The sequence below is a fragment of the Pseudomonas sp. GW821-FHT12A04 genome, assembly GCF_058807755.1.
In genome coordinates this window covers 1-57516 of record NZ_JBXAQZ010000023.1, presented here as the reverse complement: position 1 = coordinate 57516, position 57516 = coordinate 1, and the positions used below count along the sequence as shown (strand labels likewise).

General features: G+C 61.2%; 52 protein-coding genes and 1 tRNA gene. 26 read left to right on the top strand and 27 right to left on the bottom strand.

Annotated features, from left to right (window positions below; all coding sequences use genetic code 11):
• Positions 1-124: 124 nt before the first annotated feature.
• Positions 125-343 (top strand): DUF2970 domain-containing protein, encoded by a 219-nt coding sequence (locus tag AC1RS8_RS27300; protein WP_057714552.1) that lies wholly within the window; start codon positions 125-127, stop codon positions 341-343.
• A gap of 6 nt (positions 344-349) precedes the next feature.
• On the opposite strand, the gene AC1RS8_RS27295 is transcribed toward AC1RS8_RS27300, so the two are convergent.
• On the bottom strand, positions 350-1435 hold the full coding sequence (locus tag AC1RS8_RS27295; protein ID WP_489338625.1) for an ABC transporter substrate-binding protein: 1086 nt from the start codon (positions 1433-1435) through the stop codon (positions 350-352).
• Positions 1436-1958: 523 nt separating this feature from the next.
• Here AC1RS8_RS27295 and AC1RS8_RS27290 point away from each other — a divergent pair.
• Together AC1RS8_RS27290 and AC1RS8_RS27285 are read left to right on the top strand one after the other, a co-directional pair.
• Positions 1959-3617, top strand: coding sequence for a nitrite/sulfite reductase (locus tag AC1RS8_RS27290; RefSeq protein ID WP_057714379.1), 1659 nt, complete (start codon positions 1959-1961; stop codon positions 3615-3617).
• Complete coding sequence (locus AC1RS8_RS27285; protein ID WP_057714377.1) at positions 3601-4095, top strand: DUF934 domain-containing protein; 495 nt, start codon at positions 3601-3603, stop codon at positions 4093-4095. The genes AC1RS8_RS27290 and AC1RS8_RS27285 overlap by 17 nt, the downstream gene beginning before the upstream one ends.
• A 51-nt stretch (positions 4096-4146) precedes the next feature.
• On the opposite strand, the gene AC1RS8_RS27280 is transcribed toward AC1RS8_RS27285, so the two are convergent.
• Both AC1RS8_RS27280 and sohB read right to left on the bottom strand, forming a co-directional pair.
• On the bottom strand, positions 4147-8034 hold the full coding sequence (locus AC1RS8_RS27280) for a dermonecrotic toxin domain-containing protein (protein WP_489338626.1): 3888 nt from the start codon (positions 8032-8034) through the stop codon (positions 4147-4149).
• Positions 8035-8221: 187 nt separating this feature from the next.
• Positions 8222-9244, bottom strand: coding sequence for a protease SohB (sohB, locus tag AC1RS8_RS27275; protein WP_090455662.1), 1023 nt, complete (start codon positions 9242-9244; stop codon positions 8222-8224).
• Between the two features lie 201 nt (positions 9245-9445).
• Here sohB and AC1RS8_RS27270 point away from each other — a divergent pair, with 201 nt between their 5' ends.
• The 5 genes from AC1RS8_RS27270 to AC1RS8_RS27250 all read left to right on the top strand — a co-directional run bounded on the left by AC1RS8_RS27270 (position 9446) and on the right by AC1RS8_RS27250 (position 13980).
• The gene (locus AC1RS8_RS27270) at positions 9446-10156 is read left to right on the top strand and encodes a histidine phosphatase family protein (protein ID WP_489338627.1); all 711 of its coding nucleotides are present in this window, start codon (positions 9446-9448) and stop codon (positions 10154-10156) included.
• A gap of 64 nt (positions 10157-10220) precedes the next feature.
• Complete coding sequence (locus AC1RS8_RS27265) at positions 10221-10535, top strand: SCP2 sterol-binding domain-containing protein (protein WP_007946492.1); 315 nt, start codon at positions 10221-10223, stop codon at positions 10533-10535.
• Between the two features lie 253 nt (positions 10536-10788).
• A complete protein-coding gene (locus AC1RS8_RS27260) occupies positions 10789-11652 on the top strand; it encodes a LysR family transcriptional regulator (RefSeq protein WP_057714369.1) in 864 nt (287 codons plus the stop codon).
• A 106-nt stretch (positions 11653-11758) separates the two neighbouring features.
• The gene (locus AC1RS8_RS27255) at positions 11759-12904 is read left to right on the top strand and encodes a sterol desaturase/SRPBCC family protein (RefSeq protein ID WP_489338628.1); all 1146 of its coding nucleotides are present in this window, start codon (positions 11759-11761) and stop codon (positions 12902-12904) included.
• Positions 12901-13980: an SMP-30/gluconolactonase/LRE family protein gene (locus AC1RS8_RS27250; protein WP_218498205.1), complete on the top strand. Its 1080-nt coding sequence runs from the start codon at positions 12901-12903 to the stop codon at positions 13978-13980. The genes AC1RS8_RS27255 and AC1RS8_RS27250 overlap by 4 nt, the downstream gene beginning before the upstream one ends.
• Positions 13981-14124: 144 nt before the next feature.
• Here the strand turns inward: AC1RS8_RS27250 and AC1RS8_RS27245 are convergent, their stop codons facing one another.
• The 4 genes from AC1RS8_RS27245 to AC1RS8_RS27230 form a co-directional block, all read right to left on the bottom strand.
• Complete coding sequence (locus tag AC1RS8_RS27245; RefSeq protein WP_489340654.1) at positions 14125-14286, bottom strand: hypothetical protein; 162 nt, start codon at positions 14284-14286, stop codon at positions 14125-14127.
• A 107-nt stretch (positions 14287-14393) separates the two neighbouring features.
• Positions 14394-14627, bottom strand: a complete 234-nt coding sequence (locus tag AC1RS8_RS27240) for a DUF465 domain-containing protein (RefSeq protein WP_057714363.1) — start codon at positions 14625-14627, stop codon at positions 14394-14396.
• Between the two features lie 224 nt (positions 14628-14851).
• Positions 14852-16963 carry a hybrid sensor histidine kinase/response regulator gene (locus AC1RS8_RS27235; RefSeq protein WP_489338629.1) on the bottom strand — a complete coding sequence of 704 codons (2112 nt, stop codon included), beginning with the start codon at positions 16961-16963 and terminating at the stop codon, positions 14852-14854.
• A gap of 226 nt (positions 16964-17189) precedes the next feature.
• Positions 17190-17879 (bottom strand): GntR family transcriptional regulator, encoded by a 690-nt coding sequence (locus tag AC1RS8_RS27230; RefSeq protein ID WP_007973313.1) that lies wholly within the window; start codon positions 17877-17879, stop codon positions 17190-17192.
• 140 nt (positions 17880-18019) lie between these two features.
• On the opposite strand from AC1RS8_RS27230, the gene AC1RS8_RS27225 reads away from it, so the two are divergent.
• The 7 genes from AC1RS8_RS27225 (at position 18020) to AC1RS8_RS27195 (ending at position 25385) form a co-directional block, all read left to right on the top strand.
• Positions 18020-19105, top strand: coding sequence for an ABC transporter ATP-binding protein (locus tag AC1RS8_RS27225; RefSeq protein WP_154909259.1), 1086 nt, complete (start codon positions 18020-18022; stop codon positions 19103-19105).
• A 1-nt stretch (position 19106) separates the two neighbouring features.
• On the top strand, positions 19107-20024 hold the full coding sequence (locus AC1RS8_RS27220; protein WP_015094870.1) for an ABC transporter permease: 918 nt from the start codon (positions 19107-19109) through the stop codon (positions 20022-20024).
• A complete protein-coding gene (locus AC1RS8_RS27215; RefSeq protein ID WP_057714357.1) occupies positions 20021-20809 on the top strand; it encodes an ABC transporter permease in 789 nt (262 codons plus the stop codon). Before AC1RS8_RS27220 ends, AC1RS8_RS27215 begins: the two co-directional genes overlap by 4 nt.
• Positions 20810-20825: 16 nt before the next feature.
• Positions 20826-21893, top strand: coding sequence for an extracellular solute-binding protein (locus AC1RS8_RS27210; protein WP_090455671.1), 1068 nt, complete (start codon positions 20826-20828; stop codon positions 21891-21893).
• 136 nt (positions 21894-22029) lie between these two features.
• A complete protein-coding gene (locus tag AC1RS8_RS27205) occupies positions 22030-23226 on the top strand; it encodes an amidohydrolase family protein (RefSeq protein ID WP_489338630.1) in 1197 nt (398 codons plus the stop codon).
• Positions 23223-24710 (top strand): amidohydrolase family protein, encoded by a 1488-nt coding sequence (locus AC1RS8_RS27200; protein ID WP_489338631.1) that lies wholly within the window; start codon positions 23223-23225, stop codon positions 24708-24710. The genes AC1RS8_RS27205 and AC1RS8_RS27200 overlap by 4 nt, the downstream gene beginning before the upstream one ends.
• Positions 24711-24722: 12 nt before the next feature.
• Entirely contained in the window at positions 24723-25385 is a 663-nt protein-coding gene (locus tag AC1RS8_RS27195; protein ID WP_007973324.1) for a flavin reductase family protein, read from the top strand.
• A 186-nt stretch (positions 25386-25571) separates the two neighbouring features.
• Here AC1RS8_RS27195 and AC1RS8_RS27190 read toward each other — a convergent pair whose 3' ends face one another.
• From AC1RS8_RS27190 to AC1RS8_RS27120, 15 genes are all read right to left on the bottom strand, one after another.
• Positions 25572-28670 carry an error-prone DNA polymerase gene (locus AC1RS8_RS27190; protein ID WP_489338632.1) on the bottom strand — a complete coding sequence of 1033 codons (3099 nt, stop codon included), beginning with the start codon at positions 28668-28670 and terminating at the stop codon, positions 25572-25574.
• Positions 28646-30061 carry a Y-family DNA polymerase gene (locus AC1RS8_RS27185; RefSeq protein WP_489338633.1) on the bottom strand — a complete coding sequence of 472 codons (1416 nt, stop codon included), beginning with the start codon at positions 30059-30061 and terminating at the stop codon, positions 28646-28648. The genes AC1RS8_RS27190 and AC1RS8_RS27185 overlap by 25 nt, the downstream gene beginning before the upstream one ends.
• Positions 30062-30068: 7 nt before the next feature.
• Positions 30069-30686, bottom strand: coding sequence for a translesion DNA synthesis-associated protein ImuA (imuA, locus tag AC1RS8_RS27180; RefSeq protein ID WP_489338634.1), 618 nt, complete (start codon positions 30684-30686; stop codon positions 30069-30071).
• Positions 30686-31303, bottom strand: coding sequence for a transcriptional repressor LexA (gene lexA / locus AC1RS8_RS27175; protein ID WP_057396940.1), 618 nt, complete (start codon positions 31301-31303; stop codon positions 30686-30688). Before lexA ends, imuA begins: the two co-directional genes overlap by 1 nt.
• Positions 31304-31468: 165 nt before the next feature.
• On the bottom strand, positions 31469-31747 hold the full coding sequence (locus tag AC1RS8_RS27170; RefSeq protein ID WP_489338635.1) for a DUF971 domain-containing protein: 279 nt from the start codon (positions 31745-31747) through the stop codon (positions 31469-31471).
• Positions 31744-32706 carry a HEAT repeat domain-containing protein gene (locus AC1RS8_RS27165; protein WP_489338636.1) on the bottom strand — a complete coding sequence of 321 codons (963 nt, stop codon included), beginning with the start codon at positions 32704-32706 and terminating at the stop codon, positions 31744-31746. Before AC1RS8_RS27165 ends, AC1RS8_RS27170 begins: the two co-directional genes overlap by 4 nt.
• Positions 32703-33551 carry an ABC transporter ATP-binding protein gene (locus tag AC1RS8_RS27160; RefSeq protein WP_489338637.1) on the bottom strand — a complete coding sequence of 283 codons (849 nt, stop codon included), beginning with the start codon at positions 33549-33551 and terminating at the stop codon, positions 32703-32705. The genes AC1RS8_RS27165 and AC1RS8_RS27160 overlap by 4 nt, the downstream gene beginning before the upstream one ends.
• Positions 33551-34333, bottom strand: a complete 783-nt coding sequence (locus AC1RS8_RS27155; protein WP_489338638.1) for an ABC transporter permease — start codon at positions 34331-34333, stop codon at positions 33551-33553. The genes AC1RS8_RS27160 and AC1RS8_RS27155 overlap by 1 nt, the downstream gene beginning before the upstream one ends.
• Positions 34334-34482: 149 nt before the next feature.
• Positions 34483-35889, bottom strand: coding sequence for an ABC transporter substrate-binding protein (locus AC1RS8_RS27150; RefSeq protein ID WP_489338639.1), 1407 nt, complete (start codon positions 35887-35889; stop codon positions 34483-34485).
• A 236-nt stretch (positions 35890-36125) separates the two neighbouring features.
• Complete coding sequence (locus AC1RS8_RS27145; protein WP_008050632.1) at positions 36126-36371, bottom strand: 4Fe-4S dicluster domain-containing protein; 246 nt, start codon at positions 36369-36371, stop codon at positions 36126-36128.
• Between the two features lie 24 nt (positions 36372-36395).
• The gene (locus tag AC1RS8_RS27140) at positions 36396-38126 is read right to left on the bottom strand and encodes a fumarate reductase/succinate dehydrogenase flavoprotein subunit (protein WP_489338640.1); all 1731 of its coding nucleotides are present in this window, start codon (positions 38124-38126) and stop codon (positions 36396-36398) included.
• Complete coding sequence (locus AC1RS8_RS27135; RefSeq protein WP_090455699.1) at positions 38123-38875, bottom strand: GntR family transcriptional regulator; 753 nt, start codon at positions 38873-38875, stop codon at positions 38123-38125. The genes AC1RS8_RS27140 and AC1RS8_RS27135 overlap by 4 nt, the downstream gene beginning before the upstream one ends.
• 231 nt (positions 38876-39106) lie before the next feature.
• On the bottom strand, positions 39107-40090 hold the full coding sequence (locus AC1RS8_RS27130) for a Gfo/Idh/MocA family protein (RefSeq protein WP_489338641.1): 984 nt from the start codon (positions 40088-40090) through the stop codon (positions 39107-39109).
• A 16-nt stretch (positions 40091-40106) separates the two neighbouring features.
• The gene (locus AC1RS8_RS27125) at positions 40107-40994 is read right to left on the bottom strand and encodes a Dyp-type peroxidase (protein WP_489338642.1); all 888 of its coding nucleotides are present in this window, start codon (positions 40992-40994) and stop codon (positions 40107-40109) included.
• A 266-nt stretch (positions 40995-41260) separates the two neighbouring features.
• Positions 41261-42301: an AraC family transcriptional regulator gene (locus AC1RS8_RS27120; protein WP_489338643.1), complete on the bottom strand. Its 1041-nt coding sequence runs from the start codon at positions 42299-42301 to the stop codon at positions 41261-41263.
• A 208-nt stretch (positions 42302-42509) separates the two neighbouring features.
• Here AC1RS8_RS27120 and AC1RS8_RS27115 point away from each other — a divergent pair, with 208 nt between their 5' ends.
• A complete protein-coding gene (locus tag AC1RS8_RS27115; RefSeq protein ID WP_489338644.1) occupies positions 42510-43454 on the top strand; it encodes a SphA family protein in 945 nt (314 codons plus the stop codon).
• Positions 43455-43579: 125 nt separating this feature from the next.
• Here AC1RS8_RS27115 and AC1RS8_RS27110 read toward each other — a convergent pair whose 3' ends face one another.
• The 3 genes from AC1RS8_RS27110 to AC1RS8_RS27100 form a co-directional block, all read right to left on the bottom strand.
• The gene (locus tag AC1RS8_RS27110; protein ID WP_489340629.1) at positions 43580-44788 is read right to left on the bottom strand and encodes a DSD1 family PLP-dependent enzyme; all 1209 of its coding nucleotides are present in this window, start codon (positions 44786-44788) and stop codon (positions 43580-43582) included.
• A gap of 74 nt (positions 44789-44862) precedes the next feature.
• On the bottom strand, positions 44863-46257 hold the full coding sequence (locus AC1RS8_RS27105) for a D-arabinono-1,4-lactone oxidase (protein ID WP_489338645.1): 1395 nt from the start codon (positions 46255-46257) through the stop codon (positions 44863-44865).
• 22 nt (positions 46258-46279) lie between these two features.
• Positions 46280-46666, bottom strand: coding sequence for a c-type cytochrome (locus AC1RS8_RS27100; protein WP_489340630.1), 387 nt, complete (start codon positions 46664-46666; stop codon positions 46280-46282).
• A 263-nt stretch (positions 46667-46929) separates the two neighbouring features.
• Here AC1RS8_RS27100 and AC1RS8_RS27095 point away from each other — a divergent pair, with 263 nt between their 5' ends.
• On the top strand, positions 46930-48555 hold the full coding sequence (locus AC1RS8_RS27095) for an NADP-dependent glyceraldehyde-3-phosphate dehydrogenase (RefSeq protein ID WP_489338646.1): 1626 nt from the start codon (positions 46930-46932) through the stop codon (positions 48553-48555).
• A gap of 35 nt (positions 48556-48590) precedes the next feature.
• Entirely contained in the window at positions 48591-49640 is a 1050-nt protein-coding gene (locus AC1RS8_RS27090) for an FUSC family protein (RefSeq protein WP_256353513.1), read from the top strand.
• Between the two features lie 16 nt (positions 49641-49656).
• Here the strand turns inward: AC1RS8_RS27090 and AC1RS8_RS27085 are convergent, their stop codons facing one another.
• The gene (locus tag AC1RS8_RS27085) at positions 49657-50550 is read right to left on the bottom strand and encodes a DMT family transporter (protein WP_056724342.1); all 894 of its coding nucleotides are present in this window, start codon (positions 50548-50550) and stop codon (positions 49657-49659) included.
• Positions 50551-50686: 136 nt separating this feature from the next.
• Here AC1RS8_RS27085 and AC1RS8_RS27080 point away from each other — a divergent pair, with 136 nt between their 5' ends.
• On the top strand, positions 50687-51124 hold the full coding sequence (locus tag AC1RS8_RS27080; protein ID WP_046038550.1) for an Lrp/AsnC family transcriptional regulator: 438 nt from the start codon (positions 50687-50689) through the stop codon (positions 51122-51124).
• A 56-nt stretch (positions 51125-51180) separates the two neighbouring features.
• Positions 51181-51510: a YceK/YidQ family lipoprotein gene (locus AC1RS8_RS27075; RefSeq protein ID WP_218497319.1), complete on the top strand. Its 330-nt coding sequence runs from the start codon at positions 51181-51183 to the stop codon at positions 51508-51510.
• Between the two features lie 60 nt (positions 51511-51570).
• On the opposite strand, the gene AC1RS8_RS27070 is transcribed toward AC1RS8_RS27075, so the two are convergent.
• Positions 51571-52242 (bottom strand): Bax inhibitor-1/YccA family protein, encoded by a 672-nt coding sequence (locus tag AC1RS8_RS27070; RefSeq protein WP_057714309.1) that lies wholly within the window; start codon positions 52240-52242, stop codon positions 51571-51573.
• Positions 52243-52365: 123 nt separating this feature from the next.
• On the opposite strand from AC1RS8_RS27070, the gene AC1RS8_RS27065 reads away from it, so the two are divergent.
• From AC1RS8_RS27065 to AC1RS8_RS27040, 6 genes are all read left to right on the top strand, one after another.
• Positions 52366-52453: transfer RNA gene (locus AC1RS8_RS27065), tRNA-Ser, on the top strand.
• 611 nt (positions 52454-53064) lie between these two features.
• A complete protein-coding gene (gene gabP, locus AC1RS8_RS27060) occupies positions 53065-54465 on the top strand; it encodes a GABA permease (RefSeq protein ID WP_489338647.1) in 1401 nt (466 codons plus the stop codon).
• A 106-nt stretch (positions 54466-54571) separates the two neighbouring features.
• On the top strand, positions 54572-55684 hold the full coding sequence (gene gbdR, locus AC1RS8_RS27055) for a choline metabolism transcriptional regulator GbdR (RefSeq protein WP_489338648.1): 1113 nt from the start codon (positions 54572-54574) through the stop codon (positions 55682-55684).
• Between the two features lie 72 nt (positions 55685-55756).
• The gene (locus tag AC1RS8_RS27050; RefSeq protein WP_102685615.1) at positions 55757-56878 is read left to right on the top strand and encodes a Re/Si-specific NAD(P)(+) transhydrogenase subunit alpha; all 1122 of its coding nucleotides are present in this window, start codon (positions 55757-55759) and stop codon (positions 56876-56878) included.
• 11 nt (positions 56879-56889) lie between these two features.
• Positions 56890-57243: an NAD(P) transhydrogenase subunit alpha part 2 gene (locus AC1RS8_RS27045; RefSeq protein WP_057712569.1), complete on the top strand. Its 354-nt coding sequence runs from the start codon at positions 56890-56892 to the stop codon at positions 57241-57243.
• A partial coding sequence (locus AC1RS8_RS27040; protein ID WP_493164097.1) for an NAD(P)(+) transhydrogenase (Re/Si-specific) subunit beta occupies positions 57240-57516 on the top strand: 277 nt, incomplete at its 3' end. The genes AC1RS8_RS27045 and AC1RS8_RS27040, both read left to right, overlap by 4 nt.

Here is a 57516-nt window from a genome sequence, read left to right as displayed (position 1 = left end):
TCTGCGGTAGATAGTTATCGCATCGGCCCAGACTGATTTCAAAATGCGTCGACTCGCAGGCCGGCCGCACCACTGGCCGGCGGATTGTCTATGCTCTGAGGACTTACTGAGAGGCGAGGGATTTATGGACGATCCAGTCGACAACAAGCCGCCAACCTTCTGGCAGATGTTGCACAGCGTCATGGCGGCAGCGTTCGGAGTGCAGAGCAACAAGAACCGGGCGCGGGATTTTACCCACGGCAAGCCCAGTCATTTCGTGATCCTGGGGATTTTGTTCACCACGGTATTTGCCCTGACGCTGTTTGGCATCGTCAAACTGGTGTTGCTGCTGGCAGGGATCTGAAACGGCTCAGTGCATCAGGATTTGCAGACTGAACGGATAGCGATAGGACACTGGTCGCCCCTTCGCCGACAGCTTGTGGAAATCCACCCCGAAATTCCGTGCGCTGCCCAACGCCAGCAGTTGTTTGGCTTGCGCCCGGTTAATCAGTTGCAACAGCGGAAGTTGTCGGTCCCGACCGCCGTACTGGCTGATGTCGACCCCTTGGTCATAGTCATGCAGCTCAACCAGTGCCCAGCCACCCAGGCTGAAATGCCCGCCCAGCAACACGCTCAGGCGGTTGTCGAGCAGCGCTTGCAATGCTGCGGGTGAATTGTTGATGGCGCCGAACAATGCATCCTTGCCCGGAACACCGCCCGATTCGACATACGCCTGCATGACGCCAAACGCCATTTCGTCGTTGGCCGCCCACACCAGTGAAGTCTGCGGATAACGCTTGAACAACAGTTTGGCTTGCTCGTACGCGCGCTGACGTGTCCAGCCGCCGTACACCAACTGACGCAAACGCACTTGCGGGTGTTCGGCCAGCGCCCGACGCATGCCCTTCTCACGCAACTGCGCCGACGGCGTGACCTTCAAACCGGAAAAAGCCAGCAGGTCAATCATCTGGCCCGGGGCCACCGGGGGATGCAACCGAATCAACTCCTTGAGCATCAGGTAGCCGCCCTCCTCATCGTTGGGCACCAGGCTGCCGATCCAGTCGGGATATTTGTCGGGGCGGGCGCCGAGCAGTTTTACCTGATCCACAGTCAAGGCATTGTTGACCAGAAACAACTTCACCCCGCTGCCTTGCGCCAGGCGCAGCACTTCGGGGGCAACGGATTGTTCGTTGACGAACACAAGGTAGTCGGGACGATTGTGTCCCTGGAGGGCTTCGCGCGCCTGCTTGATGATGTTTTCAGGCACCCGGTCGGAATACTGGATCCGCAGGTCCAAGCCCAGATCCCTGGCGGCGGCCTGCATGAACTGCGAGTAACTGACCCAAAAAGCTTCCTTCGTGGTTCCCGGGTTAAGGAACAGCACTGACGCCGCTTGAGCGCACGGTCCCGCGACCATGCCCAGCGCCAGTAATACACCACTTAGAAACTTCAACATGTGTCGTCCGAGCCCCCGGAAATTCGCCGCGCATTATAGCCAGCGAACGTCCGTAAAACGGCGACTTTTCCGGTTTTTGTCAGACAATCGTCGGAACCGGGCCCGGACGGGGTCGCTTACTGATGACTGACCCAGAATACCGCGGTCCCCACGACCAGAATGATCAGGAACAAAATGGCCCATGCATCAACGGTGCTATCGCTTTTCCGTGCTTTGGTTGGGTTGCTCATTGCATCGCCTCTTGTCGGTTTTATCGGTGATTGCATAAAGACTCGAGCAGAGTAAAGACGACGATTGCCCGCATCACAAACAGGGTCTTTGTAACAGCGCCCCTCATTAGTCGATTTGGTTCTTTACATATGCTCAAACATCACTTTTACGCATAACTGCAAACTGGTATCGTGCCCCGGCTCCGTAGGGAGTGCGCGGCCGTGCGCGCAGAATTGCCGAGGTATTATCGGACGCCAGCAAGCCAAAAAACGCCGCTGTTTCCGACCGGCCCAAGCCTGAGAACAGGACTTATATGTACGTATACGACGAATACGATCAGCGGATCATCGAGGACCGCGTCAAGCAGTTCCGTGATCAGACCCGACGCTATCTGGCAGGCGAGCTGAGCGAAGAAGAATTCCGCCCCCTGCGCCTGCAAAATGGCCTTTATATCCAGCGTTTCGCGCCTATGCTGCGAGTCGCCGTGCCTTACGGCCAATTGACTTCGCGCCAGATGCGAATGATGGCCAGGATTGCCCGCGACTACGACAAGGGCTATGCCCACATCAGTACCCGGCAGAACGTGCAGTTCAACTGGCCGGCCGTGGAAGACATTCCGGACATTCTCGCTGAACTGGCCACCGTGCAGATGCACGCGATCCAGACCAGCGGCAACTGCCTGCGCAACGTCACCACCGACCAGTTTGCCGGTGTCGCCGCCGACGAACTGATCGACCCGCGCCCATGGTGCGAGATCGTCCGCCAGTGGACCACGTTCCACCCGGAATTCGCCTACCTGCCGCGCAAATTCAAGATTGCCGTCAACGGTTCGACTTCCGACCGTGCCGCCATCGAAGTCCACGACATCGGCCTTGAGCCGGTGCACAACGCAGCCGGCGAACTGGGCTTTCGCGTACTTGTCGGCGGTGGCCTGGGTCGTACGCCGGTGGTGGGCGCGTTCATCAATGAATTCCTGCCGTGGCAAGACCTGTTGAGCTACCTCGACGCCATCCTGCGGGTCTACAACCGCTATGGCCGTCGCGACAACAAGTACAAGGCGCGAATCAAGATCCTGGTCAAAGCGCTGACGCCTGAAGTCTTTGCGCAGAAAGTCGATGCGGAAATGGAGCACCTGCGCGGTGGCCAGACCACGCTGACCGAAGCCGAAGTGCAGCGCGTCGCCACACACTTCGTCGATCCGGACTACAAGGCGCTGGACAACCAGACCGCCGCCCTGGCCGAGCTCGACCAGCAGCACCCGGGCTTCGCCCGCTGGCGCGTGCGCAACACCCTGGCTCACAAGAAGCCGGGCTACGTGGCCGTGACCTTGTCCCTGAAGCCAACCGGCGTTGCACCGGGCGACATCACCGACAAACAGCTCGACGCCGTGGCCGACCTGGCCGACCGCTACAGCTTCGGTCAACTGCGCACCTCCCACGAGCAGAACATCATCCTGGCCGACGTCGAGCAGGACAAGCTGTTCGCCCTGTGGGGCGAGTTGCGCGAGCAAGGTTTCGCCACGCCGAACATCGGCCTGCTGACCGACATCATCTGCTGCCCGGGCGGTGATTTCTGCTCCCTGGCCAACGCCAAGTCGATCCCGATCGCCGAATCGATCCAGCGCCGCTTCGACGACCTGGACTACCTGTTCGACATCGGCGAACTGGACCTGAACATCTCCGGTTGCATGAACGCCTGTGGTCACCACCACGTCGGCCACATCGGCATCCTGGGGGTGGACAAGAAAGGCGAAGAGTTCTATCAGGTTTCCCTCGGCGGCAGCGCCAGCCGCGACGCCAGCCTGGGCAAGATCCTCGGCCCGTCCTTTGCCCAGGAAGCCATGCCTGACGTGATCGAAAAGCTGATCGACGTGTACATCGAACAACGTACCGAAGACGAACGCTTCATCGACACCTATCAGCGTATTGGTATCGACCTCTTCAAGGAGCGTGTCTATGCAGCGAATCATTAAGAACAACGAGGTCGTCGACGAAACCTGGCACCTGCTGCCCAAGGACTTCAACATCGACGAGATCAGCAACTGCGACGACCTCATCGTGCCGTTGCAGCTGTGGCGCGAACATAGCCGCATGCTCCTGGCCCGCGATGGCGGCCTGGGCATCTGGCTGGACGCCGATGAAGAAGCCGAGGAAATCGGTGAAGACGTGGCGCAATTCCAGGTCATCGCCCTGAACTTCCCGGCATTCACCGATGGCCGCAACTACTCCAATGCCCGCCTGCTGCGTGACCGTTACGGTTTCAAGGGCGAATTGCGGGCCATTGGCGACGTGCTGCGTGACCAGTTGTTCTACATGCATCGCTGTGGTTTCGACGCGTTCGCCATTCGCGCCGACAAAGACCCGCACGAAGCCCTTGAAGGCCTCAAGGACTTCTCGGTGACCTACCAGGCCGCTGCCGACGAACCGCTGCCGCTGTTCCGTCGTCGCTGACCGTCACCCCTTGAACCCCGACCCGGGGTTCAAGGGGTTTTACCCTTCGCGCTAAAACACCGGATTATCCACCAGCGGAATCGGACGCCCCATGGCGACCCAGTCGCAGTACAGCCGGACTCGATCTTCCAGCACCACGAACAGCCTGAACGGATTATCCGCATCGGCCGTCCGCGTATCGACACAGTGCAGCAACCAGCCCCACAACTCTTCTGACGCATCCGCTTCGTGGAGCAAGCGCCACACACGCGCCTGCAGCGACCAATAACCGACCCGGAAATCCGCCGTCAGGCTCAATCCATCCACGACCCGGAGCAACGCACTGCCCGATGGTTTGACGGCCAATCGTTGCCAGATCTGTTGCCGCGTCTCGCGCACGCTTTCATCACCCTCCTCCAGCCAGGGCGTCGCACTGCCGTAATCGGCACCCGGCTCACTCAACCACAAATTGATACCGGTGCGCTCACGATGACTCACCAGGCGCAACAACGTGTCTTCATCCGTCAGCGGATTGCCCCACAGTTTCACCCGGTCCCGGGACACCGCCTGAATCAGTATCGAGTAGGGAACCCGACCGATCCGGTTGCCTCGCAAGTCGAGCGAGGTGAAGTACGGCTGATCGGCGATGCCTATCGGACAATGGCTGATTCCGGTGTTTCTCAGGTTCAACACACGCAGTTCATTCATCCCCAATACCACGGGCGGTACAGTCAACGGGTTGTCACTCAGATCCAGCGTTTGCAAGCTCACCAGCTCACGAAACTGCGAAGCCGTGCGCTCCTGAAGCTGCAAAAAGGTGGAACTCAGGTTGAGCGTAGTGAGGTGGGGCATTTGCCGAATCGGTGGAGGCAACACACCTTCCAGCACGCCGTCTGCGTTGAGCCGCCGCAGGTCGACACGTTCCAGGTTCAGGGAACGCAGGTTCGGAAAACTTTCGAGAAAGACGCTCAGGCTCTCGCGCTCGACCAGGTGCAAGCCCCGCATCGATAGCTCGACGACCTCATTGAAGCGCACGTTCATCGTTGGCAACCTATGGTAGTCCTCGAAGCCCAGATCCAGCCTGTAACCAGAGAACGTCTCGCCGGACATGACTCTATTGATCTGGGGCGGGCATTTTTGCCAGATGCCCATCAGTTCGTCGCCCAATTCAATTCGCGTTTCACGCTCATAGCCAATCACGGTTTGCAGCAGTTCGACATTGTGTGCCGCCACCTGCTCAGGGCTCATGCCTGCGGCGTCATCATCGTCCACCGCAAGAAAATCCACGTCCATGTCATCGACATCCAGCACGGCCTGGTCGATCCACTGGCGCAGATCGGCATGCAACTGCTGCATCTCGAGAATCAGGCGATCCACCAGCGCTTGAGCGCCGTTACCCGCCATCAGGAGCAGCTCATCCGCCTGGGCATCGGTGAAATCCGGATACAGATTCTTGACCTGCAGTCGCATGATTTCATGGGTCAGCGCAGCGGCCTGTGGCGTATTCGGAAAGCCGCCACCGCGCAACCCCGTGGCTTCAAAGGACAACCGCGAATCCATTCGATTCAAGCCGAGTATCAGCTCGGAGCGGGGCAAGGCATGTGTGCCAATACGCAGGCGCAACTGGCTGGCCGCGTCTGGTGAGCGCAGCGACATCGCCGCGCGTTCCTCCCCTGACAATAGATCGACCAGTGCGGTAAACAGATCCGAACCCTCGCCGTCGGTAGCCGCCATCGTGGAATACCGATAGCGATCACCGACCTTGATCAAGCGCCGGCAACCCGCCGAATCGGGCGGGCCGCAACGGTCCAGGACCCGGCCACTGATTGACCCGTCGTGCACTTCGATGCGTAAGTCTTTCGGCCAACCGGGCAGGCGTGGCAGGGAATGCAACGCCAGGACATCGGTTTCCGGATGGACGATCGAACGCAAGTACAGACCTTCATAAGCCCGGTTGAGTCGTGCATGTTGTTGATACTCCCGCGACTTGCTGTCCAGGCGCTTGAACAGTAGCAGCGCCTCGTCAGCATCGACGGGCCGATTGATGTCAACTCCCGAACGGTCGAGGATCTGCTCCACGGCACTTTTCGGCAAACCTTGGTATTCACGCTGAAACAGGCGAACCCACTCCTGGTCCGAGTGCTGGAGCGCCTGATATCGGGCATTGAACAATCCGGCCCGCGCTTGCGGGTCGGCGACGATTTCGAGTTCCTGATCGAGCTTGAAGCGTGTGATGGTGTCGGCAAGCAACGGCGTCGGCGGACGGCCAGTCTGCATCAGGCGCAGCATATCGTCGTCGACCGTACTGACCCGGGCGATCTGCGCCAATACCTCATCACTGAAGGCAGCAAGCGGTGTGCAAACGCCACGCATCAGCTCCACACGTGTCGACACCGGTGCCGGAGCCGATCCGGGTGCGGGCTCGGCCGGCGTTTCGGGATGCGGCTCGCTCCCGGGTTCCCGGGGTTCGTACAACGTTCCGGCGATTTTTTCTTCGCCCTTGAGTGCCGCCACAGCCCCGGCCAGCGGGAGTGCATTGAGCAAGCCAAACACCGTGCGCGTCACGCCCTCGGAGCGTTGCTCCGGTGTTTTACCGTTGGCGGCCTGATCGAGGCCATAACCGGCGTCGATCAGGCCGGCCAGTACCAGGACGCCCTCACCTCCCGGAATGAACAGTGCCAATGGCCCCAGCCGGTTGATCCACTGCACGAGCGGTTCCACCACCGCGCTCAGGTTGTCGCGATTGACCTGGGCATCGTCGCGGATGGTTTTGACGCTGGCCATGGAGGCCTGCTTCATGGTCAGCACCAATTGCGCGAACGGATCGGTGTCAGTCGGCGCACGCTCAAGGTCGATGTAGTCCTGCGGGTCCCAGAAACCGTCGTTGTTGAACAACCCTGCGTTCTTTTTCAGCCAGTGTTCCTTCGGGTAAACCGCCATGCCCTCCAACGCCGTCGACACCCCCGCATGGAAGGTACCGTCTTCACGATCGTCCTCGGCAAAATGCGCGACCAGCGCTTGCCGTGTGGCGGCAACCCTGCCTTGGTCCACGATCCATTGGCGCAGGTGCCGGAAGTCGGCGAATTCATGCAAGGGTGAGGAGTTGCCGGGAATGTTCAGCAAGACCCGGCCGCTGTGACGGTGGCGATAACACCAGATATCGTCCGATGTATAGCGATAGATCGTCAGCCGACCGACCTCGATCGGTGCGCTGATGCGGGTGGGCGCCTGCACCTGGCCGATGGTCAACGCATTCCAGGTCTGCTGCGCTGGCAACCCGGCGGCCTGCATGGCCAAGACCAGGCCTTCCTGACTCAAACTGCCCTCCTGATGTTGCAGGCAGGCGCTCATGATAAAGGCGGCCTTGGCCGAGGTTCTCAGGTCGTACGGCGCCGCCTGGACGATACGCTTATCGGAGGGCCACGCGCGATCAAGGTAAGCCTGATAGCGGGTTTGCAGATCCAGCTCCCACACCCACTGTTTGAACGCCGCTGGCCTCAGGGCAATTTGCGTTGCCGGCCCATAGACCTGGGGCGTGGTCTGGCGATAGATACCTTCGTAGGTGTGGTGATTGCCATTGCCGTGATCGGCGAATTCATCGACATGCTCCACGATGCGAACGGACGGACCGACATCGGGCGGTGTGTACAAGCCAAATGCGCTTTCGGCAAAACGCCCGTCACCGACGGTCTGGTAGTTCGCCAGCAACGCCTGCACCAGGGTTTGCGTGTTTGCCACCTGGCCTTGCTCGATACCGTCCTGCGGTGGGTGCCCGCGATAGCGGTAATCCAGGGTGACCAACAGGGCCTTTTGCGGGTCGATGTCTTGCCCCCATTTTGCCTTGATCAACTGGGCACCGAACTGCTCGGGAGACTGCGGCAAAGCCGCGCCCACCACAGACTTCAGTGTTTCGCGCAGCGGTGCAAGATCGGGATGAAGCGGTGTCTGATGGTCATTCATATGCGTTCCATGGCAATTATTCCGGAACACCAACATAACCAACCGCCGCATTACCGAAAGCAGGAACGGTCGCCTGCTGCCTACAGAGATTTCGCCGGGCCGTGGAGGACATCAGGCAAGTATTCGCAGGCAAAAAAAAACCGGGGCTAATGCCCCGGCTGGATGTTTTGCAATATCTCCTGCCCCGTTACCAGAAGCGTTGCTGGGTCAAACGGCTCCACCAGCTCAGCAGCACACGATCGACCGAGCCGCTGGCGGCCATGCCAATGCGCTCTTGCAGGCTTTTGCGCTCGGCATAGTGCAGGTGATAAAGCTCGGACTGCCTGGCGCGTTCGGCGAGGTACTCGTCGCTGGTCTTGAGTTCATCGACCAGGTGTTTTTCCAGCGCCGCCACGCCAAGCCAGATTTCGCCGGTGGCCACTTCATCGATCGCCAGTTGCGGGCGATAGCGCGACACGAAGTTCTTGAACAGTTGATGGGTGATGTCCAGGTCTTGCTGGAACTTCTCCCGGCCCTTCTCGGTGTTTTCGCCAAACACGGTCAGTGTGCGTTTGTACTCACCGGCGGTCAGCACTTCGAAGTCGATGTCGTGCTTTTTCAGCAAGCGGTTGATGTTGGGTAACTGCGCCACCACGCCAATCGAGCCGAGGATCGCGAAGGGTGCGCTGATGATCTTCTGGCCGATGCACGCCATCATGTAGCCACCGCTGGCCGCGACCTTGTCGATGCACACGGTCAAGGGCACGCCGGCCTCACGGATACGCGCCAGTTGCGAGGAGGCCAGGCCGTAGCTGTGAACCATGCCACCGCCGCTTTCCAGGCGCAAAACCACTTCGTCCTTCGGTGTGGCCAGGGTCAGCAAGGCAGTGATTTCGTGGCGCAGGCTTTCGGTGGCCGAAGCCTTGATATCGCCATTGAAATCGAGCACGAACACCCGGGGCTTGGCCTCGGGTTTTTTCTTCTGTTTCTTGTCGGTTTTAGCCTGGGTCTTGCGCAAGGCCTTGAGCTGATCCTTGTCGAGCAACGTCTGCTCCAGGCGTTCGCGCAGCCCTTTGTAGAAATCATTGAGTTTGCTGACCTGCAACTGGCCCGACGACTTGCGTCGCCCCTTGCTGCGCAAGGCCGCAAAACTGGCCAGGACCACCAGAATGGCGATCACCAGGGTCACGGTCTTGGCCAGAAAAATGGCGTACTCGGAAAAAAACTCCACAGGGACTCCTCAAACGATGCGCGGCTTGAACGCGCGCGGGATACCTCCAGCATACCCATGCGTCGACCTTGCTACCAGCCGTGAAAGCTCTGGTAACAGGCCTGTAACGGGCATTTCAAACAAGCGTATGTTTTTTCATTGACAGCACACCGCCATCCTCATAACCTCGCCAAACCTTCAACGTACCGGGAAGACGCGGACGTGGGCAGCATCTATTTGATTCGACATGGCCAGGCCTCCTTCGGTGCAGACGACTACGACGTGCTGTCGCCGACCGGTATTCGTCAGGCTGAAATCCTGGGTCGGCACTTGGCCGAACTCGGGATCGGCTTCGACCGCTGCCTGGCGGGGGATCTGCGCCGCCAGCAGCACACGGCCAACAGCGCGCTGGAACAATTCGCCGCGGCAGGCCTGCCGGTGCCGGTGCTGGAAACCGACTCTGCCTTCAATGAGTTCGACGCCGATGCAGTGATCCGCGCGCTGTTGCCGGCCATGCTGCCGGACGAACCCGAGGCCCTGGACATCCTGCGCAACGCCGCGCAAAACCGTGGTGAGTTCCAGCGTATCTTCGCCCTGATCATCGAGCGCTGGCTGGCCGGCACCTACGACACACCGGGCCTGGAGAGCTGGCTGGGGTTTGTCGAGCGGGTACGGGCCGGTCTGCACCGCATTCTCGACCAGGCCGACAACACCCAGAAAATCGCCGTGTTCACGTCCGGCGGCACCATCACCGCCCTGCTCCACCTGATTACGCAAATGCCTGCCCGGCAGGCCTTTGAATTGAACTGGCAAATCGTCAACACCTCGCTCAACCAGCTTAAGTTTCGTGGTCGCGAGGTGTCCCTGGCTTCCTTCAACAGTCATGCGCACCTGCAACTGTTGAAGGCCCCGGAACTCATCACGTTTCGCTGAGTCCGGATTATTGTGACCCTGGCTGTAATCACCCAGCTCTTATTACCCAAGAAAGGATCGAACCATGACCTCCGTAGCTGATGCCGTACAAGCAATGAAAGCCAAGTTCAACCCAGCCGCTGCCGCCGGTCTGGACCTGGTCTTCGGTTTCCGCATCGACGACACCAAGAACTTCTCGCTGATCGTCAAGGACAGCACCTGCGAGCTGCAGGAAGGCGAGAACCCGGACGCCCAGGTGACCCTGGTGATGGACGGCGAAACCCTGCAAGGCATCGTCGACGGTTCGACTGACGGCATGCAAGCGTTCATGGGCGGCAAACTGCGCGCTGAAGGCGACATGATGCTGGCGATGAAACTGTCCGAGCTGTTCCCGTCGTAAGCACCTGGTTCCCGAACTTCGGGAGCGTGCCTGCTGCAAACGAATCCCGCCCTTAGTGGCGGGATTCGTCGTTTTTGCTGGTCCTGTGGCGAGGGGGCTCGCCCCCGTTCGACTGCGAAGCAGTCGCACAACCAGAGATTTCGACTTATCGGAAGGACGTCAAGGGCCGCTTCGCGCCCAACGGGGGCAAGCCCCCTCGCCACAGGTCAGGTGGTGCTCTTACAATGCGAGCACTTACACCACCGGCCCCCCCATGGACATCGACCTCGCCCGCACCTTCCTCGAAATCGTCCGCCATGGCAGCCTGGCTGCCGCCGCGGAAAAACTCCATGTCACCCAGACCGCGATCACCGCACGGGTACAAAAACTCGAGAGCCAACTGGGCAGCACCCTTTTCGTGCGCAATCGTGCCGGCGCCCGCCTGACGCCCAATGGCGAAGCGTTCGTGGTGTACGCCAATCAGCTGGTGCAAACCTGGGAAGCCGCGCGGCGTGATTTGCCGTTGCCCGAAGGTTATCGCGATGTGCTGCACATCGGTGGCGAGGTGAGTCTGTGCAACCCGTTGATGCTCGGCTGGGCCGGCGAAATTCGCAAGAACATCCCCAGCCATGCCCTGCGCATGGAAATCCGCGACGGCGAAAACCTGCTGCGCCAACTGGAGTTAGGCGTTCTGGATGCCGCGCTGGTGTATCAGCCCGAATATTGGCCGCGCCTGCAGGTCGAGCAGATTCTCGAAGAAAAACTGATTCTCGTGCGCCTGGCCGACAAGCCCGATCCTTATGTGTACATCGATTGGGGCGCTGATTTTCGACGCCAGCACGACGCCGCGCTGCCGGAGAAGGCCAAGGCTGCGCTGAGTTTCAATCTGGGCCCGCTGGGCTTGCAGTATCTTCTCGAAAACGGCGGCAGCGGCTACTTCCGCACCCGCGTCGTGCAGAGTTATCTGCAAAGCGGCGCCCTGGAACGGGTGCCCAAGGCGCCGGAATTCAACTACCCGACCTATCTGGTCTACTCGCGCGATCGTGACTCGCCGACGCTGCAACGCGCCTTCGACCTGCTGCGCAAAGTCATCGACTCAGACGAAGACTGGTCGCAGCGATGGGATCCGCTGACCTGAGACCGGTTTGCACCGGATCATGGCCGTTGTGTCCTTAAGGTTCGGTCCGTCAAATCACCGGGATCGGCTAATCTGAAAGAGATAACAAAAACGACAGGTGATTGCAGTGAGGCAGACCACCGAAGGATTCCGCGGCCGTTACCGCGCCGACATTCATCCGCTCTACAACCCCTGGCTGCATGGCGCGTTTGTCCTGGTGTTCGGGGCACTGGCGATCAGCGTCTTCTGGAGCAACGTACATCAGGTGCGGCCAGCGGAATGGCTGGCGGTGCCCGTCACGCTGCTGTTGTTCAACCTCGGTGTGTACATGGTGCATCGCCACCTGGGGCATCATAAAAAGAGCTTCGCCCGGCTGTTTTACGCCCGTCACGCAGGCGACCACCACAGCTTTTTCACCCCCGGCCACATGACCTACGACAGCGCCCGCGACTGGCGGGTGATTCTGTTTCCGGCGTGGCTGATCGTGCTGCACACCCTCGCCGTCGCCCTGCCCCTCTGGTGGCTGCTCAAGCACATCAATACCAACGTCGCCGGATTGGTCGGCGGCCTTCTTGTCCTCGGCTACCTGACTTATGAAGTGTTTCATGCCTGCGAGCATCTGCCGTCGCGCAACCCGCTCACACGGCTGCCGTGGATCCGCCAGATGCGCCGGCTGCACGAACTGCACCACCGCCGTGAACTGATGCAGGCGCGTAATTTCAACATCGTTTTCCCGCTGATGGACTACCTGTTCGGCACCCTCTATTGGGAGCCGGAACCTGAGCCGCTCAACCCGACGAGAACCCCCATGACCCGCATGCAGCATCAGGTTGTCATTGCCGGAAACCCGATCCAGGTACTTGCCTACGCCAGCACCGTGACCCTTTGGCCGCAATGGCATCCGTCGTCGCTGCGCATCGACGGGCCAAAAGGCCCGCTGCATGCCGGCGCACGTTTCGAGGAAGACATCCGTGCCGGCGGGCGCGACGGGCACTTGCGCTGGGAGGTGGCGGAGTACCTGCCCGGGCGGCGCTGGAGCGCCGAGGCCCGGGGTGACCACGGCCTGTCGCTGGTGGTGACCTATGAATGCGATGCCATAGGTGAGGACACACGTTTCGTCCGCACCCTGGAATATCAATTCAGCGGCCTGGCAATGCGCATTGCCAACCGCTTGTTGCTCAAGCGGCGCATCGACCGGGAATCGGCGGCGTCGATGCTGGCATTGCGCGACATGGCACAGAAGTATCTGGCCGCGACAGGAGTCGGCGTGTGAGCAGAACCTTCAAATGTCTGTTGCTGGTCATCGTCGTCATCGGCGCCTTCCTGCTGCTGATGCCCACCAAGGTGCGGCCGGTGGCCTGGACACCACAAGCCGCGCCGTCCCTCACCAGCGGAATCTACGCCGACAATCAGCGGCTCAAGGAGGTGGAGCGCGTCGGCGCCGCCAATATCGACGGGCCGGAAGCCTTGTTGCTGGAAAACGACACGCTCATCACCGGCCTGCACGACGGGCGCCTGATCCGTACGAGCCTGGACGGCAAGACCACCAGTATCCTGACCGATACCGGTGGCCGGCCACTGGGCCTGGCCCGGCATCCCAATGGCCTGCTGGTGATCGCCGATGCCGTCAAAGGCTTGTTGTCCCTCGACGCCCAGGGACGCCTGGTGGCCTTGACCACAGAGGCCGACGGCGTTCCCTTCGGTTTTACCGACGACGTGGCCATCGACAAACCCGGTCACTACGCTTATTTCAGCGATGCTTCGAGCCGCTTCGGCTATGGCCACGACGGTGAGGCCGTGATCGAACACGGCGGCGACGGTCGACTGCTGCGCTACGATTTCCAGACCGGCAAAACCTCGGTTGTGCTGGATAAGCTGGAGTTTGCCAACGGCGTAACCCTGGGACCGGACGATGCCTATGTACTGGTCAATGAAACCGGCGCCTACCGCATCACACGTTATTGGCTCAGCGGTCCGAAGGCCGGCACCCACGACCTGTTTATCGACAACCTGCCAGGGCTGCCGGACAACCTGTCGTTCAATGGCCACGACCGGTTCTGGGTGGCGCTGTATGCCCCCCGAAACCCCTTGCTCGACGCCACGGCGGCGCATCCGTTCGTGCGCAAGATGATCGTGCGGGCCATGACCGTCTTGCCCAAGCCCGTGGAAAAACACGGATTTGCCCTGGGCCTGGACCTTGATGGCAAAGTGATCGCCAACCTGCAGGACGGCAGCAGCGACAATTACTCCCCCATCACCACCGTGCGCGAGTATGGGGACTGGTTGTATTTCGGTTCGCTGAAAGCCCGGAACATGGTGCGATTGCCGCTAAGCAAGGCATTGCAATGAACAGTCCCCTTCCTGAACTCACCGAAGCCCCCCTGTAGGAGCGAGCTTGCTCGCGATGGACTCAAATGCACTGCGTTTAGTCAGTAAACACGCGGCATCGTTAACGACCATCGCGAGCAAGCTCGCTCCTACAGAGGGCGGTGTTCATTCTGAATCGACGTCGATACCTTCTTCTTCCGGCCACTCATCGATGCCCGGCTCTTCCTCGGGATTGACCGTGGTGTGTTCGGGGCTCAGGGGTTCGGGATGAGTGGGGATCGGGTCGTAGCCACCCTGTTGTTCGCTGGGGTATTTGGGCTGGGTCATGAGGCACCTCGTTGAGAGCCATAACAGCGGTCTCTGAACATTCGAGGTGCCGGTTGTGATGCCGTTCCAACTTTCCCGCCACCGGTCGTCGGTGGCAGCTCGCTGGGTCAGGACGACGAGCCAAGTTGCTTGACGATCTTGTCCTTGACCAGCAGACGTGCCTCCTTGAGCTTCCTTACGGTGTCATCGTTGGACTTGGCCTCCTCTGCTTTCACCACTTCGGCATCCGCCTGGGAATACTTGTTAAGCAGTGAATCCAGTAACGGATCCTTGGTGCGTTTCTGCTGGACTTCTTCCTTTGAGCGTTTCAGATCCTGATAAAGGTCATGGGGCACCGGCATGGAACACCTCCGTTTGTTGATCGGCAGCGAAACGCGATCAATTGCGTTCACCAACTATCAGAATGGCCTCGGTTAGCCTGTTCTGTCGACCACCTGTCAGACCAGCGGTGTCCGTTCGTCGTCCGGTCGCCAATGCGATAAAACCTTGCCTGCGCCGGCGCCTCCACGGGTTGACGATCACTCGGTCACCTTTGAAAACCTGCGTGGAGAATCACCTGTTTTTGTCAGCCGCTAAGCACCGTGCGCACCATCTGCGTCAGTGCTTCGGGGTTGTAGGGTTTGCTCAGCAGGTGGGTGTCGGGGCTGAGCTGGTGATTGCGCGAGATGATGTCGCGGGTATGCCCCGAGGTGAACAACACAGCCACCGGTGGCTCCTGCACTTTCGCCCAGGCCGCCAGGTCCGAACTCTTGATCAGGCCGGGCATGACCACGTCGGTGAAAATCAGGTCCACCGCCAGCCCTTCCAGCAACATTTTCATGGCGATGTCACCGTTGGTGGCCGTGAGGACCTGATAGCCCTCCTCGCGCAACAACTCCACCGCCGATACCCTCACGGCCTCATTGTCCTCGACCACCAGGATGCGTTCGTGCCCGCCCCGTTGCGGCACATCAGGGCCCGGCGTTTCGCTGGGGGCCGCGCGCAAGGTGCGCGGGAAGTACAGCTGCACCCGAGTCCCCCGCCCCACGTCGCTGGCGATTTCGATATGACCGCCACTCTGCTTGACGAAGCCAAACACCATACTCAAGCCCAAGCCGGTGCCCTGCCCGTCGGCCTTGGTGGTGAAGAACGGCTCGAACGCCTGGGCCAGCACCTGCGGCGGCATGCCGACGCCGGTATCCGTCACGGACACCCGTACATAGTCCCCGGGGGCAATGCCCTTTGCGGCGCAAAATTTGCGATCGAGGACGATGTTTTCCGCGCACAGGTCAATCCTGCCCTCGCCTTGAAGGGCGTCACGGGCATTGATCGCCAGATTGAGAATGGCGTTTTCCAGTTGGTTGCGATCGACAAACACATTCCAGGAATCTTCGGGTGCCGTCATGTGAACCTGAAGGGTTTCACCCAGGGCACGCAGCAACAGCTCCGCCAAGCCATCGAAAATCTGCCGCAAGGTGAAGACCGCGGGTGACAACGGTTGGCGGCGGGCGAATGCCAGCAATTGCGAAGACAGCTTGGCACCGCGCTCGACAGCGGCAATCGACGCCGAGACCCGGCGCTGCACATTGGCGTTACCCGGCTCATGACGCGCGAGCAAGTGCAGGTTGCCTGCGATCACTTGCAACAGGTTGTTGAAGTCATGGGCCACACCACCGGTGAGACCGCCGATGGCTTCCAGCTTCTGTGACTGGCGCAGTTGTTCTTCCGCCGCCAGCCGCGCCTCGACCTCATCGGCCACCCGCTGTTCCAGGTTGCGGGTGAACTTGAGCAGGGACTCTTCGGCGGTCTTGCGTTCGTGGATGTCGATCAGCACGCCGGGGAAACGAAACGCCTCGCCCTGCTCATTGAACTCGCAACAACCACTGGCGAGTACCCAGAGGTAGCTGCCATCCGGGCGCCGGATCCGGTATTCGACGTTGTAGGGCTCGCCCGTCTCCACCGACAGTCTGACTCGCTCCTGAACCCAACTGCGGTCATCCGGATGGATCCGGCTTTCAGCGATTTCCTGAGACAGGTTTTGCAGGTCTTGCCCGGGTGGATAAGAGAACGCGCGAGCGAAGCGCTCGTCACCCGACAGCACGTTGGCCTTGATGTCCCAGACAAAGGAGCCGAGCAAGGCGCCGGCGTTCAGCGCCAGGCGTACCCGTTCGTTGTCGGCGCGGTAGGCGTCTTCAGCCGCCTGTCGCCGGTGTTCGGAGATCACCCGATCGGTGGTTTCCACCACCATGGCCATGACCCCGGCCGGGCACCCGTCATCGTCGGCCACCGGGCTGTAGTAGAGGTCCATCCAGACATCTTCCGGAACCCCGTCACGCAGCAGCACCAGTTCTTTGTTGCGATAGGACAAGGTGCCGCCCGCCAGGCAGGTGTCGACCACGTGGCGATTGAATTCGGCAACTTCCGGCCAACCCAGTTCTACGGCAGAGCCGAGCAGATACGGATGACGCCCACCGGCAAACTTGGAATAAGCGTCGTTATAGATCATGTACCCGGACTGGCCCCAGAGCATCACCATCGGCAGTGGGGACGCGAGCATCAACTGCACCGCGCTGCTCAGGCTCCTGGACCATGAATCGAGCGGGCCAAGTTCGGTCCGGCTCCAGTCGAACGCACGAATGCGCCCGGCCATTTCGCCGTTCCACCCGGAGCACCCGTGGCTTTCCTCTAGAAACTGCATCGGCTGGCTCTATCCCGGTAAGTTGCACCCGTTTGTTTCGAGCATCCTGCACGCTATTCGTTTCATAGAGGTATAGCTGATTCTCGCGGGCCACTGGAGATCCCTTGTGGGAGCGGGCTTGCTCGCGAAGGCGGTGTGTCATTCAACATATTCATCTGCTGATACACCGCTTTCGCGAGCAAGCCCGCTCCCACAATTTGGTCCTCGGTAACCGAGAGTCCATGCACTACACCTCGATCAAGTGCTTCAGCGGGTTGTAACTGCTTTTCAGGGTGGCCGCGACATCCAGAATGGCCTTCTCGATGCCATTCAAATGCATGCAGGTCAGTTCGATGGCCGCACTCTGGTTGCCTGCTTCGATGTATTCGATCAGCCGCAGGTGTTCGTCGTCGCGGCAGGCTTCGTGGCTGTCGTCATCCAGAGCGGCGGCATACAGCGACGCCCGGGAAATCAGCTTCTGGAACCAGTCGAGCAACACCGGGTTGTTCAGGCTGCGCGCCAGTTTGATGTGGAACTCGCCAAGCAGGTGAATCAGCCGTTCATGATCGCCGCTTTGATGCGCTTCATCTTCCAGCAGCAAGTGATCGCGCAGGTCCTGGGTCACCGCCGTATCACGCCGGCGGCACAGTTCGCTGACGATGCCGATCTCGACCAGGCGACGGGTTTCGAACAACGAACGGATCTCTTCGTCACTGGGCAGCGACACCGACGCACCTTTATTGGGCTCGGTGGTGACCAGCCCGTCGGCTTCCAATTGCTTGAGCGCGGCCCGGACAGACGTGCGGCTGACATTGAACAGCTCGGCCAAAGAGGCTTCGCCGAGCTTCATGCCCGGACGCAACGAACGCTTGCTGATCGCCTCGTAAACCCCTTGGTAGACGCGGTCGACCGTAGTTTCCAGTTTCTTTTCCGTCATTCATCAACTCCTTGCGCCCTGTGCAAACGACCCTGGCGAATGAACAGCCATTGAAAAAGGGGCTTGCACGGACAGATTAATCCGGGTATTTCTAAATTGCATCCAGATTTTGCATACAATAATTAGAGGAATGCACCATAATGGGTCATCCAACAGCAATCGAAGTGCGAAACGTCTCAAAGCGATATTCCGACGATCCGGGGCTGGCACCAGCCCTCGATAACGTCTCGGTGGACATTGCCGACAACGAATTCTTCACCCTGCTCGGCCCCTCCGGCTGCGGCAAAACCACCCTGCTGCGCACCATCGCCGGCTTCGAGCATGTCAGCGACGGTGAGATCCGTCTCGCTGGCGAACCGGTCAACGATTTGCCGCCGTTCAAGCGTCGGGTCAACACGGTGTTCCAGAGTTACGCGCTGTTTCCGCACATGAGTGTTGCGCAGAATATCGCCTTCGGCCTCGAGATGCAGGGCCTTGATCGCAAACTGATTCCGCAGCGGGTCGATGAGATGCTCGCGCTGGTGCAAATGCAGCACCTGGCCAAGCGTAAACCGGCCGAACTGTCCGGCGGCCAACAGCAACGGGTGGCTCTGGCCCGGGCCCTGGCGCCAAAACCCAAAGTGCTGTTGCTGGACGAACCGCTGTCGGCCCTGGACCTCAAGCTGCGCAAGGAAATGCAGGTCGAACTCAAGCGCGTACAGAAAGAAGCCGGGATCACCTTCATTTTCGTCACCCACGATCAGGAGGAAGCGCTGACCCTGTCCGATCGCATCGCCGTGATGTCCGCCGGCAAGATCCTGCAAATCGGCTCGCCCAATGAAATCTACGAACGGCCGCAACACCAGTTCGTCGCGCAATTCATCGGCGACATCAACTTTCTCCCCGGCCACCTCAAGCGCGGCCAGCAGAACGAAAAGCTCTTCGTGCCCAACGGCATGCCCGTGGAAATCCCCTGCCCGGCCCAGGGTTTTGACGGCAGCAAGGTGCAACTGGCGTTCCGCCCCGAGCGTTCGCAACTGGTCGAGCCGACCCAACCGCATCATCTGCGCGGTGTGATCGAGGCCGTGCTGTATGTCGGCACGGCCACGCTCTATCAATGCCGCCTGAACAACGACATCAAGGTCATGCTGCGCGAGAACAACGAAGGCCTGAACCACGGTCGGGTGGTGGGTGATCGTGTCGCGGTCAACCTGCCGCCCCACGCCTGCCTGTTGATGGAGGCCTGAGATGAGCGTCAGCAGCACTTCCCCAGCCCTCAACCGCGCGCTGTTGCTCAGCCCGGTGGTCCTGACCCTGCTGGCCCTGATCGCCATTCCGCTGGGCATCATGGGCTACATCAGCCTGCTGCCGCGCAACGTCTATGGCGGCGTCGACTGGCAGGCCGACTGGCAATTGCAAAGCTACGTGCAACTGTTTTTCCAGGAAGGTTTCGATGGCGAACTGGAGCTGAACTGGGTCTACGCCCAGGCATTGCTGCGCTCGGTGTTCCAGGCCGGTGGCACCACGGTCCTGTGTTTCCTGTTCGGCTTCCCCGTGGCGTTGTGGATGTCGAGCCTGACACCCCGTCGACGCAACCTGATGGTGTTGCTGATCACCATCCCGTTCTGGACCAACCTGCTGATCCGCAACTACGCCTGGCTGATCATCCTGCGCGAGCACGGCTGGGTCGCCCAGAGCCTCAACGCGCTGTTCCCCCAGGCCGGTGGCATCACCCTGCTCTACAACGACTTCGCGGTCAGCGTCGGCCTGGTCTACAGCTTCCTGCCGTTCATGATCCTGCCAATCTACTCGACCCTGGAAAAGCTCGACTGGCGTTTGGTGGAAGCCGCCTATGACCTCGGTGCCAATCGCTGGCACGCGTTGCGGCGGATCATCCTGCCGCTGTCGATGCCGGGGGTGATCGCAGGTGCCTTGTTGGTGTTCGTGCCAAGCCTGGGCGCCTTCATTACCCCGGCGATCCTTGGCGGCGGCAAGACGCTGATGATCGGCAACCTGATCCAGCAGCAGTTCGGTACCGCGCGCAACTGGCCGCTGGGCAGTTCGCTGTCGTTCCTGTTGCTGGGGATCATGTTGCTGTCCCTGGTGCTCTACGCCCTCTATAGCCGCAATGCCGCCAAGACCCAACGCCCGGGAGCACAAGCATGATCGCCCTGCACCTGAAGAAACTGCCCCTGACCCGTGAAGTCAGCCTGTTGATGCTGGCCTACCTGTACCTGCCGATCTTTGTATTGATCGCCTACAGCTTCAACGCCAACCGCTCGGCGACGGTGTGGACCGAGTTCTCGTTCGACTGGTACGGGCGAATCCTGGCCAACCCGTCGATCCAGACCGCGGCGCTGAACTCGATCATCGTCGCCAGCATCGCTACGGTCTGCGCCACGGCGATTGCCCTGCTCGCGGCACTGGCGACCTACCGGCCGTTCTACGGACAGAAAATGGTCGAGGGCGGGATCAACCTGCCACTGATTCTGCCGGAGATCGTCACCGCCGTGGCCACCCTGCTGCTGTTCATGGCACTGGGGATCAAGCTCGGTCTGCTGACGGTGATCGTTGCGCACATCGGCTTCTGCATTCCCTTCGCCTACCTGCCGATCCGCGCGCGGCTCAACGACCTGGACAAGAGCCTGCTGGAAGCGGCGAACGACCTGTACGCCAACCCCTGGCAGGTGTTCCGCCGGGTGACCTTGCCGCTGCTGTGGCCGGCGGTGCTGTCCGGCTCGGTGCTGGCGTTCGTGGTCAGTCTCGACGATTTCATCATGACCTTCTTCGTCGCGGGCCCCGGCTCGACGACCCTGCCGGTGTACATCTTCTCGGCGATCAAGGCCGGTGTGACGCCGGAGATCAATGCGATTTCGACCCTGATGCTGGTGATTTCCATCGTGCTGGTAGTGCTGGCCTTCTGGCTGGGACAGCGCGGCAAACAACAATAAGCCTGGAGACTTCTATATGAGCAAGAAAGTGAAAAGCATGCGTTTCGCCGTTGCCGGTCTGGCCTTGAGTTGCTTCACCGCGTTCACGGCGTTCAGCGCCCAGGCCGCCGAGCCCAAGGAACTGTTCTTCTACAACTGGACCGACTACTACCCGGTGGAGCTGCTGGCCAAGTTCGAAAAGGAGACCGGGATCAAGGTCACCATGGACGGCTACGACAGCAACGAAACCCTGCTGGCCAAGTTGCAGGCCGGCGGCGCGGCGTACGACGTGATCGTGCCGTCGCAATCGATCATGCGCACCCTGATCAACCAGGACCTGCTACTGGAAATCGACGCCTCGGCCCTGCCCAACTTCCAGTACGTCAAACCGGCGTTCCGCGACCCGAGCTTCGACCCCGGCCGCAAGTTCTCGGCACCGTACCTGTGGGGCACCACCGGGTTCTCCTATGACAGCGCCCGGGTGCCCGGCGGCAAGCTTGACGACTCGTGGAAAGAGTTCTTCGAGCCGCGCAAGGAACTGCAAGGTCAGCTCGCCGCCCTCGACACCTCCAGCAGCGTGATCAACGCCGCCAGTCACTACCTGAATGTCGACGAGTGCAGCGAAAACCCGCAGGACGCCAAGCGCATCCTCGAACTGCTGCAAAAACAGAAACCCTTCCTGAAGATGTACAGCTCGGACAACACGGTCGACCGCATGGCCAGCGGTGAAGTGATCATGATGCAGAACTGGAACGGTTCTACAGCGCGGGCCACCCTGCAGAAGAGCACCATCAAGTACGTCTACCCCCGTGAAGGCCTGGCGATGTTCCAGGACAACTTCGCCGTACCGAAAAGCGCACCGCACCCCGGCAACGCGAAGATCTTCATCGACTGGATGATGAAACCGGAAAACGCCGCCGCCGTGTCCAACGCCATCGCCTACGCCAACGGCATCCAGAGCGACAAGCTGATCGACGCCAAATGGCGGGTGATGGACGCCATCAACATGCCCGACGAATTCGCCGCGCGCCTGCGCCCGGAAAAGGAATGCAGCAACAAGGCGCGGGAGCTGCAGGACCGCATTTGGGCCAAGCTCAAGGGCTGATTGCCTTTCGACCGAGTCGCGCCCATCGCGAGCAAGCTCGCTCCCACAGGGATTTTGTGAACGTCAAAGATCTACTGTGGGAGCGAGCTTGCTCGCGATGAGGCCCGCCAAGACACCATTGAATTTGAGGTTTGCAATGAATCAACCCCGCTGGCTGCGCAACGTGCGCCCCTACGGCGCCACCGCCGAAGACCTGCTGATCGAAAACGGCCGCTTCAGCCAACGCCGCCCCGCTTCTAACGAAGCCCTGTCGGCCACCGACATCGACGGCCAGGACCAGTTGCTCACCCCCGCCCTGGTGGAAAGCCACGTGCACCTGGACAAAACCCTCTGGGGCCAGCCCTGGCGCCCCAACAGTGCCGGCCCGACCCTCAAGGACTACATCGCCAACGAACGGCGCATCCTGCGTGAAGTCACCACACCGATTGCGCAACGGGCCGGCGCCCTGCTGGAAAACTGCATCGCCCGCGGCTCGCTGACCATGCGTTGCCACGTCGACATCGACCCGGAATTCGGCCTGCGGCATGTCGAGGCCATGCAGCAACTGCGTGAAAACTACCGCGACCTGATCGACCTGCAACTGGTGGTGTTCCCGCAGACTGGCTTGATCAGCCGCCCCGGCACCGCCGAACTGATGCGCGAAGCCATGGCCCTGGGCGTGGAGAACGTCGGCGGGCTGGACCCGTGCGGTATCGATAACGACCCTGTCGCACAACTGGATTTCGTCTTCAAACTGGCCAGCGAATTCGACCGTGGTATCGACATTCACCTGCACGACAAAGGTGAGCTGGGCCTGTGGCAGATCGCGCTGATTGCTGACTACACCGAGCGCTTCGGCCGCCAAGGCCGGGTGATGATCAGCCACGCGTACTGCCTGGGGATGTTGCCGTGGAGCCAGGTCAAACCGGTGGCCGAGCGCCTGGCGACACTGGGCATTTCGCTGATGAGCTCGGCCCCGGCCGATTGCGCGGTGCCGCCTTTCCTGGCCCTGCGCGAAACCGGCGTGAATGTGTGCCTGGGCTCGGACGGTATTCGTGATGCCTGGTCGCCCATGGGCAACGGCGACATGCTGGAGCGGGCGATGTTGCTGGCGTTTCGTTTCGATTTGAACAAGGACGAAGAACTGGCGGCAGCGTTCGAGGCGGCGACCGTCAACGGCGCCCAGGCGCTGGGTTGCCAAGCCAATCGCCTGGAGATTGGCCAGCCGGCGGACTTCCTGTTGATGCCGGTACAAACACTGGGTGAGGCGGTGGTTTCGCGGCCGCTGCGCCAGGTCTATCGCGCGGGTCAGTTGATTGCTGCGGGTGGCCGTTTGCTGGAAAGCCGTCTGTGAAGCGCATTGGCTTGCGGGCCAGTTGCGTGGTCGGCTTCGACGGTACGCAGCATGTGCTGTGGCGCGATGGCGAAGTGGTGTTCGAAGGCGCACGCATCGAGTTTGTCGGTCGTGGTTATGCGGGGCCGGTGGATCAGTGGGTTGATTACGGTAATGCGCTGATCGGTCCCGGCTTCATCGATCTGGATGCCTTGGGCGATCTCGATTCCACGGTGCTGACCCTGGACAACGGCGACGAGCGCGACATGGGCCGGATGTGGTCGGCGCAGTATCTGGCCCATGGATCGCGGGAAAGCTACAGCCCCGAAGAAGAAGTCTTCAAATACCGCTACGCCTTCACCCAACTGATCCGCAACGGCATCACCACGGCCATGCCGATCACGTCGATGTATTACCGCGAGTGGGCCGAGACCTACGACGAATTTGCGGCGGTCGCAGGTGTGGCCGCCGAACTGGGGTTACGCGCTTACCTCGGTCCCTGCTACATGAGCGGCATGAGTTACTGGCAGGCCGATGGAACCCTGGCGCACCACTGGGACGAAGCCCGGGGCATGGCCGGGCTCGACGCCGCCGAGCGGTTTTTCCGGGATTTCGACGGCGCGCACAACGGCCTGATTCGCGGTGCGCTGCTGCCCGATCGCATCCAGACCTGCACCCCGGCGTTGCTGCAACGCACCGCCGCGCTGAGCCGGGAACTCAACGCACCGATGCGTTTGCACTGCTGCCAGGGCCTCGGTGAAGTGACGATGGTCGAGCAACTGCGCGGCACCTCGCCACTGGGCTGGTTGCAGCAGCTTGGGCTTTTGACCCCGCGCAGCCTGCTGCCCCACGGCATCTACACCCGAGGCGATGACGACCTGCAACGGGTGGTGGACGGCGGCGCCAGTCTGGTGCATTGCCCGGTGGTGTTTGCCCGAGACGGCGAGGCGCTGAATTCGTTTGGTCGCTATCGGGCCAAAGGCATCAACTTCGCCCTGGGCACCGACACCTGGCCCGCGGACTTGCTGGACAACATGCGCCAGGGCTTGAACATCGCTCGCCTTATGGAAGGCGGTAACGATCTGACCAGCACGCTGGACCTGTACAACGCCGCGACCCTCGGCGGTGCCAAGGCACTGGGCCGCGACGATCTCGGACGCCTGGCGCCCGGGGCCAAGGCCGACATCACCGTGTTCAACCTGCGCGGGATGCACCTGGGGCCGCTATTCGATCCACTGAAAAATCTTGTTCTGGCCGGTCGCGGTGACGACTGTATCGCCAGCTACATCGACGGCCGCTGCGTGATGCGGGACGGCCAGGTCGAGGGCCTCGACTACCCCGCCCTGCAACGCCAGGCCCAACGCCAATTCGAAAAATTGATGCGCAGCCACAGCGACCGGGCCTTTGGCCAACCGGACTGGAAAAGCCTGTTCCAGCCCGCCATCCCGTTCGCCGACGACTACAGCGCACAGGCGCCACTGAGCGCGATTGATCCACTTCTCTAGAGATTTCTGCCCATGCAAAGCTTCGACTTCAGCACATTGAGCCCACGGGACAAATACAAGATCCTGATCGGCAGCGTCGTGCCACGGCCGATAGCCCTGGTCACCACCGTCGACGGCGAAGGCCGGATCAACGCGGCGCCGTTCAGCTTCTTCAATGCGCTTTCCGCCGATCCACCGATCCTCGCCCTGGGTGTGGAAAACTACGGCGACCAAAGCCCCAAGGACACCACTCGCAATATCCAGCTCAATCAGGAATTCACCGTGAACATCGTCAGCGATGCCTTGGTGGAAGCCATGAACGTCTGCGCCGTGCCCTTCGCCCCCGGCTTCGATGAACTGACCGCCGCCGGCCTCACCGCCATCCCCGGCACCACGGTCAAATGCCCGCGCATCGGCGAAGCTCCGGTGGCGCTGGAGTGCCGCCGGATGATGGCCCTGTCCATCGGCCAATCCCGGGAGATCATCTTTGGTGAAGTGCTGATGGCCCATGTGCGTGACGAACTGATCGATCCGAAAACCCTGTACATCGACCAGTTGGGGCTGGATGCGATAGGACGCATGGGCGGGCATGGTTATGCGCGTACGCGGGATTACTTCGACTTACCGACACGCTCGTTGCAGGCCTGGACGGATGCGCCGGGGGGTGGCGAGCGGTTTTGGCCGCTGGCCAAATAACAGGCATTAACACAAACCCTGGGGGGAGCGGCTTTTGTGGCGAGGGGGCTTGCCCCCGTTGGGCTGCGAAGCTGCCCCCAAACCAATCACCGCAATAATTTCAGGCACACCGCATTCAACGGTTTTACGACGGCTTCGCCGCCGAACGGGGGCAAGCCCCCTCGCCACAAAAGCTCCCGCCGTGGATCAGTGAAAATCCCGGCTGCGCACAGTAATGCCATCCAGCAACGGGCTCAGGTCACTCAAGCGTCCGGCTATCAGATGCCGGACCTCACCCTCTTTCTCCCAGCGCCCATCGACCTTGAGCAACTGCGAGCCGACCAGCACCTGGCGTTGACGCTCGGCCAGGTCGCGCCACACCACCACGTTGACGTTGCCGAACTCGTCCTCAAGGGTGACGAACGTCACGCCGCTGGCGGTGGCCGGGCGTTGTCGGCCGGTGACCAGCCCGGCAACGCTGACTGGCCGACCGTGCTCGACGTCCAGCAACTCCTTCGAACTGCGGCAGCGCCGCGCCTTCAACTCACCGCGTAACAGGGCCAACGGATGCGGCCCGAGGGTGGTGCCGACACTGGCGTAATCGGCTTGCAGGTCCTCGCCCACAGTGGGCTTTGGCAACGACACCGCGTCCTCCTCCCGGCTCGGCAGGCCGGCAAACAAACCCAGCTGCTTTTGTACCCCGGCCACTTCCCAACGTGCCCGATGCCGGTCGCCGGCCAGTCCACGCAACGCGCCGGCATCGGCCAGTTGCTCCTGGGCGCGGGCATCGAGTCGCGCCCGTTCGCCGAGGTCGGCAATGTCGGCAAACGCCCCTTTGGAGCGTGCCGCCTCGATGCGTCGGGCATCGTCCTCGCGAAAGCCCTTGATCATGCGTAGCCCCAAGCGAATCGCCGGTTGCGCACCGCTGATCGGTTCCAGACTGCAATCCCAGTCGCTGGTGCGCACGTCCACCGGGCGAACCTGCAAATGATGGCGCCTGACGTCCTGCAGAATCTGGTCCGGGCTGTAGAACCCCATCGGCCAACTGTTGATCAGCGCACAAGCGAAGGCCGCCGGCTCGTGGCATTTCAACCAGCAACTGGCGTAAGTCAGCAAGGCAAAACTGGCCGCGTGAGACTCGGGAAAACCGTAGCTGCCAAAGCCCTTGATCTGCTCGAAGATCTGCGCGGCAAACTCCGGCGTGTAGCCTTTTTTCTTCATGCCGGCGGCCAGTCGATCCTTGTGCGGTTCGAGCCCGCCGTGGCGTTTCCAGGCAGCCATGGAGCGGCGTAGCTGGTCGGCCTCGCCGGGGCTGTAGTCGGCGGCGACGATGGCGATCTGCATCACCTGTTCCTGAAACAGCGGCACGCCAAGGGTGCGTTTGAGTACCACTTCCAGCTCCGGCGACGGATAGGCCTCCGGTTCTTCCTTGTTCCGTCGCTGCAGGTACGGATGCACCATGCCGCCCTGGATCGGTCCGGGGCGAACGATGGCGACCTCGATCACCAGGTCGTAAAACGTCTTCGGCCTGAGCCTCGGCAGCATCGACATCTGCGCCCGGGATTCGATCTGGAACACGCCGATGGTGTCGGCCCGACCGATCATTTCGTAGGTGGCCGCATCTTCGGACGGGATGGTCGCCAGGCTCAGGTCCAGCCCCCGGTGCCGGCGCAGCAGATCGAAACATCGGCGAATCGCGCTGAGCATGCCCAGCGCCAGGATATCGACCTTGAGCAAACCGACCGCATCGAGGTCATCCTTGTCCCACTGGATGATGGTGCGTTCGGCCATGGCGGCATTTTCCACCGGCACCAGACTGTCCAGCGGCTGCTCGGAAATCACGAAACCGCCGGGGTGCTGGGACAAATGCCGGGGAAAGCCGATCAACTGCCCCGTCAGGCTCAACACCCGGTGCAGCACCGGGCTCTGCGGATCAAAACCACCTTCACGCAGGCGTTCAACGGGGGGCGTTTCATCGCTCCAGTGACCGCAACAATCGGCCAAGGCGTTGATCTGGTCCGGTGGCAAGCCCAGTGCCTTGGCCACATCCCGTACCGCACCGGCGGCGTGGTAAGTGCTGACCACCGCGGTCAATGCGGCCCGGGCCCGGCCATAACGCTGGAACACGTACTGCAAGACTTCCTCGCGGCGCTCGTGCTCGAAATCGACGTCGATGTCCGGCGGTTCGTTGCGTTCCTTGGACAGAAAGCGCTCGAACAGCAACGTGGTGCGATCCGGATCGATTTCGGTGATCCCCAGGGCGAAGCACACCGCCGAGTTGGCGGCAGAACCACGACCCTGACAAAGAATCTGTTGCTGGCGGGCAAAGCGCACGATGTCGTGGACCGTCAGGAAATAGCTTTCATAGCCCAGCTCCGCGATCAGTTGCAGCTCCTTGTCGATCTGCACCAGCACTTCGCTTTTCGGCCCTTTTGGCCAGCGCCACTGGATGCCTTCCTCGGTCAAATGACGCAGCCACGAGGTGGCCGAGTGCCCTTGCGGCACCAGTTCGCGGGGGTACTGGTAACGCAACTGGCCAAGATCAAAGGTGCAACGCCGGACGATATTCAGTGTTTCCGCCAGCAAGGCTGGCGGGTAAAGCGCCTGCAGCACGTCGAGGCTGCGCAGATGCCGTTCGCCGTTGGGGTGCAGGCGCAACCCGGCATCGGCCACCGACAGGTGATGACGGATCGCGGTCATGGTGTCCTGCAAGGCGCGCCGGCCGCGAGCGTGCATGTGCACATCGCCACTGGCCACGGCCGGAATCAGCAATTCCCTGGCCAGTGTCAGCAGATCATCCAGACGCCGGGCATCGTCCTGACCGCGATGCAACTGCACCGCCAGCCACAGGCGCTCGGCGAAGACCTGCTTGAGCCAGTGGCCCTGCTCAAAGGCATCGACAGCGTCCGGCACCCACAACGCCAGCAATCCTGGCAAGGGTTCGCTGAAGTCTTCGTGTAACACCTGGTACTGGCCTTTCTGCGTGCGGCGCCGGGCGCGGGTGATCAATCGGCACAACGCCTGGTACCCCTCGAGGTTCTCCACCAACAACACCAGTTTCGGGCCGTTCTCGATACGTATTTCACTGCCGATGATCAGCGGCAACTCCACGGACTTCGCCGCTTGCCAGGCGCGAACGATGCCCGCCAGGGTGCATTCGTCGGTCATCGCCAGGGCTTGATAACCCTGTTTTTTCGCGCGCTGGAACAGCTCGAGAGCACTGGACGCCCCGCGCTGGAAGCTGAAGTTCGACAGGCAGTGCAATTCGGCATATTCGATGCTCATGCGAACCAGCCCTGCAGCCACAACGGGCCGTCCTCACCGACCGCCCGGTAGGCCCAGCCCTGTTGGCCGGCACGGGTTTCGATCAGGTAATAGTCACGGCGTACGTCGTCACCGTCCCACCAGCCGGACTCGATACGCTCCGGCCCCATGAGGATGCGCGCCGAGCCCTGATGCACGGCCAAGGGTTCAGTCAGCAGCCAGCCCGGCCGTTTCACCGCGGCCGGCACCGCGCAAGGCTGGCTGTCGGCACTGACCTGCCACGCGCACTCGGGGCGGTGATCGGCCTGGAAACCCAAGCCATGCACCGCGTCATCCCCCAGCCGTGCACGCAGGCGTTCGCGCAGTTGCTCCCAGGGCAAGGACTGCTGCGGGCGATCGTCGAACAGCTCCTGATGTTGGGGCACGAAGGTCGGCAAATCCTCGGCGCGCAGGCGAAAGCCGCGCACCGGCGCCTCGACCTGGACCTGCTCCAGCCGCCCACGGGCCAGTTCGAAGAGCATCGCCGCATCCCGTTCGGCACTGAGCAGGCCAACCTTGATGAGCGTATCCGGTAACCCGGCGTGCTCCAGATGCAGGTCGAAACGCTGTACGCCGCTGTCGCGACCGCAGAGGAACGCCGACAGGTCGCCGGTCAACCGGCGCAACGGAAACAGCAAGGCCTGATGGGACTGCACATCGAAATTGAGCTCGATACGCACATCGAAGCGGTCCGGCGGCAGGTAAAACGCCAGCGCCAGCCGCCGTAAACCCGACAGGGCATCCAGATGCTTGAGCACCTGAGCCTCGAAACGCCGGGCCAGGCTATGCCGGGGCAGCGTCTGCACCTGGCTCAAGGTGCGCAAGCCCATGCGCGACAAGGCCGTGGCGGCCGATGCGTCGAGGCCGATCCGGTCGACGGGCATTTGCCCCAGATGATGCTGCAAGGCTTGATCGTCCGGGACTACCAGACCGTCATAGGCGTTGGCCAGCATCCGCGCCGCCACCGGGTTGGGCGCGGCCACGATGCGGTGCCGAAACCCCAGCTCGCCGAGCTCACGGCGCAAAAGTGCTTCGAACTGCGGCCAGGCGCCAAACAAGCCGAGGCTGGATTCGATCTCGAACACCACGGCCCGAGGGTAATGCACGCTGACCTGGGAACTGAAGCGATAGGCCCAGGCGGCGAGAAACTGTTGCCAGTGCTCGATTTCAGCGGCGTCGTATTCGGCCGTGGCGAAGCCTTTGCTCAAGGCCTGTGCCGCGCTCATGGACTGGCCGGGACGCAAACCCAGCGCCCGCGCCGCATCGTTGACCGCCTGCAGCACCCGGCGCTGGGCCGGGCCGGTCAGCAACGTCAGGGGTTCATCGGGATCGGCACGCTGACGCAGTACCGCATCCAGCGCCAATTGCGGGAAAACAATGCAGACCCAGCGCATGGCAACCTCAATGCCCCACGGCGAAGGCAATCGGTGCCGAACGGGCCAGGCCGCCGCGGCACTTGAGCACACGCAGTTGTGCCGGTTGGGCATCGATGGCGATGCGCAAGGCCGCCGGCGAAGGGTTGATCGCTTCACTGAGGGGACGATAGGCGAAGGCCAGGGTCTGGCCGGTTTCCGCCGCCACCTGCAAGCGGCGCAAGGCGCGGTCATCGGCCTTGTGCGGCCAGCACAGCACCGCACCGCAACTGCCCGAACGCAGGCATTGCTCCGCGGCCCACAGCGCATCGCGCTCGCTGGCGTGGATGATCGACAACTGACGCAGATCGACCCCGGCGTTCTGCCACGCCTGGGGATACGGCACATAAGGCGGCGCCACCAGCACGATGCGCTCGCCCGCCGCCGACAGCCGTGCCAGCGTCGGCCACACCAGTTGCAACTCACCCACGCCCTGCCCGGCCAAGAGGATTTCCGTCAGCGCCGCCTCCGGCCAGCCTCCGCTGGGCAAGGCAGCGTCCAGCGCGGCATGCCCGGTGGGTTGCGGGCTGGCGGCCGGTGGCGCAGGCCGGCCCTTCCAGACCTGGCCAGCATTGAACAGCGTATCCAGCGCAACGACGGCCCCCATCAGCCTTGCCTCACCAGGCCACAGAACACGCCTTCGATGGCCAGGTCCTGATCGGCTTCGACAATGATCGGCTGGTAGGCCGGGTTGCGTGGCAGCAGGCGAACCACATCGCCGACCCGCTCGAAGCGCTTGATGGTGACTTCGCCGTCGAGCCGCGCCACGACGATCTGGCCGTTGAGCGCCTCGGGGTTGCGGTGCACGCCCACCAGGTCGCCGTCGAGAATGCCGTCCTCGATCATCGAGTCACCCCGGACCCGCAGCATGTAGTCCGGCACCCGCGAGAAAATCGACGGATCAAGCAGCAAGCGGCTATGGACCTCCGCATCGGCCCCGATCGGCGCACCGGCCGCCACCCGGCCGAGTACCGGGATGTCCAGCAACTCGGGACGCGGCGGCTGCCCGAGCAGGCGAATGCCCCGGGCCTGGTGCGGGTTGACCTCGATAAACCCGGCTTCGGTCAGCGCCAGCACATGCTTGCGCGCCACACTGCGGGAGGCAAAACCGAACGCCTCGCTGATTTCAGCGAGGCTCGGAGGCTGACCGTGCTCGGCGATGCGATCGCGGATGAAGGTCAGGATGGCGGTACGGCGGGGAGTCAGAGTCGTCATGGAGTACATTTGTACTCTTTTGGCTTTTGCCTGGCAAGGACCGTCAATCATCTGGTGGCAGGACCAGTGACCTGTGGGAGCGAGCTTGCTCGCGATGGTCTTTCATTCAACATGTGTGTCGACTGACCGGGCCGCATCGCGAGCAAGCTCGCTCCCACATTGGATTTCAGTGACTCAAGAGGTGAGTCGTGCCAGATACGCCCACGGATAAATCCCGCGCTCATGGCCATCGCTGAACACCAGTTGCAGTCCATACCCCTGCGAGTGCAATTCAATAACCCGAACCCGCCCATCAACCATCGGCGTCAGCCCCCGCATACGAAACGCCCGGCACTGCGAACACGGGCACTGCCGGCGCAGTTCGGCGTGGTCCAGCCACTGTTCGCGGCCATCCGGCCAACTCAGGCGCAGTTGTTGTCTGCTCCGTGAATTACCCACCGCCAGCGGATTCATTGCAGTTGACTCAAGGCAATGCGCACGGCCTTGCGCACTTCAGGGTCGCCGTCGTCCTGCGCGGCCTGCAATGCCGCAACGGCCCGCGGGTCGTTCAATTCGCCCAGGGCCAAGGCGGCTTCCTTGCGCAGGTTGCTGATGCGGTGGCCGAGGGTGTCGATCAACGCATCGAGCGCCGGTCCATAACGCAAGCGACCGAGGCTGCGGGTAGCGCGCAGGCGCACTTGCCAGTAATCGTCGCCCAAGGCGTCGATCAGGGCCGGGCCGGCGTCGAGGTGGCCAACCTTGCCCAAGGTGGTGGCGGCTTCTTCGCGAACTTGCCAGGCAGCGTCGCGCAAGGCCTGGCGCAGGGCCGGCAGCACCTGCGCGTCAGACGCCAGGCCCAACGCCCCGGTGGCGGCACGCCGCACGTCGGTGTCCGGGTCATCGCTGGCCAACCGCGCCAGCGCTGGCAAGGCCTCGAGTTGCTTGAGCCAGCCAAGCACGCCCACCGCTTCGCGGCGCACACCCGCGCTTTCATCGTCCAATGCCCGTGCAGCCGCATCGGCGGCATCGGGGCAACGCAACTCGCGTAACGCTCTGAACGCGGCAATGCGTACGCCGATGTCGGCGTGCCCGGTCCACGGCAGAATGACCCGGCCCGCCGCCTCGCTCTTGAGCAGGCTGAGACTTTGCGCAGCGGTCGCCTGCACCGCCGGGGATGGATCAGTCAGCGCCTGGCACAACGCTTCGACCACAGGCTCGTCCTCCCAGGCTTCCAGCAACCGCGCGGCTTCGGCGCGAACGTCGGCAATCGGATCTTCGGCCAGTCGGTCAATCAACCACAGCAGGCCGTCCGGTTCCTCAAGATCGGCCAACTCGATCAACGCGATCCGGCGTACACCGGGGTCGTCATCGGTCAGGCGCGGTTGCAGGGCAAGAATGTCGTCGTTATCGGTTACATCGAATAGTGAGGTCATAGGGCAAATCGCGGCAGTTTGTTTTCAGGGGGAAGGCCGAGCGGATTCAGGCGCGGCAGTTGCCGGCCGTCTTCGTGGCGCAGGAGTTCGAGGCAATGACGCTTCAGGTGCGAGAATTCAGGGCGGGTCACCAGCTCCGTGCTGCGCGGCCTGGGGAAGTCCAGGCGCAGGTCTTCGATGATTCGCCCGGGGCGCGAGCTCATGACCAGCAAGCGGTCGGCGAGGAACAGCGCTTCGTCGATGTCATGGGTGACAAACACCACGGTGGTGCGGATGCGCGTCCAGATGTCCAGCAGCAGTTCCTGCATGTTCAACCGGGTCAGGGCATCGAGGGCACCGAAGGGTTCATCCATCAGCAACAGGCGCGGGCGGTTGACCAGCACCCGGGCAATTTCCACCCGTTGCTGCATGCCGCCGGAGAGCTGGTCGGGCCAGCGCCCGGCAAACCCTTCGAGCCCCACCAGGGCGAGGATTTCATCCGCTGCCTTGTGCCGTTCGACCTTGCCGACGCCACGCATTTTCAAGCCGAACGCCACGTTGTCACGCACCGTGCGCCACGGAAACAAGGTGTGCTGCTGGAACACCATGCCGCGTTGTGGCGATGGCCCCGACACTGGCGCGCCATCCACGTTCAAGGTGCCGGTGCGCGGTTGCAGGTGCCCCGCCAAAGCACCGAGCAAAGTCGATTTGCCGCAACCGGACGGCCCGAGAATGCACACGAACTGTCCCGGTTCGATCTGGCATTCGAGGCCCTGCACCGCTTCGAAAGCCGCGCCCCCCTCGCCCAGGCTGATCGACAGCCCGCGAATATCGATACGCCCTTCCAGGTGTTGAAAAACGCTCATCAGGCTTTTCCTCGCGGTCGATGCCAAGGCGTGAACAGCCCACCCAGACGCTTTATCAGCAGGCTGCTGCCCATGCCGAGCACGCCGATCAGCAACATGCCGACGACGATGTCGGCGTAGTTCTGGATGGTGTAGGACTCCCAGGTGTAATAACCGATGCCGAATTGGCCGGAGATCATTTCTGCCGTGACCAGGCAGAACCACGAGGTGCCCATGCCGATGGCCAGGCCGGTGATGATGCTTGGCGCAGCACCCGGAAGAACGACCTCCAGCAGGATTGCCCGGCGCCCCGCCCCAAGGCTTTTCGCCGAGGCGATCAGCCGTGGGTCGACGCCTTCGACGCCATGCACGGTGTTGAGCAGGATCGGGAACAGTGCGCCGGTGAAGGTGATGAACACCATCGACAGTTCCGACGAAGGAAACATCAGGATCGCCAGGGGAATCCACGCCACCGCCGGGATCGGGCGCAGCACTTCCAGGGGCGGCAGCAACAGGTCTTCGGCCCATTTCGAGCGACCGATGGCCAGGCCCAGGGCCACGCCGATGATCAGCGCGGCGAGGTAACCGGCGAATACCCGGCCAAGGCTGCTGCCCAGGTGCTGCGCGAGTTTTCCCGAGTCGCCGAGGCCCAGCGCCGCTTCGATCACAGCAAGCGGCGTCGGCACATTGGCGAAGGTCACCAGGCCGAGGTTCCAGTGGTGGCTGGCGGCGAGTTGCCAGAACAGCAGGCAGAGCAGCAGTGAGCCCGCCCGGGGGAGCCATCGTAAACAGGATCCGTACACAATATTTCCTCTCACCTGGGAACCTGTGGGAGCGGGCTTGCTCCGGGCGGCGTTCCGACGATTGCGATGTATCAGTCAACATTGATATCGACTGGTCTGGCCTCATCGCGGGCAAGCCCGCTCCCACAGTGGACGGTGTTGTCAGTCAGTTAGCGAACAGCCACGGCCTGGGTCGTGGCATCGGTGAAGTCGAACACCTTGCCGCCCTGGGCGGTGGCGAACTGTTGGGCCTGGCCCTTGAGCAGAAACGCGCTGAGGCGCCCTTTCGCATCACTGGCAAACCACGCCTGATCCGCCAGCAACTTGATCCCGCTGTCGCTGGCCTGGGCATACACCGCGCGGATGTTCTTGCCTTCCTGCTTCAGGGCGGCCAACGCCGTGAACGCCAGTTCCGCCGACGCGTACTGGCGGACTTTCGGTTCACCGCGTACCCAGATCTCGGCCACGTGGCTGAAGTCGGTGATGACTTTGCCGCTCGACGCATCCACCGCCTTGAGCGGCGTCTGCGCGTAGTTGGCCAGTTGCGCTGTGTAGTCCAGGTTCGACGCCTTGAACGCGGCGCGGATGTATTGGTCGTCGATGAAGGTATTCAGATCGAGACCGCGATCGGCCTTCTTCAACAACTTCAGGGTATCGATGGCGGTGCCCACGGCCTGGCGGTATTCCGGCTTCCAGCTCAGGTCGCGGGTCTGCACTCCGAGGGGGCCATGGAACAGGTAATTGACCTCGGCATCGACCCCGGTGACCTTGGCGATCAGCTCGCTGTATTTCTCCGGTTCAGCCGCCAGCAACTGGTTGGCTTCGATACTCGCCCGCAGGTAAGCGACGACGATTTCCGGGTACTGCCTGGCATAGGCCTGATCGACCAGCGCACCGTGGAAGGTCGGCGCGCTGGCCTGGGAACCGTCATAAATCTTGCGGGCGAAACCACGGCTCGGGAACAGTTCGGCGAAGGGTACGAAGTCAGCGTGAGCATCGATCTTGCCGGCCTGCAACGCGGAGCCGGCGACTTCCGGCGGCTGGGCGATGATGTTCACGTCCTTGAGCGGGTCCCAACCCTGAGCCGCGACGGCGCGCAGCAACATGCCATGGGCGGTGGAGGCGAACGGCACGGAAATGGTCTTGCCCTTGAGCTCGGCCAGTGACTGCACGTCCGATGCGCTCGGTACCACGATGCCATTGCCGCTGCCCTTGGTGCTGCCCGACAGCACACTGATAAACAGGCTGTGCTTGCCGGCGGTTTCAAACGCCACGCCGTTGAACGAGCCGGGGAAATCGGCCATGGCGCCGAAGTCGAGTTTGCCGGCCACCATCTCGTTGGTCAGGGGGGCGCCGCTGGTGAAGTTTTTCCACTGCACGTCGTATTGGGCGTCTTTGTAGGGGCCATCGTGGGGCAGGTATTTGTCCAGCAGGCCCAACTCACGAATCAACAGACCACCGGCGGCGCAGTTGATGGTGGTGTCCTGGGTGCCGATGGCAATACGGATGGTTTCGGCTGACGCCGACAAGGTGAAGGAAGCCAGTACCAGACCGGCCAAAGTTGCACGCAACATCATGAGTGTTTCCCCTCGAATCATTTGTTGGATGTTCGTCTCCGCCGCGATCAGGGCGCGGTGGGAAACGAGGGGTGTTTTGAAGCGAGCGTCCGGTGGTGGCCGGATGGCTTTTGTGTCGTCTTTACTGGCCTCATCGCTGGCAAGCCAGCTCCCACAGTTTTTATGGTGTTTGCGAAATCTTCGTCCCACTGCAAATCCCTGTGGGAGCTGGCTTGCCAGCGATAGCGTCCTGGGTTTCAGCGCAACAAATAAGGAATCTCCACTTTCACCGCCCCGGTCGGGCAGTCCTTTTCACAGGGCATGCAGTACCAGCATTCGTCGAACGCCATGTAGGCCTTTTGCGTGGCCGGGTTGATCGCCAGCAGGTCCATCGGGCAGACGTCGACGCACACGGTGCAGCCTTTGTGGGCGATGCATTTGTCCTCGTCGACGGTGACGGGGGCGTTGGAACGGAAGAAAATTTCCTGGGCTTGATAGGCCATTTCACGGTCTCTCTTGGGTGATGCTCAGGCGGCATCCGCGCCGACCCGCAGCCGGTCGTAGGCCTGCATCTCGTCGGCATCGAGCGGGATGATGTAAGGCTCGACGGCTTTCTTGAAACTGCTCATCAAACCGTTCTCGTCTTTCTTCAGGTGGCAATGGCAGAACCAGTCGCGGTCGTTGCGTTGCGGGTGATCGACGCGATGGTGGTAAAGCCCCCAGCGGCTTTCGGCGCGGAACAATGAAGCGCGGGCGGCCATTTCGGCGCAGTCGCGGATCATGCTGACTTCCATGGCGCGCATCAGCTCGTGGGCGTTGTGCGCCTTGATCTGGTCGAGATCGCGCTGGATGTCGCTGAAGCGCTGCAGGCCGATCTGCATCTTCCTGGTCACTTTCGGCGGTTGCAGGTAGTCGTTGACCAAGCGCCGCAGCTTGTATTCAACCTGGGCTGGCGGCAGGCCGTGCTCACGATCCAGCGGTGCGTAGACCCGTTGTTTTTCGGTTTCGATCTGCCGGGCATCCAGCGCTGAAAACTCGCGCCCGGCGACAAAATCCGCTGCGTTGTGGCCAGCGAACCACCCATAGGTAAACGCACCGAGCATATAGTTGTGCGGCACCGCAGCCATGTCTCCCGCCGAGTACAAGCCCTTGACCGAGGTCTCGGCCTTCTCGTTGACCCACACCCCCGACGCCGAATGCCCGCTGCAAAAACCGATTTCCGAGATGTGCATCTCGACCATCTGCGTGCGGTAGTCGGTGCCGCGATTGGCGTGGAACTGGCCGCGACTCGGACGCTCGTTGCTGTGCAGGATCTCTTCGATGTTCTGGATGGTTTCCTCGGCCAGATGATCGAGCTTGAGGAACACCGGGCCATTGCCGCTTTCCAGTTCCTGATGGAACTCCCACATCATCTGCCCGCTCCAGTAGTCGCACTCGATGAAGCGTTCGCCCTTGTTGTTGGCGGTGTAGCCGCCCAAGGGGCCGGTGACGTAGGCGCAGGCCGGGCCGTTGTAGTCCTTGATCAGCGGGTTGATCTGGAAGCATTCCAGGTTCGCCAGTTCGGCCCCGGCGTGGTAGGCCATCGAGTAGCCATCGCCGGCATTGGTCGGGTTTTCGTAGGTGCCCATCAGGTAGCCCGAGGACGGCAACCCCAGGCGTCCGGCGGCACCGCAGGCGAGGATCACCGCCTTGGCCTTGATCACGTGGAAGTCCGCCGTGCGGCAGTCGAAGCCCATCACCCCGTTGACCGCGCCCTCCTCGTCCGTCAGCAATCGGGTGCAGACCAGGCGATTGGTGATACTCACCCGCGCGCGCTTCAACTGCCGATAGAGGACTTTCTTGATGTCGTGCCCTTCCGGCATCGGCAACACATAAGCGCCCATGTGGTGGACCTTTTTCACCGCGTAGTCGCCGGTTTCGTCCTTCTCGAATTTCACACCCCAGCGGTCCAGTTGTTCGATCGTTTCGAAACTGTGAGTGGCATAGGCGTACACCGCGGCCTGATTGACGATGCCGTCGTTGGCGATGGTGATTTCCTTGGTGTACTGCTCCGGTGTCGAGTGGCCGGGAATGATCGCGTTGTTCAGGCCGTCCATGCCCATGCTGATCGCGCCGCTGCGCTTGACGTTGGCCTTGTCGATCAACAACACCCGCAGGTCGCGGTTGCGTTCCTTGGCCTTGATCGCCGCCATGGGGCCGGCGGTGCCGCCGCCGATCACGACGATGTCGTATTCCTGCTCCAATGTGCTTCGGGTCATGCCTGATCCCCTTTTTCCCGGTCGATCCGCAGGCGGTACTGGAAGGCATCGCCACGGTAGTAAAGGTGTTCGAAGTCCAGCGGCCGACCGTCGACATCGTGGGTCAGGCGTTCGATGTGCATGATTGGCGAGCCAGGTTCAACGTTCAGCGCGTGGGTCAGGTCGCTGTCGGCCAGTACCGCATCGATGGCCAGGTCGGCGTGCCCCAGGGTCAGGCCGCAGTCGTTTTCCAGGATCAGGAAAATATCGCGGGTGACCAGGTCGGCTTTTTCCAGGCGCTCGCCAATGGCCTTGGGCAGGTAAGTGATTTCCAGGGAAACCGGCTCGCGATTGATCAGGCGCACACGTTTGATCTGCGCCACGACCTCCCCTTCGGCGACCTGCAAACGCTCGGCCACGAGCTTGTCGGCGGCAATGAATTTGAAGCTGCGCAGGCGGTTGATCACCTCATAGCCGCGATCGGTCATGGACTCAGCCAGGCCTTGCAGGGTGCTGACGTTCTGGAAAGTTTTCGGCTTGGCGACGAAAGTGCCCTTGCCATGGATCTTGAAGATCAGCCCTTCCTTTTGCAGATCGCCCAAGGCCTGGCGCACGGTGATGCGGCTGACCTTGAACAACGCGCCAAGCTCGCTTTCTGAAGGCATCTGGCTGTCTTGCGGGTATTCGCCGTCGAGGATGCGGGCGCGCAGCACATCTCGCAGCTGGGTGTGCAACGGGACGCTGCTCAGGGATAGAACGTTATCGGTCATGGCAGATCACTTGTTATAACGAGTTATGACGTGATCTTAGATAAGTTATGACAGGGTTGAGAAATACCGAATGCGCATAAGGTTAGATGCACAACGCAATCCAAAACTGTAGGAGCGAGCCTGCTCGCGATAAACCCGAGAACGCCGTGGGGTGTCAGGCATCCAGCGTTATCGTTGACGACCATCGCGAGCAGGCTCGCTCCTACAGGGGATTGTGTGTGATCTGAGAAATCAGTGCCGCTTGAGAATCTGGTCCATCACCCAATCGGTCTTCAGCGCCTGCTCGGCCACGGCGGGGTGCTGCGTCTCGCCACGAATATGCGCATTCATGCCCAATACGTGGTGCCACTGAATGTGTGCGTGATGCTCGATGGTCAGGCTGAGGTGCTCGCCAGCGTGCAGCTCATCGGCGTGCAGCTCGACCGGGTGTTCATCGAACACTGAAAAGGTGATCCGGCCTTTGCTGCCAATCACTTCGACCCGGTCTTCGCGACGGTCTGCAACGAAGTTCCAGCAGCCCATCCCCAGTGCCCCGCTGGCAAACCGCCAAGTGGCGCTGACGGCATCTTCGGCCGCGTACAAACCGGCCTGCCGCGCGGTGAACCCGGCGACTTCGACGATATCGCCGAACAGGTACTGAAACAGGTCCAGGCCATGGCTGGCCAGATCGGCGAAGTAACCTCCACCGGCAATTGCCGGGTCGGTGCGCCAGTTATCGGTGCCGCTCCGGTCCGCTGCCGACGGGGCTTTGGTGAGGGTCCAGCTCAGGTGCCGGACCTCGCCGATCCGCCCCTCTTCCAGCCATTGCCGCACTTGCCGGAAGCGTGGCAGCGAACGTCGGTAATAGGACACGAACAGGTGCAACCCGGCATCGGCAAACACCTGCTGCATTTCACGGCTTTGCCCGGCATTCAGCGCCATCGGTTTTTCCACGCAGCAATGCTTGCCGGCCGCGGCCACTTGCAAAGCATGGGCGTGATGGCTGTCGGGCGGCGTGGCGATGTACACCGCGTCGACCTCGGGATCGTTGATCAGCGCCTGCGCATCGGTGTAGACCCGAGCGATACCGTGGCGCGTGGCGTAGTCGGTGACGGCTTCCAGGCGCCTGCCCATCACCGCGACCAACGCCGATCCGGGCGCCTTGTAGAAGGCCGGCCCGCTTTTGCGTTCAGCGACACTGCCACAACCGATCATGCCCCAGCGCACCAGGTTCATAGGCACTCCTTGCGGCTCAGCCGACGCGCAATGCGCGCAGGTCCAGTCGACCGTCCTTGAGCGGCGGGCACCAGTAGTAGCCACCGGTGATCGGACGGCTGATGCGGTACAGACCGTCGGTGATGCCGTCTTCCAGGCCACTCATGCGGCGCAGTTGGGCTTCGAAGGCGTCGAGGGAAAAACCGAAGGCCAGGAACATCAGGCCGGCACGGTCACCTTCGATCCACGGCATCGAGCGGCGTACCACGAAGGCCTCGGGCGCAAAGCTTTCCTGGGCGGTGCGTTTGACGTGGGCGGAAACCGGCGCGTCGTCGATCTCTTCGTTATCGCTCAAGCGGCGACCCATGATGTTGTCTTTTTCATCCGCCGACAGCCCATGGAAACCTTTCAAGTCATGCTGCCACTGCTGGATCGCGGCGAAGCTGCCACCCACCATGCCGTCCGCGCCCTCACCCACCAGGGCGGCGGTCACGGCGGCTGCGTCGTGGGGGTTCTCGGTGCCATCTTCGTAGCCGGTCAGGTCATGGCCGGTCATGTGGCGGAAGGTTTCGTTCATCTGCACCAGGCGCAACGCCGGGGCCAGTGCCGCCGAGATGGCGTTGCTGCGGTTGAGCAATTCGCCACGGTCTTCACCGTGCAGCCAGCACCAGAGCGCGTGTTGGGTCGACGGATTGTCGACGCCGACGCCAGTCAGTGCCGGGAAAGTGCGCAGGCCTTCGATCTGCCCATCCAGCGCCTTGACCAGGGATTCGCCGAAGCCGACGACAGCCGATTTCCCGTCCACCAGTTGCATCAAGTTGTCGAGCGCGGCCGGCAGTGCCGCAACGGATTCGAGGGCGAAGAACATATGGCGAGCTTGAGGCGGAACGGGGGTGGCGAGAATGCCCGGCTGGTAATGACTCATATGAACTCCTTGAAAAAGAGCATGGAGTTTAACCGGAGTACGAGGGTTTGTGTGCCGTCAGAGGCCAGGAACCTGTGGCAAAGGGGGCTTGTGTGGCGAGGGGGCTTCTGTGGCGAGGGGGCTTGTCGGATCGCCGCACCGCCCCGTTGGAGCGCGTAGCGCTCCCCTGCATTTTCAGTCATACCGAGTCGCCAGGTTTTGGGGGCTGCTTCGCAACCCAACGGGGGCAAGCCCCCTCGCCACACAAGCCCGCTCGCCACAAAAGATCAAACCACCCTGGGGCTTTCGTTACGGAACGCACTCGGGCTCTTGCCGGTCCAGCGTCTGAAAGCTCGGCGAAAGCTGCGCACGTCGCTGTAGCCGACTTCCTCGGTGATGCGTTCGATGGACATGTCCGGGTTGGCCAGCAGGCTCATGGTGCGGGCCTGGCGCACTTGTTCCAGCAGCGTTTCGAACGTCAGCGCATGTTCGGTGAGACGGCGGCGCAAGGTGCGGCTGCTCATGTTCAGGTCGCCGGCGATTTTCTCGATGTGGCTGCCCTCGGTCAGGTCCCGGGCAATCGCCCGTTCCACCGCCTGGATCAGATCCATTTTCTGGTGCACCTGCGCGGCTTCCAGTTCGAGCAATTTCACGGCCTGGCGCAGGGCCAGGGAATGATGATTGGGCAACTGAACGTCCAGCCAATGCGCATCGATCACCATGCGGTTTTGCAGGCAACCGAAACGCACGTCCGGCCCCAGCAGGCGCGAATATTCGCCGAGATAGTCCGGCGCGGCATGCACGAACTCCACGGCCGTCGGCTTGAAATCCGCCCCGACCAGCGCCCGGCCGTACACCAGCAGGCTGGCGAAAAACTCCTCGACCGCGAACAACTGCACGTCGGCGAACGGCAAGCGGCATTCAACGTCGATAAACACCCGATCCCCCGCCTCCTCCACACTCGACACGACAATGCCGCCAGAGGTGTGTTGATGGCGAATGCCCAGTTCGAAGGCATCGCGCAGGGTCTTGCACAGCGACAACACATGCCCCAACAACCCCAGCGTGCCGAGCACATTCTGCGCGCCGACCCACAAGCCCAGCCCCTGATTGGGCAAGGCCTTGAGCGCGCGTTGAATCATGGCCACGGCCTGGCGATGGGAAATACGCTGCGCCGGGTCCTGAAGGTCTTCAAAGTCAAATCCCAACCCTCGGCACAGGCTCTCGGGGTGGATGCCTTTTTGCTCGGCGACTTCGGCCAGGGTGTGCAGGAGAAACGGCGACACCAGCGCCAGTTCAAAGGTGGGATCGATCACTTTCATTTGCATGGGGCTATACATTCCGGGTCGAGCTGCATTCTTATTTTTGTAACCGGTTATGTCGAAGGAAGTTAGCACAGGGCTCAAAGACTGTCCGCAGAAGTCCCCCTAAATGGCCGCCAATACCCTGCCTTGCAGGGCGCAGACAGCTTATTTCTATGTTGCGGCCCTCGTATGGATGCCGGACAGCCCGACAACAATAATAATGAGTACACCCATGATCCCGACCCGCACGACACTCCCCCTGACGGCCATTGGCCTGGCCGGCGTCTGCGCCCTGCAACCGGCACTGGCCACCGAGACTGGCGTGGACAACATCGGCACCGGCACCGACGGTTTTTTCATGTTGCCGCTTTCGCCCGACAGCCTTCCGGACAACATGGTTGCGTTCAACCTCTACTACAACCACTACAAAGCCACGAAGCTCAATATCAGCTCGCTCGGCGGCAAGGTGCCGAACGTCGAGATCGAGTCCACGGCGGTCATTCCGCGCCTGGATTACCTCAGCCCGGTGCGTGTGTTTGGCGGCCGGCTGGCCGGCTACATCGCGCAGCCCTGGCTCAAGCAGGAAGTCTCGGTGTTCGGCTTGCAGGACACCCGCGAAGGCATGGGCGACACCACGGTCGCGCCGATCATCCTCTGGGACATGGGCCCGAACCTGACCCTCGGCGCCGCCATTGAAATCACCGTGCCGACCGGCGAGTACAGCGTTGACCGCCTGGCCAACACCAGCAACAACTTCTACACCTACAAACCGTTGTTCTCCTTCACCTGGCTGCCGACGGACAGAACCGAGGTGTCGATGAAGACCACCTACAGTTTCAACGAGAAAAACAAGGACACCGACTACAAGTCGGGGCAGATTTTCCACTTCGATTATTCCGCCAGTTTCAAGATCACCGACGACCTGATGCTCGGGTTGAACGGCTACTACCTCAAGCAAACAACCGACGACAAACAGTTCGGCCACACCGTGCAGTTCAATGGCCAGGACGTGGACGACGGGGTGCGCGGCCAGGTATTTGCCATTGGTCCGGCGCTGCACTGGACCTTTCTCAAATACGCCAGCGCGGAGATTCGCTGGGCCAAGGAGTTCGACGTGGAAAACCGGCCTGAAGGGGAAATGCTTTGGGCCAAGGTCAGCATTCCGTATGCGTTTTGACTGAACTGACGCCATCGCGAGCAAGCTCGCTCCCACAGGGGGGGATGCATTCCAACTGGGAAATGCATTCCAAATTGTGGGAGCGAGCTTGCTCGCGATGACGGCGGAACAAACACTGAAAAACTTCAGGAATACACCGGCCAGCTATCCACAATCCGCCCACCCCGAACCGCCAACAAATCCCCGAACTGCAACAACACCGACTCCGTCTGGGCAGGCCGCAAGAACACCTGGTCCTCCACCGTCAGCCCCGCCGCCGCCGAACCATTGACCATTTCCTGGTTCGAACTGCGGCCATACACGCCATTGCTCTGCAACCCCTCTGGCGATTCGAACTCCGCCATCCAGTTACCGCCATAGATGAAATACGTCTCGCGCTGATTGGTGTCCCACCAGGAAAACAGCCTGGACTTGCCATCCAGCGCCGGGATGTTTACAGCCCCGGTGCTTTTCAGCACTGGCGTGGCGATAAAAGCGGCCGGCACATGCTCCGCCAGTGACGGCAAATCATAATGAGTGGGCTTGAGCAGCCCCGTACCCACCGACACTTCGCTGCTGAGCTGTTCGTGCTCATGCATTCGATAGCTCGGGCTGCCGGCCGTATTGAGGGTCAGCCCTTCGCCCCACAGACCGGGGTAGTGCTGACGGGTGAAATCGACGCAGCGGTTGTAGATCACCATCACCTTGGCGAACAGCTCCTCGGGCGAGCCCAGGATCCCCGGCACGCCCATGCCCACGAACGGGTCGTAGCCCATGTACCCGGCGAATTCCAGGTGCTGCGGGTGCTGGCTGATCAGCGCCAGCATCTGCCCGAGTACGCCAAGGTCACTGACGCCACCGCGATGCAGCCCGACATCCAGTTCGATGTTCACCCGTACTCGCGTGCCCAGCCCTTGAGCCAGGGCGAGGTATTGCTGCAGGCGTTGCGGTGTGTCGAGCAACCATTGCAATTGCTTCGAAGGGTCGAAAGGTCCCTTGTGCGACTGATAGAACAACTCGGCCGAACGCACCGGCAGTGGCTTGCCCAGCAGAATATCGGCCTCGGCAAACTGCACCGCGTCATGATTGAGAAACGGTTGGTGAAACGACATCAGCCGTTGCGTACCGGCGCGCTGGGCGATGTAGGCCAGAAGCCCCGGTGCCGGCAGTGATTTTTCCACCAGGCGCAGGTGCTTGCCGGCCCGCTTGACCGATTGCATCACCACATCGATGTTGTGATCCAGCCGATCAAGGTCGATCAGCATCACCGGTCGCATCGGCCCGTGGTCCTTGAGTTCGCGGTTCAGCGTAAGGAAGTAATCGCTGTACGGCGCGCCTCGGTCACCCGGCCGCAGCCACGCCCCGACACCCACCAAAAAGGCGCCGACACCGGCGGTGCCGAGCAAGAAATTGCGGCGATTGACGGCCATCAGCTCACCCCCAGAATGGATGACAAGTGCGCGTTGAGAAATTTGCCGCTGGGGTCGAGCGCCTGCCGCACCTGGATGAATTCCTGCCAGCGCGGGTACAGCGGCTGCAGGTTTTTCGCATTCAGCGTGTGCAACTTGCCCCAGTGCGGCCGGCCGTTGTATTTCCAGAAAATCGGCTCGATGGCGGCGAAGAAGTTGTGATGATCCATCTGGTAATGCTGGTGGACCGAGATCGAACAGCTGTCGCGACCTTCGAACATGCTCAGGGGAATGTCGTCGGCCTTGACGTAACGGTACTCGATCGGAAACCAGGTGCGCAGGTCCTTGTCCTGGATCAGTTTGAGGATCTCGCGCAAACAGGCTGGGCCGTATTCGGCCGGCACGGAGTATTCCATTTCATTAAAACGTACCGTGCGCACGTTGGCATAGATGTCGAACGAGTCACCCACCCGGTCATCGAAACTGGCCAGGTGGCGCAAGTTATTGAGCATCGTGCGACGCAGGTCCGGGAAGTCGCTGGCGTATTTGTCGATCTTCTCGATCAGCGTGACAAACTCGTTGCCGCCCTCCTCATCCGCCGGGACCGGTGGTGTAGCCGGGTCGCCGGTTTCGTTCAGGGCGATCGACAAGGCGTAGTCGGAATGTGTCACCACGAGCATTTCCCAGTGCTGGTTTTCCCGGGTGTTCTTGTCCAGGTCTTCCAGTAACTCTTCGGTTTTAGCGATCCATTGGCGCTCCCGCAATCGATACGCCGGGCGGTTTTGCAGGCGTACCCTGGTGGCCACGCCCAGCGCGCCCAGGGACACCCTCGCGGCACTGAACACCTCAGGATGGCGGCTGGCATCGCAGTCGAGCACGTCGCCGTTGGCGGCCACCAACTGCAAGCCGCAGACATGCGCCGAATACGATTGAAAGTCTTTGCCGGTACCGTGGGTCGAGGTCGAGATCGCGCCGGCAAGGGTCTGGTAATCAATGTCGGCCATGTTTTGCAGGGCCTGGCCGATGTCCTTGAGCGGCGTGCCCATACGTGACATCGGCGTGCCGGCGGCGAACTCGGCTTGCAGGGTTTTCGCATCGTGATCGAGCAAACCCGAGAAATAGCTCAGCGACAGCAAGGTGCCGTCGGTGGGTACCAGCGCACTGAAGGAATGCGCCGAGCCCACCGGACGAATCTTGCCGGGGGCCTGGCGCACCACTTGCGTCAACTCATCCAGGCTCTTGGGCGCCAACCGCGCCGCCGGCAGGCAACTCTGGCCTCCCGACCAGTTGCGCCAGGGAATCAGGCGTGGCGCGCGCAGCAGCTCGGCCAGTGCCGGCGTTGAGCCGAGCGCGGTAAAGGCGCCAATGACGCTCGCACGTTGCAACAACTGACGCCGTGTCAGGTCCATCGTCATGAATCGCACCCTGCCGTTCTTGTTATTGGATTTGCTGGCCGGACATAAAGGCAATCAGCGCCAGGAACTGTTCTTGCGAACACTGCATGCACATCCCCATCGGCGGCATGCCGTTGTAACCGTTGATCGCGTGATCGAGCAGCGTGTCGGCGCCCTGTAATACCCGTGGCTGCCAGGCCTTGATATCGCCGGTCAGCGGCGCCCCGGCCGCTGGATTGGCATGGCAAAGCTTGCAGCTGTTGTCGTAGACCTGCGCGAGTTCCACGTCGGCGGGCCTCGCGGCACTTGCTTCGCTGCGGCTCGGCGGGTTGTTCGGTTCTTTGCCGCACCCTGCAAGCAACGCCGCAAAGACACAGCCCACCAAGACCAAACAAAGGCTAGGCTTTTCAGTTAATCGGCTTGCCCGCATGGCTGTCCTCTCAATGGCTGCCCGGCCAGCCGGGTGCACTTTTTTGTTGTGATCAAGGAGAGTCAACATTAAGGCACCCCGCGCGGGCAGGTTGAGGGCATTGGGGGCCAACAAGGGGCGCTTCTGAGGCCATGACGCAAGGCACCGACAAGTCCCCGGACATCATGCTGTTCGGCAAAACCCTGAGATGAGTCATGACAAGCGTTGCTGAGGTCTGCTAAAACGATTCATCAGTGCATCAGCCAATCCAGAGGGGTAGCGACATGACCACAGCCAATAATCTCCAGAACCTGTTCCCAAGCCCCGCCGAGATCCCGGAAAAGTACCGCCTTGACGGCCAGACCGAGCAGCGCGAGTACCTGGTCGATGGCCAACTCAGAACCTGGAACGGGCCGCTGGCCCTGGTCCGCAGCCCGGTGTACCTGGCAGGCCCGAATGGCGATGAACAGGTGATCCTCGGCAGCACACCGCTGCTGGATGCCGACACCGCCTTGACCGCCCTCGACGCCGCAGTCCGCGCCTATGACCGTGGCCAGGGCCTGTGGCCGACCATGCGCGTGGCCGAACGCATCCAGCACGTCGAAACCTTCCTCGGGCGCATGCGCGAGCAGCGCGACGCCGTGGTCAAGTTGCTGATGTGGGAAATCGGCAAGAACCTCAAGGACTCGGAAAAGGAGTTCGACCGCACCTGCGACTACATCGTCGACACCATCAACGCCCTGAAGGAACTCGACCGCCGCTCCAGCCGTTTCGAACTGGAACAGGACACCCTCGGCCAGATCCGTCGCGTACCGATGGGCGTGGCCCTGTGCATGGGGCCTTACAACTATCCGTTGAACGAAACCTTCACCACGCTGATCCCGGCGCTGATCATGGGCAACACCGTGGTGTTCAAGCCGGCCAAGCTCGGCGTGCTGCTGATTCGCCCGCTGCTGGAGGCCTTCCGCGACAGCTTTCCGACCGGGGTGATCAACGTCATCTACGGCAGCGGCCGCGAGACGGTCAGTGCGTTGATGGCCAGCGGCAAGATCGACATCTTTGCCTTCATCGGCACCAACAAGGCCGCCAGTGACCTGAAAAAACTCCATCCGAGACCCCACCGCTTGCGCGCGGCGCTGGGCCTGGATGCGAAAAACCCGGGCATCGTCCTGCCGGAAGTGGATCTGGACAACGCGGTCAGTGAAGCGGTGACCGGTTCGCTGTCATTCAACGGCCAGCGCTGCACCGCTCTGAAGATCCTGTTTGTCCATGAAGACGTGGTCGAGTCCTTCATCGACAAATTCAATGCCAGGCTCGCCAACCTCAAACCCGGCATGCCCTGGGAAAGTGGCGTAGCCCTGACACCGCTGCCGGAATCGGGCAAGGTCGACTATCTGCATGCACTGGTGGCGGATGCAGAAAGCAAAGGCGCCAAGGTAGTCAACCCCAACGGTGGCGAGGCTCGTGCGTCATTCTTCTACCCGGCGGTGCTGTACCCGGTCACGCTGCAGATGCGGGTTTATCAGGAAGAACAGTTCGGTCCCGTCATCCCCATCGTGCCCTACCGTCATCTGGATACCGTGATCGACTACGTACTGGAGTCGGACTTTGGCCAGCAATTGAGCATCTTCGGCACCAACCCGGTGGCGGTTGGCCGGCTGGTGGACACCTTCGCCAATCAGGTCGGGCGCATCAACCTCAATGCCCAGTGCCAGCGCGGCCCGGACACCTATCCCTTCAATGGTCGCAAGAACTCGGCCGAAGGCACCTTGTCGGTCCATGACGCACTGCGGGTGTTTTCGATCCGCACCCTGGTAGCCACCAAGTTCCAGGAAACCAACAAGGACCTGATCAGCGAGATCATCAGCGGCCGCAGTTCGAGCTTCCTGACCACCGACTACATCTTCTGAGGAGAGCCAGCCTGAGTACATCCAGAGCCCAACGATTGCCACCGCTGTTGCGCCGATTGCTGCGTCCGTTGCTGGACCCGTACCGGCGCTACCGCCATGCCCGGGTGATCCATGCGGTGCGGGTGTCGCTCGGGTTGCTGGCGACGATCCTGCTGACCACCGGCATCCATCTGCCCCACGGTGAGTGGGCGTCGGTGACCATGCTGGTGGTGATAGGCGGCTTGCAGCACCACGGCAACATCGGCAAGAAAGCCGCCGAGCGCGCCATTGGTACCTTGATCGGCGCCGGTGTCGGCTTGGTGTTGGTGGCACAACAGGCTTGGCTGGGGATGCCCTGGCTGACCTATTTCGCGATGTCGGTGGTCTGCGGGTTTTTCTCGTATCACGCCATCGGCAAGGGTGGTTACACGGCGCTGCTGTCGGCGATTACCGTGTTCATCGTCGCGGGGCACGGCGACAACCCGGTCACCGATGGCTTGTGGCGCGGGGTGGATATCCTGATCGGCATTGCCCTGGCCCTGGCGTTTTCCTTTGCCCTGCCGCTGTACGCGGTTTACTCCTGGCGCTACAACCTGGCCGATGCGCTGCGTGATTGCGCGAAAGTCTACGGGCGCATCATTGACGGCCAGGCCATCACCGCCGACGAACACCTCAAGCTCATGACTCGCCTGAATGCGGCGATGGTGCAACTTCGCTCACTGATGCCCTCGGTGTCCAAGGAAGTGAAGATTTCCATGACCGAACTCGATGCGCTTCAGCGCAACCTGCGCATGTGCGTCAGCACCCTGGAAATCCTCGGCAATACCCGACCGGATGCCAATGACCTCGAGGCGATGTCGCTGATGCAAACGGCATTGAAAGCCGAGCATCGACAAATTCGCGTGCAATTGATCGGCATGGCCCGGGCGTTGAAATCAGGCGCCGCCCAGCGGCTCAATCGCCCCGTGGATGTGCCGCTTGTCAGCCTTGATGCGCCGGTCTACAACACGCTGGACGGGTATCGTTTGCTGACCCAACAACTGGCCGCCAACGTCGGGGAGATGCGCCAGCGCTTGGCCAAGAGCGCGCCGCGCTGGAACATCTGACGCTCCTGGTTGGCACTCAAGGCGTCACCGTGCGCCGAAACTTCAGCGACCAGCCTTGTTGCATGCCGGCAGCGGCCAACAGAATCGCCGCGACTCCAATCCATTGCAGTGGCTCCAGGCGATGACCGAAGGCAAACCAGTCGACGAAAATCGCCGCGATCGGGTAGATGAAGGACAGCGCGCCCGTCAACGCCGTCGGCAGTTTTTGAATCGCGCCATACAACAACACATACATCACGCCGGTGTGCACCATACCCAGCGTCACCAGGCTGGCCCACGCGCTTGGCGCCTGGGGCAGCACCGAAAGATTCGCGAAGGGCGCGAGCAACAGCACGCCTGTGCTGACCTGGATCAGCGCGATCAAATGCGGTGGGGTTCCAGTCAGGCGCTTGATGATCAACGCGGCAATTGCGTAGAGAAACGCCGCGCCCAACGCCAAGGCAATGCCCATCAGGTAATCGCTGCCGCTTTCGCCCTGGCTGCCATGGGCACTGACAATCGCCAGCATCCCGAGAAACGAAACGCCCAGCCAGGTCAGTTTCTGCGCGGTAATCTTTTCGTTGAGGAACAACGCCGCCAGCCCGACCAGCATGAACGGCTGGACGTTATAGACGGCGGTGCCGATGGCAATCGACGCCCGGGAATAGGACGCGAACAACAGCACCCAGTTGCCGACGATCGCCACACCGCTGAGCACTGCGAGCAGGAACGTGGTGCGGGTCAGAATGCCGGGGCGCAGAAAGCCGAAAGCCGCGCAAATGAGCAGCAAGGTGCCAGCACCGAACAGGCAGCGCCAGAACACCACATCCAGCACCGGTTGCCCGGACACCAGCACGAACCAGCCGATGGTGCCGGAGATCAGCATGGCGGCCGTCATTTCGAACGAACCGCGGCGTAGGGTTTTGTCCATCATCAGACTCCTGTGTTTGTGGCCAAAGTATGCCAATGCCCCCAGGGGCTACTCCAGAGCAAAAAGCAGGCTAAACTCGGGATCTGCCTTTTTTATCAAGGCCTTTTTGGAAAAATGCCTAACAGAGGGTTTTGCCATGACCGATGACATCGACCAGCTGCTGATCACGGCGCTGATGGAGGACTCGCGACGCTCGCTCAAGGCCCTGGCGCAAATCAGCGGCCTGTCTTCCCCCAGTGTTGCCGAGCGTCTGCGCCGCCTGGAAGAGCGAGGCGTGCTCAAGGGCTACACCGTTGAAATCGACCCGAAATGCTTCGGCTATCAACTCCAGGCCATCGTGCGTATTCGCCCGTTGCCGGGGCAATTGCAGGAAGTGGAGCGGCAAATCATGGCCATTCCCGAATTCACCGAGTGCGACAAGGTCACCGGCGACGACTGTTTCATCGCGCGCCTGCATGTGCGCTCGATGGAACAACTGGACACCCTGCTCGACCGACTCAACACCCACGCTGAAACCAATACGGCGATCGTCAAGAAAACCCCGGTCAAGCGCCGGTTGCCGCCCATGGCGTGAGTGATATTTGTTTCAGACTGAAGTAGATTGAGGGTTTCCGGCGAAGGATTGACGGCATGAAAACTCAGGCAATACTACTGGTGGCTATGATGTTGGCGGGTTGCGGCACGATTCAGACGGTTGTGCGCAGTGACGAAGTGGCCTCGAAAAGTCTCAAGGAGCAAAAGAGTTACTGCGGCGCGGTACCGCGAATCTACAGCGGCGTGACCTACGACTTCTGCTACCTGAACGCGCCCCTCGAAGACGGCCGGGATGCGCAGGTACATGGTCCCGCCCCCGCTATCGTGCTGCTCGACGTGGTCGTGTCCGGGGCGATGGACACACTGCTGTTACCCTACACCATCTACCGCCAACAAGCCGACGGCAGCATCGTCATTACAGAGTAGGCCTGGATTTGTGGTAATAAAAAACCCGCCTGAGCGGGTTTTTTAGTTCAAGGCCGAGGATCAGTCATCGCGGCTCATGATGCCGAACAGCTGCAACAAGCTGACGAACAGGTTGTAGATCGATACATACAGGCTGATGGTGGCCATGATGTAGTTACGCTCGCCGCCATGAATGATGGCGCTGGTCTGGAACAGAATGCAGACCGAGGAGAACAGCACGAAACCTGCGCTGATCGCCAGTTGCAGGCCGCTGATCTGGAAGAACAGGCTCGCCAGCGTCGCACCCAGCAGCACAAAGAAGCCTGCCGTGATGAAACCACCGAGGAAGCTCATGTCCTTGCGGGTAATCAGCACATACGCCGACAGACCGCCGAACACCAGCGCCGTCATCGCGAAAGCCGAGCTGACCACTTCAGCGCCGCCCTGCATACCCAGGTAACGGTTGAGGATCGGGCCAAGCAGGAAACCCATGAAACCGGTCAGGGCAAATGCCGACACCAGGCCCCAGGCCGAATCACGGAGTTTGTTGGTGAGGAAGAAAAGACCATAGAAGCCGATCAGCACCACGAAAATGTTCGGGTAGCCAACATGCATCTGCTGGGCAACGTAGGCTGTCACACCGCTGAAAGCCAGGGTCAGGGCGAGCAAGCCGTATGTGTTGCGCAGGACGCGGCTAACCTCTAGCTGCTCAGCCTGCACGCTGTTATTAACTGCGTAATCCTGTTCGCGCATGGCGACACTCCTGTTGGTTTGAAACGTTCAGTCGCAAAGATCATAACAGACGCTCTGTAACAAGCTATGCAGAGAGTTTGACAGTGTGTTTCATTCAGGTATTATGGCGCCCGCAACGCAAACGGAGGTGTGGCCGAGTGGTTTAAGGCAACGGTCTTGAAAACCGTCGACTGTAACAGGTCCATGAGTTCGAATCCCATCGCCTCCGCCATCTTTATACGACAAAGCCCTGATTTTTCAGGGCTTTGTCGTTTCTGGGGTTTGGGAATCGGTGCTGCTTTTCAGAGCCGTTACAAAACCATTTGGTAACCCCTCGACCAAGCTGAAAGCGCCGCTATAGGGAAAAGGTCGCCAGCTGACCTTCTTGACCGGCAGTAAACGGCTGTGGATTCAGCCGGTCGCGACAGGCAGTAATCATCCAATCCGCTCTTCCCGCAGAGATCTCGCGGCCCTCGGCCCGAAACCTTTTCGGCCGCTTAAACCTTCCAGGCAATCCCCATCCGTTGCTGCTTTAGCAGAATCCTCAAAAAAACAAAATGATTCCACCTGGCCAATTCGTGACCGATTGGTTTTCGCTGTGAACGTTAAATTGGCACGTGTCGATATCAGGCAAGGAGGTGGCGTGAACAGGTAACTGAATTATCGAACAAGCCGGGTAAGGTGGCGCCTCTTTTCATGGAAATAACCACATCGCGACGATGGGTTTGATAAGTACGGCAGCGTTTGAAGGGTGCCACTTTCAGGAAGCGGCAGCAGGAAACGATGATGATCCGTTGCCCCCATCACTTCGCTTAAATGTCGATCAGCAGAGAAAAAAACCCGATGATTAGCCCGAGCTCCAAGGATTCGAATGGCCAATTGGCACAGGGCTTCAAGCCTCGTCACGTAACAATGCTGTCAATCGCCGGGATTATCGGCGCCGGTTTATTCGTTGGCTCAGGACATGCCATTGCAGCTGCTGGCCCGGCCGTCCTGCTGGCCTACCTATTCTCTGGCCTGCTTGTGGTTCTGGTCATGCGTATGCTCGGTGAAATGGCGGTGGCCAACCCGGACACAGGCTCGTTCTCCACCTACGCCGACCAGGCAATAGGTCGCTGGGCAGGCTTCACCATCGGTTGGCTGTACTGGTGGTTCTGGGTACTGGTGATCCCTATCGAAGCACTGGCCGCCGGCCATGTGTTGAACCAGTGGTTTCCCCAGATCGATGCCTGGCTGTTCGCCCTGGTGTCGATCATTGCGTTGGTGATCACCAATCTGTTCAGTGTCTCCAAGTACGGCGAATTCGAATTCTGGTTCGCCATGGCCAAGGTGGTGGCGATCATCGGTTTCATCGGCGTGGGTTTTGCCGTGCTGATGGGCTGGGTGCCCGATCGGGAAGTCAGCGGATTGAGCGGACTGATGGCCGAGCATGGCGGATTTGCCCCCAACGGCCTGTCGGCGGTAGTCGGCGCTTTCATCACCATCATGTTCAGCTTCATTGGTACTGAAGCGGTCACCATCGCCGCCGCCGAATCCGACAATCCCTCGCAGAACATTGCCAAGGCCACGCGTTCGGTGATTTGGCGCATCGGCGTGTTCTACCTGTTGTCGATTTTCGTGGTCATCTCCGTGGTGCCCTGGAACGATCCGCTGCTCGCCCAGGTAGGCTCCTACCAGCGTGCACTGGAAATCATGAACATTCCCCACGCCAAGTTCATGGTGGACGTGGTGGTGCTGATCGCCGTGGCCAGTTGCATGAACTCCTCGATCTACATTGCTTCGCGCATGCTGTACTCGCTGGGTCGTCGTGGCGATGCGCCGAAGGCGCTGAAGGCGACCTCCTCCGAGGGCGTGCCGCGTGCAGCAGTCATCGCCAGCACCGTGCTGGGCGCGGCGATCACCGTGTGGAGCTACTTCATGCCCGCCGGGCTGTTTAACTTCCTGCTGGCCAGCTCCGGCGCGATTGCCTTGCTGGTGTACCTGGCCATTGCGGTGTCGCAACTGCGCATGCGCCGGATGTTGCGTCGGCAGAACATTGAGCTGACCTTTCGCATGTGGCTGTTTCCATGGCTGACGTGGCTGGTGATTGCGTTCATTTGCGCAGCGCTGGCAGTCATGATGATCACCCCGGAGCACCGTACCGAAGTCAGCACAACCATTGGCCTGGCGCTGGCGATTTCCTTTATCGGCCTTGTGACGTCCCGTCACCCTGCGCAGGCTGCGAGGGTGACGTCAGTGGGATAAACCAAGGAGGTATTTGCGCCAAACCTGCTCCCCGCGCCAATGCTGGGGAGTATTACCAGCTCCTGCGTCTCAGGCCGTAATCGCTCTCTGTGAGGACATGACCACGATGTCATCGAACTCCACCGTGTCCGACGGTACGACTCAATCCGTTGGTTTTCTGCTGTTGGATAAATTCACACTTATTTCCCTGGCGTCCGCAGTAGAGCCACTGCGCATGGCCAATCAGTTGTCGGGACGAGAGCTATATCGCTGGCATACGTTCAGCCCCGATGGAGAGCCTGTCTGGGCCAGTGACGGCGTGCCGATCACTCCGGATGCTTCGTGGAACAATCCATTAGTGGCGGACACTGTAATCGTGTGCGGTGGTGTTGGAATCCAGAACGTGATTACCCGCGAGCACATTACCTGGCTGCAAGCATTGGCGCGTCAATCCAGACGGTTGGGAGGTGTGTGCACCGGCAGCTGGGCGCTCGCCAAAGCCGGGCTGCTCGACGGCTACGAGTGCAGCGTGCATTGGGAATTTTTGGCCGCCATGCAGGAAGCTTTCCCGCGAGTCAGCATCAGCGCGAGTCTCTTCACCCTGGACCGAAACCGTTTCACCAGCTCGGGCGGCACCGCGCCGCTGGACATGATGCTGCACCTGATTGGTCGCGATCATGGTCGTGAACTATCCGCAGCCATCTCTGAGATGTTTGTTTACGAGCGCATACGCAACGAACAGGACCATCAGCGGGTTCCGCTCAGGCATGTGCTGGGAACTCATCAGCCTAAGCTGCAGGAGATCGTCGCGTTGATGGAAGCCAATCTCGAGGAACCGATCGACCTGGATAACCTTGCAGAATACGTGGATCTGTCACGTCGACAGCTAGAACGGCTATTTCAGAAATACCTTCACTGTACGCCGTCACGCTACTACTTAAGGTTACGTCTTGTTCGAGCGCGACAACTGCTTAAGCAAACATCATTGTCGATCATTGAGCTGGCGTATGTATGCGGTTTCGTGTCCACACCACACTTTTCCAAGTGCTATCGCGAGTACTTTGGTGTTCCACCAAGCGACGAGCGTTCCGGCTCTGAAATGAGTCGCAAACCGGCAACGCTCGCGACTACGCAGCAGTCGTCAACTAAACCACTGACAGCGCTCGACCAGGCACGAAACGAATCGACTTTTGCCAGTGTTCGAATGATTGATCGTTTCGACTTGGCGCAATCGTGCTGACAGGACGTCCCTGCCGCCCCATTCATCCGTAGTGCATGGGTTTACTCAATAAGATCACGCAGGAGATTTGACGTGCACATTGGTGTTCCTCTCGAAACCCAGACCGGTGAAACACGGGTTGCTGCAACCCCGGAAACCATCAAGAAGCTGATCGGCCAGGGCCATAAGGTCACTGTACAAAGCGGCGCCGGCATTAATGCCAGCGTTGTCGACAGTGCCTATGAAGCGGCAGGCGCAAGCATTGGCAGCGCCAACGATGCGTTTGCTGCCGAGCTGATTCTGAAGGTGGTCGCGCCCAGCGACAGCGAGCTCGCCCTGATCAAGAGCGGCACCGTAGTGGTGGGCATGCTCAATCCGTTCAGCAATGAAACCATCGCCAAAATGGCCGAATGCGGCATTACCGCCTTTGCCCTGGAAGCCGCGCCGCGCACCTCCCGCGCCCAGAGCCTGGACGTACTGTCGTCGCAAGCCAACATCGCCGGCTACAAGGCCGTGTTGCTGGCCGCGCACTACTACCCGCGTTTCATGCCAATGCTGATGACCGCTGCGGGCACCGTGAAAGCGGCGCGCGTGCTGATTCTGGGTGCCGGTGTGGCCGGCTTGCAGGCCATCGCTACGGCGAAACGCCTGGGGGCGGTGATCGAAGCGTCTGACGTGCGTCCTGCGGTAAAAGAGCAGATCGAATCCCTCGGCGCCAAGTTCGTCGACGTGCCCTACGAGACCGATGAAGAGCGTGAATGCGCCGTGGGTGTCGGCGGTTACGCCCGCCCGATGCCGGCCAGCTGGATGCAGCGCCAGGCCGCCGCTGTGCACGAACGCGCCAAGCAGGCGGACATCGTTATCACCACCGCGCTGATTCCCGGCCGCAAGGCGCCGACGCTGCTCAGCGCGCAAACCGTGGCCCAGATGAAACCGGGTTCGGTGGTCATCGATCTCGCGGCCGCCCAGGGCGGCAACTGCCCGCTGACCGTGGCCGACCAGGTGGTCGTCGAAAATGGCGTGACCATCGTGGGCCCGACCAACCTGGCCAGCGCCGTGGCGGCTGACGCTTCGGCGCTGTACGCCCGCAACCTGCTGGACTTCATGAAACTGTTGTTCGATAAAGAAGGACAACTGGTGATCAACCTTGAAGACGATATCGTCGCCGCGTGCCTGATGTGCCGCGACGGCCAGATCGTGCGCAAGAACGGCTGAGGATAAAAACAATGGAAGACATGCTGATCTCTGACGGTATCTACAACCTGATCATCTTCGTGCTGGCGATCTATGTCGGTTACCACGTGGTCTGGAACGTCACGCCTGCGCTGCACACCCCGTTGATGGCGGTGACCAACGCGATCTCGGCGATCGTGATCGTCGGTGCCATGCTGGCAGCGGCTTTGACCGTGACGCCACTGGGCAAGACCATGGGCACCCTGGCCGTGGCCCTGGCCGCGGTGAACGTATTCGGTGGCTTTTTGGTCACCCGCCGCATGCTGGAAATGTTCAAGAAGAAAGCGCCGGCAAAAGCTCCGGCCGCCAAGGCTGAAGCAGTCAAGGCTGAGGTGCAGCAAGCATGAGCATGAACCTGGTTACGTCCCTGTATTTGATCGCCTCGGTCTGCTTCATCCAGGCGCTCAAGGGCCTCTCGCACCCCACCACGTCGCGCCGTGGCAACCTGTTCGGCATGCTCGGCATGGGCCTGGCGATCCTCACCACTATCGGCTTGATCTACAAGCTGGCTGCGCTCTCTTTTGAACAAGGCGGGGCCCAGGCCGGTATCGTCTACGTGATCGTCGGCCTGCTGATCGGCGGCACTGCCGGTTCGATCATGGCCAAACGCGTTGAAATGA

What these genes read in the sequence shown, in the direction of transcription:
- AC1RS8_RS27300 (WP_057714552.1), top strand. Translation starts at nt 125, where the DNA reads ATGGACGATCCAGTCGACAACAAGCCGCCAACCTTCTGGCAGATGTTG.
- AC1RS8_RS27295 (WP_489338625.1), bottom strand. Translation starts at nt 1,435, where the DNA reads ATGTTGAAGTTTCTAAGTGGTGTATTACTGGCGCTGGGCATGGTCGCG.
- AC1RS8_RS27290 (WP_057714379.1), top strand. Translation starts at nt 1,959, where the DNA reads ATGTACGTATACGACGAATACGATCAGCGGATCATCGAGGACCGCGTC.
- AC1RS8_RS27285 (WP_057714377.1), top strand. Translation starts at nt 3,601, where the DNA reads ATGCAGCGAATCATTAAGAACAACGAGGTCGTCGACGAAACCTGGCAC.
- AC1RS8_RS27280 (WP_489338626.1), bottom strand. Translation starts at nt 8,034, where the DNA reads ATGAATGACCATCAGACACCGCTTCATCCCGATCTTGCACCGCTGCGC.
- AC1RS8_RS27265 (WP_007946492.1), top strand. Translation starts at nt 10,221, where the DNA reads ATGACCTCCGTAGCTGATGCCGTACAAGCAATGAAAGCCAAGTTCAAC.
- AC1RS8_RS27260 (WP_057714369.1), top strand. Translation starts at nt 10,789, where the DNA reads ATGGACATCGACCTCGCCCGCACCTTCCTCGAAATCGTCCGCCATGGC.
- AC1RS8_RS27245 (WP_489340654.1), bottom strand. Translation starts at nt 14,286, where the DNA reads ATGACCCAGCCCAAATACCCCAGCGAACAACAGGGTGGCTACGACCCG.
- AC1RS8_RS27240 (WP_057714363.1), bottom strand. Translation starts at nt 14,627, where the DNA reads ATGCCGGTGCCCCATGACCTTTATCAGGATCTGAAACGCTCAAAGGAA.
- AC1RS8_RS27235 (WP_489338629.1), bottom strand. Translation starts at nt 16,963, where the DNA reads ATGCAGTTTCTAGAGGAAAGCCACGGGTGCTCCGGGTGGAACGGCGAA.
- AC1RS8_RS27230 (WP_007973313.1), bottom strand. Translation starts at nt 17,879, where the DNA reads ATGACGGAAAAGAAACTGGAAACTACGGTCGACCGCGTCTACCAAGGG.
- AC1RS8_RS27225 (WP_154909259.1), top strand. Translation starts at nt 18,020, where the DNA reads ATGGGTCATCCAACAGCAATCGAAGTGCGAAACGTCTCAAAGCGATAT.
- AC1RS8_RS27220 (WP_015094870.1), top strand. Translation starts at nt 19,107, where the DNA reads ATGAGCGTCAGCAGCACTTCCCCAGCCCTCAACCGCGCGCTGTTGCTC.
- AC1RS8_RS27215 (WP_057714357.1), top strand. Translation starts at nt 20,021, where the DNA reads ATGATCGCCCTGCACCTGAAGAAACTGCCCCTGACCCGTGAAGTCAGC.
- AC1RS8_RS27210 (WP_090455671.1), top strand. Translation starts at nt 20,826, where the DNA reads ATGAGCAAGAAAGTGAAAAGCATGCGTTTCGCCGTTGCCGGTCTGGCC.
- AC1RS8_RS27205 (WP_489338630.1), top strand. Translation starts at nt 22,030, where the DNA reads ATGAATCAACCCCGCTGGCTGCGCAACGTGCGCCCCTACGGCGCCACC.
- AC1RS8_RS27195 (WP_007973324.1), top strand. Translation starts at nt 24,723, where the DNA reads ATGCAAAGCTTCGACTTCAGCACATTGAGCCCACGGGACAAATACAAG.
- AC1RS8_RS27185 (WP_489338633.1), bottom strand. Translation starts at nt 30,061, where the DNA reads ATGCGCTGGGTCTGCATTGTTTTCCCGCAATTGGCGCTGGATGCGGTA.
- imuA (WP_489338634.1), bottom strand. Translation starts at nt 30,686, where the DNA reads ATGGGGGCCGTCGTTGCGCTGGATACGCTGTTCAATGCTGGCCAGGTC.
- lexA (WP_057396940.1), bottom strand. Translation starts at nt 31,303, where the DNA reads ATGTACTCCATGACGACTCTGACTCCCCGCCGTACCGCCATCCTGACC.
- AC1RS8_RS27170 (WP_489338635.1), bottom strand. Translation starts at nt 31,747, where the DNA reads ATGAATCCGCTGGCGGTGGGTAATTCACGGAGCAGACAACAACTGCGC.
- AC1RS8_RS27165 (WP_489338636.1), bottom strand. Translation starts at nt 32,706, where the DNA reads ATGACCTCACTATTCGATGTAACCGATAACGACGACATTCTTGCCCTG.
- AC1RS8_RS27160 (WP_489338637.1), bottom strand. Translation starts at nt 33,551, where the DNA reads ATGAGCGTTTTTCAACACCTGGAAGGGCGTATCGATATTCGCGGGCTG.
- AC1RS8_RS27150 (WP_489338639.1), bottom strand. Translation starts at nt 35,889, where the DNA reads ATGATGTTGCGTGCAACTTTGGCCGGTCTGGTACTGGCTTCCTTCACC.
- AC1RS8_RS27145 (WP_008050632.1), bottom strand. Translation starts at nt 36,371, where the DNA reads ATGGCCTATCAAGCCCAGGAAATTTTCTTCCGTTCCAACGCCCCCGTC.
- AC1RS8_RS27140 (WP_489338640.1), bottom strand. Translation starts at nt 38,126, where the DNA reads ATGACCCGAAGCACATTGGAGCAGGAATACGACATCGTCGTGATCGGC.
- AC1RS8_RS27135 (WP_090455699.1), bottom strand. Translation starts at nt 38,875, where the DNA reads ATGACCGATAACGTTCTATCCCTGAGCAGCGTCCCGTTGCACACCCAG.
- AC1RS8_RS27130 (WP_489338641.1), bottom strand. Translation starts at nt 40,090, where the DNA reads ATGAACCTGGTGCGCTGGGGCATGATCGGTTGTGGCAGTGTCGCTGAA.
- AC1RS8_RS27125 (WP_489338642.1), bottom strand. Translation starts at nt 40,994, where the DNA reads ATGAGTCATTACCAGCCGGGCATTCTCGCCACCCCCGTTCCGCCTCAA.
- AC1RS8_RS27120 (WP_489338643.1), bottom strand. Translation starts at nt 42,301, where the DNA reads ATGCAAATGAAAGTGATCGATCCCACCTTTGAACTGGCGCTGGTGTCG.
- AC1RS8_RS27115 (WP_489338644.1), top strand. Translation starts at nt 42,510, where the DNA reads ATGATCCCGACCCGCACGACACTCCCCCTGACGGCCATTGGCCTGGCC.
- AC1RS8_RS27105 (WP_489338645.1), bottom strand. Translation starts at nt 46,257, where the DNA reads ATGACGATGGACCTGACACGGCGTCAGTTGTTGCAACGTGCGAGCGTC.
- AC1RS8_RS27100 (WP_489340630.1), bottom strand. Translation starts at nt 46,666, where the DNA reads ATGCGGGCAAGCCGATTAACTGAAAAGCCTAGCCTTTGTTTGGTCTTG.
- AC1RS8_RS27095 (WP_489338646.1), top strand. Translation starts at nt 46,930, where the DNA reads ATGACCACAGCCAATAATCTCCAGAACCTGTTCCCAAGCCCCGCCGAG.
- AC1RS8_RS27085 (WP_056724342.1), bottom strand. Translation starts at nt 50,550, where the DNA reads ATGGACAAAACCCTACGCCGCGGTTCGTTCGAAATGACGGCCGCCATG.
- AC1RS8_RS27080 (WP_046038550.1), top strand. Translation starts at nt 50,687, where the DNA reads ATGACCGATGACATCGACCAGCTGCTGATCACGGCGCTGATGGAGGAC.
- AC1RS8_RS27075 (WP_218497319.1), top strand. Translation starts at nt 51,181, where the DNA reads ATGAAAACTCAGGCAATACTACTGGTGGCTATGATGTTGGCGGGTTGC.
- AC1RS8_RS27070 (WP_057714309.1), bottom strand. Translation starts at nt 52,242, where the DNA reads ATGCGCGAACAGGATTACGCAGTTAATAACAGCGTGCAGGCTGAGCAG.
- gabP (WP_489338647.1), top strand. Translation starts at nt 53,065, where the DNA reads ATGATTAGCCCGAGCTCCAAGGATTCGAATGGCCAATTGGCACAGGGC.
- gbdR (WP_489338648.1), top strand. Translation starts at nt 54,572, where the DNA reads ATGTCATCGAACTCCACCGTGTCCGACGGTACGACTCAATCCGTTGGT.
- AC1RS8_RS27045 (WP_057712569.1), top strand. Translation starts at nt 56,890, where the DNA reads ATGGAAGACATGCTGATCTCTGACGGTATCTACAACCTGATCATCTTC.